We start from the raw sequence: 57,671 nt of genomic DNA on the forward strand, positions 1-57,671 counted from the left end.
CCATAGAACCTCCGTTCTGTGTCGCGCATAAAATAGCGGTCCAAGCACGGAGGTCTCTCAACTACGATGTAGAACACGTCCAGTCCTCCACCGTAGGTGGAGGTTTACTTACTTCATAAGAAAGGCGCGGCTTTCGCCGCGCCTTGACATCCCGCTGGGGAGCGACCCGTAGCCGCTACCTCAAATGCATGGTCTGCTGATAGATGATCGTCGAACGGTTGCCGGAGCGGCAATAGCCGAGCATCGGCTTGGGCAGCTCGTCAAGCGCATCAACCATGGCACGGACCGCATCGGCCGTCGGCGGGCCGCTGATCGGAATATGTACGGTCTCGATGCCGAACGCCTTGGCTCGGGCGGTGATTTCCGCAAAGCTCGGCTGACCGGGATCCTCGTTGTCCGGCCGATGACAGGCGATCGACTTGAAACCGAGCGCCTGAAGCTGTTCGAGGTCCTCGATCGCGATCTGCGGCGAAACCGAATACTCGTCGTTGATTTGCCTGACGTCCATGGCGCGACCCTTCTTCTGCAAAATGTGCGACATTACTATTGCGGCGGGAATTGCCCGTCAATCATCGAAAGGCAAAACCCAGCGCATAGTCCCTGGTCTCACCGGGCTGCAGCATATCCATCAAACCAAGGCTTTGCAGTTCGTCACGTCCCTTCCAGGGATGGCTGACGGGCTCGATTCCCAGCACATGCGCGGGCGCTGCCTGATTGCGCCACATCTGAAGGTGCGGCAGTGTCGCGGTTGAAAACCATACATGCAGCGACTTGCCACCAACAGCCCTGATCGGGCCAAGCTTGATGCGAGCGCGGTCGTCTTCATCAGACGCCGCCGGCACGCAGAACACGTGACCGTCGCCCTCACCGAAGATCCAGCCGATCCGCCCGCCCTCGAATGAGCGGCCGTCGAGCCCGGTGTTGCCGTCGAACAGATGCGCGCCGATATTCATGTGATACATCAGCATCGGAGGAAACGCCGTACTGCCCGTATTCTTCACCTGGTCCCTCAGCGTGACCTCGCCGGTGCTGCGATCCACCTCCCAGGTTCGCGACACATCGGCCTGCCCCCCCTGCGCAAGCGGAACCGTGACCCTTGCCTGAATCTCCAGGAGGTCGCCCGAGCTGCGCTCGACGATGTCTGCCGGTTTCGTGCCTGCCATCGACCCATGCAACGGATACTTGCCTACCGACGTTCCCCCCAGCGGTTCGGGATGGCGGATGTGATCTGGACCGCAGGTGAACAGGAAACCGCCCACCGCATGCAGGATTCGCGGGTCGCCGTCGTCTGGCACCGCCTTGCCGGGCGCGATTTCGACACCGTCCACTTTCAGGGATCCGATATCCAGCGCCGAGCCCTTATCCAGCTCGAAAACCAACCCTTGATAGTTATCCACAACCATATTCATTTTTTTCACTTCTCCCCGTGTGCCGAACTGAAACAGGTTTTTGCACCCGATGCTGCAAATCGGCCATAGGGAGGGAACAAAAAAGATTTTTTCACCCTTTATTCATCATCAGTTTAGAAATTCCACAATAGAGTCAAAATTCGAGTGTTTGGCTCACACGCTTCCTCAGGGTTCAAGAAGTTTGAAAATGCGTCCGGAACTAAAGAAATCCATCCTCGTGCTTCCACTCCTCGCCATATTGGCTGGAGGGTCGGTGACTCACGCGCAGGATTGGTCTTCCGACGATCCCCGTGGCACGGTACTGGTGACGCCGGAAGGCGATCTTCTCGGCTATGTTCCTGACGCAGGCGACGTGACCGTGCGCTACAACAAGCGTGGCCGCAAGGTGCTGATCGACCATTACGGCAACATCGTTGCGACCGAAATGCCGGCCACCCGCTATCTTTCCCGCCGCGAAAACCGCCGCGAACGACTGCCGGGCGTCGAATCCTACGAGAACGATGGCGGACGCTACGCCAACAATCAGGACGACGGTTTCGGCAATCCTGAATACTTCCCCCAGCGGCCACGCAGCGATGATGAATCAGGCGACGTGACCGGTTCAGTCCCGGGTTCGGACGATGGCCAGCAAGGTGTCTTCGAAGACCAGGCTCTGCCATCCGACGGTATCCAGAGCGACAACATGAACGGCGAGCAGGACCTGGCGGCGCTCGAGCCGCTGCAGCCGGTTATCGAAGTAAAACCCGACGTTCCGACTATTCCCCTGACTGGCAAGAAGTCGAAGTTCGAGATTACTGCGCTACAGGTGTTTCTGGATCGCGAAGGCGCGTCGCCCGGTGTGATCGACGGCAAGATGGGCTCGAACGTCACCAAGGCGCTGGTTGCGTACGAAAAAATCAGCGGCGAAACACTCGATCCGAACAATACCGAGGATATCCTGACGCGCCTGGGCTTCAGTGGCGGACTGCCGGTCACCAGCTATACGATTACGTCGGCCGATGCTGCCGGCCCTTATGTCGCCTCCATACCCGAGGACTACTCGCAGAAGGCTGCACTGCCGTCGATGGCCTATACCAGCGTGACCGAGGCATTGGCCGAACGTTTTCACATGGACGAAAACTATCTGAAGGAACTCAACCCGGGCGTCGACTTCACCATGCCGGGGTCAACAATCAAGGTGATCAATCCCGGTGCTGTCAAGAAGGCCGGAGTTTCCCGCATAGTCGCAGACAAGGCGCGCAAGCAGCTGTTTGCCTATGACGAGGCCGGCGGGCTGATTGCCTCCTACCCGGCATCGATCGGTTCGAGCGACACCCCTTCTCCATCAGGGGTGCATATCGTGGAGCGCATCGCGCTCGATCCGAACTACACCTACAATCCGAAGATCAATTTCCAGCAGGGTCAGAACACCAAGGTACTGACCATTCCGCCGGGCCCCAATGGACCTGTCGGCACTGTCTGGATCGCGCTCGACAAACCGACCTACGGGATTCACGGCACCCCCGATCCTTCGCGCATCGGCCGCTCCCAGAGCCATGGTTGTATCCGGCTGACGAACTGGGACGCAACCGAACTCGCCAAGATGGTCAAGCCGGGCGTGGCGGTCGAATTCATCGACTAATCTGTTTTCAGACGGCAATCTGCACGTTTTCGTCGCGGTAGCGACTTAAGCGAACATTAACCATAAATTGCTAAATTAGTCCCGAATTGGCACATGTGCCGTATCAGGACAATTGACTTAAATCTGGCGTTTGTTAATCTTTATAAAAGGTTAACGCGTTCTGTTCAACATAGTTGAATCCCCCCGCTATACCGTCCCATACGTGAATAGTCAGCCACTCATAAATAATGCTGCGTGTATAGCTGAAGGAAATTCCATGTTCGAAAACATTCCCGGCGAATTAAGAACCAGTCTCCCTGCAGTAGAAAAACACAACCACCCCGTCAATCTTCTTTCTCGTTGGGATGAATCCGGCGACTGGTGGGAGCAGCGGGTCCAATTCAAGATAGATCCCTACCAGAAGTATTCGACCGGCCGGGTAGGCAGTTTCATCGAAGGCGCCCATCGCGACGGAACTCCGTTCAGCGGCAACAATTTCGCCAGTCAGGACTATCTTTCTCTCTCTTCTCATCCCAAGCTGATCGAAGCGGCAAAGGCGGCGATCGACACATACGGTCTGCACAGCGCCGGATCCGCTGCCCTCATGGGCAACACCGCGCTCTCCGTCGCTTTGGAACGCCGTCTGGAAACTTTCCTCGGTTACGATGATGTTGTGGTGTTCCCCATTGGATGGGCGGCGGGCTATGGCGCGGTCAAGACGCTGGTGAAGCCCACCGACCATGTCGTGATCGATATTCTCGCCCACGCCTGCCTGCAGGAAGCAGCACGCGACGCCACTGACAATGTGCATATGCACTCCCATCTCAACCTTCGCGCCGTGGAAAGCCGCCTCGCCCGCATCCGCCGCGAAGACGAGACCTGCGGCATCCTTGTGGTGACCGAAACGCTGTTCTCGATGGACAGCGACCTGCCCAATATCCCCGAACTTCAGGAAATCTGCCGTCGTTTCAATGCCACCCTGCTCGTCGATTGCGCCCACGATCTCGGTGCACTTGGGGAAACCGGGCGTGGAAAACTTGAGGACTTCGGTATCGTCGGCGGTGTGGACATACTCGTCGGCGCATTCTCCAAAAGCTTTGCCTCGATGGGCGGCTTCGTTGCTTCAAACAGCAAGGGTCTTCGTTTCGGCCTGCGCGGGCAATGCGGTCCTTCGACATTCACCAATGCCATGTCGCCGATCCAGGCTGCGACCATTCTTGCTGCGCTCGACATAATCGAGAGCGAAGAAGGTGCCGAGCGTCGACGTCGGCTGATGGCAAACAGCATCCGCCTGCGCGAAGGGCTGGAGGCGGAAGGCTTTGAGGTTCTGGGCAAACCCAGCGCAGTCGTTCCGATGCTGATCGGCGACATACTTCTTGCACGATTGATGACCCGGTACGCCGTCGACTTCGGCGGCATCGTCAACCTGGTCGAACATCCTGCCGTCGCCCGCAATGCCTGCCGCTGGCGCTTGCAGGTCATGGCCGACCACACCGACGAACAGATCGATGCCATGATCGAAGTCGCTGGCAAGGCGCGCGAAATGGCTGAAATGCACTGCGAGTGGCTGTCTGCCAACGACAACAGCGAGGGCAATGTCGAAGTGGTTCCGGCTGTTGCCGAGATCCGTGCTGCCGCCGCCGAATAAATCCATAACAACACAGCAATCCAGCACATGGAAATGGCCACGCGGCTGTTTCCGTGGTGTATTTGCCGTGCTAAGCCTCATGCCCGATCGAACCTGACAGCGCGTGCATCATGGGCCATACCGACAACCAAAAGAACCTCTGGACTTTCTCTGCTCCTCCCGCGCCAGCAACCGGCCCGGTCTCGCAAAATCTCAACACCACAGTCGCAATTGTCGGCGGCGGCTTTACCGGTCTTTCGGCAGCGTTGCACCTAGCGCAGACGGGCGTCGACTGTGTGGTGCTGGAGGCCATCCAGATCGGTCACGGCGGCTCCGGTCGCAATGTCGGTCTCGTCAATGCAGGAATGTGGCTGCCGCCGGACGACGTCGTCGCGGCCCTCGGCCAAGAGACCGGCAACAGGCTGCTTGACGAACTCGGCGCCGGGCCCGGTTTGGTCTTCGATTTGATCGAAAAGCATGGCATCGACTGCGAAGCGGTACGTAACGGAACTTTGCATCTCGCGGTCGGCGAAGCTGGCGTTAAGGACATTGCCGGCCGTGCCCGCCAATGGCAGCAACGCGGCGCTCCCGTAGAGGCACTGCCAGCCAGCGAGGCGGCACGATTGACGGGTGCCCAGGGCTTTCACGGCGCGTTGCTCGATCGACGGGCCGGAACCGTACAACCGCTCGGTTATGCACGGGGGCTTGCCGCAGCCGCCATGAAGGCGGGCGCGAAGATCTACACCGGCTCACCGGTTACCTCGGCCAGGCAGCAGAATGGCACAATTGTCCTGACGACGGCAGGCGGCACGATTACCGCCGAAAAGCTCATCGTCGCCAGCAATGTCTATAGTTCCGTCGTACCCGGCATGAACTGGAGCGACCATAGCCAGGAACTGGCGATCCTCAACTATTTCCAGTTCGCGACCAATCCCCTCCCCGCCAATGTCATCAGCAGGATCCTGCCCGAGGAACACGGCACCTGGGATACGGGCTTGGTGATGACGTCTTTCCGGCGGGACAAAGCCGGACGCCTGATCTTCGGATCGATCGGTGCGCTCGACGGGGTCTCCACAGCCACGCATCGGGCATTTGCACGACGCTCGGTCAAGGCGCTTTTTCCCTTTATAGGCGACTTCGATCTCGAATATTGGTGGGACGGCAAGATCGGCATGACCACCAACAGCCTGCCGGTCTTTCATCAGCCGGCTGAAAACATCTGGTCGATCACTGGCTACAACGGCCGCGGCATTGCACCGGGCACGGTCTTCGGCAGAGCGCTGGCCCATGTCGTTCAGGGAGAACGCACGGCCATGGCGCTAACGACGTCGCCCGTGACGCCCGACCCGATGCGCGGCATGAAAACGCTCTTCTACAAGAGCGGCGCGCTGGCCAAGCATTTTATCGACCGCCGATTCGGGTAGCTGGCCCAGTATTACAAACGCGCGTGACTACGCCAAACGCCAGGTCTTCAACGTAGCGTTGGTTCAGTCGCCAAATCTGAAGCCACAAAAAAATGCGGGGCCTGTCGGCCCCGCATTCATTATTTCAGTTGGATCAAATGCATTCGTGGAAGAGCTTCTTGGCAGCTTCCAGGGTCAATTCGACCGGATTTCCACCTGCGGTCGGGTCGACGATCGCCATGGCGGCCATTTCGTCGATGCGGGACGTGTCGACGCCCAGAGCCGACAGCTTGTCCGGAACGCTGAGTTCCTCGCGCAGTTGCAGCACATAGTCGTAGAAGCCATTGAACCCGCCCGAAATGCCGAGATAGGCGGCGGCGGCCGTGATCTTGTCCTCGATTGCCGGGCGGTTAAAGCGCAGCACGGGCGGCATCACAACGGCGTTGGTCATGCCATGGTGAGTGTTGTAGATGGCGCCGACCGGATGCGACAGCGAATGGATGGCGCCAAGCCCCTTCTGGAAGGCGACTGCGCCCATGGCTGCAGCCGACATCATATGTGTGCGCGCCTCGATATCGGCACCATGCTTGTAAGCGGCAAGCAGATTTTCCTTCACCAGCCGCAGGCCTTCCAGCGCAATGCCCTGGCTCATCGGGTGATAGAAGGGCGAGCAATAGGCTTCCAGGCAATGCGCGAATGCGTCCATGCCGGTACCCGCCGTAATGACCTTCGGCATGCCGACAGTCAGTTCAGGGTCGCAGATCGTCACGCCCGGAAGGAACTTCGGGTGGAAGATGACCTTCTTGGTATGGGTTTCGGAATTGGTGATCACCGAGGCGCGGCCGACTTCCGAGCCGGTGCCGGCGGTTGTCGGCACGGCGACGATCGGGGCAATGCCCGCCGTGCTGGCGCGCGTCCACCAGTCGCCGACATCCTCGAAATCCCAAACCGGACGGGTCTGGCCGGCCATGAAGGCCACGCATTTGCCGAGATCGAGGCCCGAGCCGCCGCCGAAAGCGACGACGCCGTCGTGGCCGCCGTCCTTGAACGCCTTGACGCCAGCGGCAAGGTTCTTGTCGTTCGGGTTCGGATCGACATCAGCGAAGATCGCACGGCCAAGACCGCCGGCTTCCAGAATGTCCCGTGCATTCTGGGTGATCGGCATTGGCGCAAGGCCGCGGTCGGTGATCAGCAGCGGGTTCTTCATGCCGAGCGACTTGCAGTGATCGGCGAGTTCCTTGATCCGCCCTGCCCCCATCTTGATGGCGGTGGGGTAGCTCCAGTTTGCGGTGATGGACATTAGACTGACTTTCTCAGGTGATAGGATTTCGGACGGGTAAGATTGTGAAAGCCGAGAACCGACAGCGAGCCGCCACGGCCGGTTTCCTTGACGCCGGTCCAGCAAAGCGCCGGGTCGAGATAATCGGCGCGGTTCATGAACACCGTGCCGCTTTCGAGCTCGTCGCCAATACGCGCCGCCCGCTTGACGTCCTTCGTCCACAGCGATGCGGTCAGGCCGTATTTGCAATCGTTCATCAGCGCGAGCGCTTCGGCGTCGTTCTTGACCTTCATGATGCCGACAGCCGGACCGAAGGTTTCCTCGTTCATGAACGACATGGAATGATCGACATCCACCAGCACCTGCGGCGCAATGTAGGCGCCGCCATCGTCCTGCGGGAACAGCTTGGGATCGACCAGCGCCTTGGCACCCTTGGCGACAGCTTCGGCGATCTGGGCGCGCACGGTGGCGGCAAAGCGCCGGTGTGCCATCGGGCCGAGCGTGGTGGACGCATCGAGCGGATTGCCGAGCTTGTAGTTGGAGACCCAGGCCACCGACTTCTCGACAAAGGCATCGTAGAGGTTCTCATTGACATAGATGCGCTCGATACCGCAGCAGCACTGGCCGGAATTGTAGGTCGCGCCATCCATCAGCGTATCGACGGCAGCATCAAGATCGGCATCTTCCATCACATAGCCGGGATCCTTGCCGCCGAGTTCGAGGCCAACGCCGGTAAATGTGCCGGCAGCGGCACGCTCAATCGTGCGTCCGCCTTCGACGGAACCGGTGAAGTTGATGAAGTTGAACTGGCCGTCGGCGATCAGCGCCGAGGTCGTGGCATGATCGAGGAAGACATTGATGAAAACGTCTTCGGGAACGCCTGCCTCAACGAAAGCCCGCACCATCCGCTCGCCGACCAACAGGGTCTGGCTGGCATGCTTGATGACCACGACGTTACCCGCCATCAGCGCCGGTGCTACCGTGTTGATCGCGGTCATGTAGGGGTAGTTCCACGGTGCGATGACGAAGACGACGCCGTGCGGCTCACGGGTGATATAGCGCTCGAACTTGTCGCTTTTTTCCACATTCAATGGCGCCAACGCATCGTGAGCAATGGAGGCCACGTAGTTGGAGCGTTCATTGAAACCCTTGAATTCACCGCCGTATTTGATTGGACGACCCATCTGCCATGCCAGTTCGGTGACGACTTCGTCGGCCATTTCATTGAGGCGCGCCACGCCCTTCAGCACGAGCGAAACGCGCTCCTCGAGCGGACGTTTCGCCCAGGACTTCTGCGCCTTGCGCGCCCGCGCAATCGCCGCCTTGGCGTCTTCAAAACTCATGGCCGGACGTTCGGCATAAACCGAGCCGTCGACCGGCGAAATGCATTGGATCATCGTCATTTTCTACTGCTCCAGTTCAACAGGCCAGTGCCTTCACGTGGCCCGCCGCGCCATAGGCGAGCATCGCCCGGTCGCGGGTAATTACAGTCAAATCATGTTCTCGCGCCGTTGCGATCAGGATCCGGTCTGCCGGATCGCCATGCAGCGGCTCGGGCAGAAAGGACGACGCGACCAGAATTGCCGGTGACGCCTCTACTACGATTGCCCTCATTTTTCCTACGACATCTTCAAACCACACAAGGGGCAATTTTGTGATGTTCATGCGCCCCTTGCTTACCAGTTTGGCGATCTCCCAAGCAGAGAAGGCGGAAACGAACACGCCCTCCGTATAGGCTGGCAATTCGCGAAGGGCACTACCCGCATCCACCGAAATAGGTTCGTCATGAGCAAGATAGATGAGTGCGCAGGTATCAAGCAGGTACCGCTCAGTCGTCATCGTATAACTTAGCCCATTCTGGATCCGCAGGCTCTGTCAGATCTACGCCGCTTGGAATGGTAACAGTCCCTTTCATACATCCGCGGATACGATCATAGAAATTGCCTGCTGTCGCGTTTCCCAAATCGACATCACTCTTTCCAGTTGAAGCGACCGAGGTTGTAGTACTACCGGCACTGAACGGCTCCCGTCCGCGCTCTCCAAACCCTGACACGACATCCCCACGCCGCCGGGCGGCAACTTCGCTTAGAGGCACGCCGAAATACTTCGCGATGCCGTCTTGTTCTTCCGCGCTTATTTTCCGCTCTCCCCGCAACATCCGAGAAACGGCGCTAGGGTCGAGCCCCAGCGCCTTTGCCATGTCGCGCAGCGACCGGCCTTCCCTCTCCAGTTGACGATAAAACCAATCGCTGTCGATCATGAGAACTCTCCCGTTCGATGCGATTTTATCATCGGATTGCGATTTCAACAATAATCCGTGCGATTTACGCCCGCTCGAACCCCCTGGCAACTTCCCAGTCCGTGATCCGGCGGTCGTATTCTTCCTGCTCCCACTGGGCAGCGCGGGTGTAGTGGTCGACGACATCGTCACCGAATGCCTCGCGCAGCAACTTCGACTTGGTCAGCATGTCAGTTGCATCACGAAGCGTCTTGGGAATTTCACGCACCTCCTTGGCGCCATAGGCATCGCCCTCGAACGGTGCTTCGAGTTTCATCTTCTTCTCGATGCCATCGATTCCGGCCGCCAGCAGTGCAGCAAAGGCAAGATACGGATTGAGGTCGGACCCACCGACACGGCATTCGATACGGATGCCCTTCGTGTCCTCGCCGCAGAGCCGGTAGCCGGCAGTGCGGTTATCCTTGGACCAGATCGCCTTGGTCGGGGCGAAAGTGCCGGCAACGAAACGCTTGTAGGAATTGATGTAGGGGGCCAGGAAATAGGTGATGTCGCCGGCATGTGCCAGCAGGCCCGCAACATAGTTCTCCATCAGCGCCGACATGCCGTATCGACCCTTCGGATCGAAGAACAACGGCTTGCCGTCGAGCGACCACAGCGACTGGTGGACATGCGAGGAACTGCCAGCGGCGGAATAGTTCCACTTGGCGAGGAAGGTGATCGCCTTGCCGCGCGACCAGGCAATTTCCTTGCAGCCGTTCTTGATGATCGCATGGCGGTCGGCCATCTCGACCGCCTCGGCGTAACGGACGTTGATTTCCTCCTGGCCGGCGGATGCCTCGCCCTTGGAATTTTCGACCGGGATGCCCGCGCCGTGCAGACCGTTGCGGATCGCCCGCATCACATCCTCTTCCTTGGTGGTCTGGAAGATGTGGTAATCCTGATTGTAGCCCGAGACCAGTTGCAGGTCGCGATAGCCATTTTCGCGGGCGCTGTCGTAGGTCTGGTCAAACAGGAAGAATTCAAGTTCGGAAGCCATGAAGGCCTTCATGCCCATCGCTTCGAGCCGCTTGACCTGCTTCTTCAAAATCGCGCGCGGCGAATGGGGCACTTCCTCGTGGGTATGATGGTCGAGCAAGTCGCATATCACCATCGCGGTGCCTTCGAGCCACGGAACCCTGCGCAGCGTTGAAAGGTCGGGCCTCATCGTATAGTCGCCGTAGCCCTTTTCCCAGCTGGTCGACTTGTAGCCAGAGACGGTTTCCATCTCCATGTCGGTGGCGAGAAGATAGTTGCAGCTATGGGTTTCCTCATAAGCGCTTTCGACGAAATACTGGGCATGGAAGCGCTTGCCCATCAGCCGTCCCTGCATATCGACCTGCACGGCGAGCACTGTGTCAATCAGCCCTTGCGAAACTTCCTGCTTCAAATCGTCAAAACTATACGGTGCACTCATAGAAAATCCCGCTCTTCATCTTGCTTCGGGCTTGTGCTGCCCGTGTGGTGTTGGATCGAGTGGATTTCCCGGCCTGAGAACCGGGAAATCCGTTGCTCATGGAAGGATCAGACTTCGCCCACGGCCTTTTCGGCAGCGGCAATCTTGGCCTGACGGCGTGCAACTTCGTCGCCGATCGGTGGGCCCTTGAAGCGCCGCTGTTCGAAGACGAACCAGATGATGGCGGTCAGCACCAGGAAGCCGAGGGTGATCCAGGCGGCCCAATCGTTCGGCGGCTGGATGCCGATGACGAAGATCAGGATCATTGCCAGGATGGAAAGCACCGCGAAGAGCTTGAAAACGCCTTCGCCGAGATTCCACGGACCCATCTTGTCCCACTTCGACGTACCCCATGCGAAGAGGCCGAGGGTGATCGGGATCACGAACGAGAAGAACAGGAAGATGACCGTGCAGGAGACGACGATCGTGTAGACCGGCGTCTCGCCGATCGAGACGAGCGACGAACCCCAGACGAAAAGCACCGCCAGGATCGAGCCCACCCAGATCGCCGCCACCGGCGTACGATAGGTCGGGCTGACCTTTGCCAGCGCCTTTGATGCCGGCAGGCCGCCGTCACGCGAAAACGCGAAGATCATGCGCGACACCGAAGTGACAGTCGCCAGACCGCAAAGCCACTGGCTGACGAAGATCGCAAGATAGAGGATATCGCGGACAATCGGGTTGACCTGTTCGCTCATCGCCCAGAAGAACACGTTCCAGCCCTGCTTGGCCGCATCGTCCATATTGGGAATCAAAAGCACGAACGAGCACAGCATGATGTAGCCGAACAGTGCCGACCAGAGAACCGAACTGACAATGCCGCGCGGCACGGAATGGGCAGCCTTGACGGTTTCCTCAGACGTGTGCGCCGAAGCGTCGTAGCCGGTGATCGTGTAGATCGGCAACAGCAGACCGAGGAGGAACACCCAGGTCATCGAATTTTCGGGCCAGACATTGCCGCCGGCCTCACCGGAGTAATTGGTGAAGGTGAACAGCCGTCCGAAATCGTAGCTGTCAGCTGCAATCAGGCAGACGACGGCAAGCGCCACCGATGTTGCGAAAATCAGATAGCCCGAGAAGTCGGTGAGTTTTGCCGTCAGTCCGATTCCCATGTGGTTCACGATCGCCTGAAGACCGGTGATGATCACCAGGAAGACGATGCGGACCAGCGTGGTATCGGCAAGGCCGAGATACGGCGTACCGAAGGTGCCCATGAAGAAATAGTAGGTGCCGACATTGATGGCGCCGAGCACCGTGACAAGGCCGAGCAGGTTGAACCAGGCCGTCAGCCAGCCGGTGAAGCGGTTACCGAGGATAGAGCCCCAGTGATAGAGGCCGCCGGCAGTCGGATAAGCCGAGCTGATCTGCGCCATCGCGACAGCAAACACCAGCGAAACCAGGCAGCCGAGCGGCCAGCCGATACCAATCGCAGCGCCCCCGACACCAGATGTCGCCTGCGCCAGCGAATTGATCCCCCCGGAAAGAATGCAAATGATCGAGAAGGAAATCGCGAAGTTCGAAAACCCGCTCATTCGCCGCTCGAGTTCCTGGGCATAGCCCATGGAGTGCAGGATCTGCGTATCCTGCTTCTTATCTGTATCAGAATAATCTGACATCGTATAAACCCCTGTTCCCCTGCCGGCCGCACCATTGCGACCAGCCTGCTTTCTGCACTTATTCCCACGCGATCGTTGATGCCGCGCGGTTCAATCAGGTCAATGCTCAGGCAGGAATGGACAGGCTTTCCCGGATCACTCCCGCGAGGAAGTCGGCCACGACCCTCTGGCCAGCTTCATCTTTTATGAGATCGTTGCGCACCTCGATCATGACATTTAGCAGACCGTTTGCAAGGCCATGCAGTTTTAGAGTGTGCGTTACACCGTCGGCGGGTCCATAGGGCTCGTTGCGACGGGTCACGAATTGCCCCCGCCGCTTGGCGTGCTCCAGCATTTGATCGGCAAGCCGCGCGTCGGCATCATGCAGGATGCCTACTTCGACATCGCGCGCGACACCTTTGTAGACTGGGGTAAAGGAATGTATCGTCACCAGCACCGTCCGTCGCTCGGCTGTATTTCGCTCGGTGATGGTTTCGGCGATGGCATCGGTGAATGGCGTGTATATCTCGTCGATACGCGCCTGCCTGACGACGGGATCGATGTCGACGTTGCCCGGGATGGTGAAAATCTCGCTTTGCGCCGGCATGGCATCGGATGCCTCGGGCGGGCGATTGCAATCATAGGCAAGGCGGGAATAATTCTGGTGGATCAGCGCGGCATCCAGCGCAACCGATAGCAATTCGGCAACCGCCAATGCACCCGGATCCCAGGCGATGTGTGCCTCCAGCGCCGCCGGCTCAAGACCCAGCGCTCCCAGCGCGACGGGAAGGCGACGCGATGCATGCTCGCAGATTAAAAGTATATCGCTCTTGCCCTGGCCATTGACCAGTGAAACCGGTCCGCCTTCTGAAACATCCAACAGCTGCATGCTCGCGCCACGTCCCCTGTGTCCGCATATTTCTGTAAAGAATTCTTCAAAATTTATTTTCTGTCAATCACGTATTTGGAAGATTCCGTTCAAAAAAGCTGTTGACTCCAGCCCTCGATTCCATTTCTTATTTACCGGTACATCCAGCGAAGACTGGAGAGGGGAATACTATCGGTGTCAAACACCTCAAAGACCGTATCCGACATGATAACGGCGCGTTACGACTCCATGACGCGCGCCGAAAAGCAGTTGGCCAACAGCCTGCTGGACAATTATCCAGTGTCCGGACTGGGCTCGATTACCGCTGTCGCCGAGGCTGCGAATGTCTCGACGCCGACGGTCGTGCGCATGGTGCAGAAGCTGGGTTTCAAAGGCTTTACCGATTTTCAGGCCCGCCTGCATCACGAGCTGGAAGAAACGATTTCCAACCCGATAACCAAGCATGAACGGATGGCGCCGAACGCGCCGGGCGCCCACATTCTCAACCGATTTGCTGAATCCGTAATGCACAACATGCGCCAGTCGTTCGGTTCGCTCGATCCGGCGGAATTCGACGCCGCTGCGCGAATAATCGGCGACCGCAAACGTGCGATTTATCTGGCCGGTGGCCGCATCACAGGCGCCCTTGCCGAATATCTCTTCACCCACCTGCAGGTGATCCGGCCGGGCGTGACGCGGATATCGACCAATGCGGCCAGTTGGCCGCATTACGTCCTCAACATGAACCGCGGCGACGTGCTGATCCTGTTCGACATCCGCCGCTACGAGCGTCAGCTCGAGGCGCTCGCCCGGACTGCCGCCGAACACGGCGCAGAGATCATCCTGTTTACCGATCAGTGGGGCTCTCCGGTTTCCAAGCATGCCCGCCACTGTTTTCGCCTGAGCATCGAGGCACCGTCGGCCTGGGACTCCTCGGCAGTCACGCTGATCGTTGTCGAAGCCCTCATCGAAGCGGTCCAGGGGTCGCACTGGGAAAAGACCCGCGAACGCATGTCGATGCTGGAAAGCCTCTTTGAATCAACGCCATTGTTCCGAAAGCCGGTCGCTGGCGAGTAAATGCCGCAAAGAGGAAGTCGTGCCACTATCGCGACTTTTACAATTTTCTGTATACATAAATATGTCACAAAGGTGTCATGGAACAAAACTAACAGCACAATCAAGCTGAACCCAACCAGAGGAGAAAGTCAGTGAATAATAAGTTTAGCACTCTCGTTGCCGCAACCTGTGCGGCCTTGATGGCAACCACTGCCATCGCACGTGCAGACGCCATGGAAGACCTCGTCAAGGCTGCTCAGGCCGAAGGCGAACTGACCACTATCGCTCTCCCGCACGACTGGTGCGGCTACGGTGCCGTGATCGAAGGCTTCAAGGCAAAATACGGCCTGAAGGTCAACGAACTGAACCCGGACGCCGGTTCTGGCGATGAGATCGAAGCCATCAAGGCAAACAAGGACAACAAGGGCCCGCAGGCGCCTGACGTCATCGACGTCGGCCTCTCCTTCGGTCCGTCCGCCAAGGCCGATGGCCTGATCCAGTCCTACAAGGTCGCAACCTGGGATTCGATCCCCGACAGCGCCAAGGATGCCGACGGCTACTGGTACGGCGACTACTACGGCGTCATGTCCTTCGAAGTGAACAAGGACCTCGTCAAGGAAAGCCCTAAGGATTGGGCCGACCTGCTCAAGCCGGAATATGCCAACATGGTTGCCCTCGCCGGTGATCCGCGCACCGCCAACCAGGCGATCTCCGGCATCTTTGCAGCCGGCCTTTCTGCAGCGGGCGGCGATGTCTCCAAGGCTGGCCAGGCTGGCCTCGACTTCTTCAAGGAACTGAACGCCAAGGGCAATTTCGTTCCGGTTGTTGGTAAATCTGCGCCCCTCGCACAGGGCACCACACCAATCGTTCTGCGCTGGGACTACAACGCTCTGGCTGACCGCGACACGCTGAAGGGCAACCCGCCGATCGACGTCGTCGTTCCGGCTTCGGGCGTCGTCGCTGGCGTCTATGTCCAGGCGATCTCGGCTTATGCACCGCATCCGAACGCTGCCAAGCTCTGGATGGAATACCTCTATTCCGACGAAGGTCAGCTTGGCTGGTTGAAGGGCTATTGCCACCCGATCCGCTTCAACGATCTCGCCAAGAACGGCAAGATTCCGCAGGACCTGCTCGACAAGTTGCCGCCGGCTGAAGGCTATGCAAAGGCCGTCTTCCCGACGCTCGACGAGCAGAATGCTTACAAGGCAGTCATCACCAAGGGCTGGGACTCCGTGGGCGTAGAAGTCAAGTAAGCCTCTGAAAATCAAGGCCTTCCCGGACCTTGCTTCCGGGAAGGCCTTTTTCAAATCCAGCATCCGAGATTTTCATTTCATGTACCGTACCGGCAGAGACTGATGGCGAAATCGCAAGGCATACTGAATTCGCGAATGATCGTGGATTGGCTCGGAATCGCGCCATTCGTGCTCTTTTCGCTGTTGTTTCTCATCCTGCCGACGCTTTACCTCGTCACGGGCGCATTCTTTAATACACAGGGCGAGCTCACCCTCCAGAATTTCCGCGATCTGTTCCAGCCGCAAATCCTCTCGGCATACTGGATCTCGATCAAGATCAGCACCGCCTCGGCACTCGGCGGGCTGCTGATCGGCTTTTTCCTCGCCTGGGCGATCACCCAGGGCGGCCTGCCCGGCTGGATCCGCTCGTTCGTGATGACATTTTCCGGCGTGGCCTCGAATTTCGCCGGCGTGCCGCTGGCCTTTGCCTTCCTGGCGACCCTCGGCCGCACCGGTCTTTTGACTTGGGTCCTGACCACCTATTTCGGCTTCAACGTCTATGCGCACGGCTTCAACCTGCTGAGCTTTCTCGGACTGACGCTGGTTTACATGTATTTCCAGATACCTTTGATGGTTCTGATCATCACGCCGGCGCTGGATGGGCTGAAGAAGGAATGGCATGAAGCGGCCTCCATTCTCGGCGCCACATCGTCCCAGTATTGGCGCATGGTGGCTTTCCCGATCCTGTGGCCAAGCCTGATGGGCACCTTCCTGCTGCTGTTTGCCAACGCCTTCGGCGCAATCGCCACCGCCTATGCCTTGACCGGCTCATCACTGAATATCGTTCCGATCGTGCTCTACGCACAGATCCGCGGCGATGTGCTGCACAACCCCAACCTCGGCTACGCCGTTGCAATGGGCATGGTCATCATCACCGGCATCTCCAATTTCCTCTATATCTGGCTGCGCATTCGCGCCGAGAGGTGGCAGAAATGAACGGCAAACGCATACTTGCCTGGTTCGCCGTCGCAATCGGCTCCATCTACTTCCTGCTGCCGCTGGTGGCGACGTTCGAATTCTCGCTGCGCATGCGGCGTGGCGAGTATTCCTTCGACGCCTATCGGTCGGTTTTTGCCGACGTGCAGTTTCGCGATACCTTCAGCTATTCGATCCTGATGGCGGTCCTGACGATCATCATCGGCATGTTGCTGATCGTGCCGACCGCCTACTGGGTTAGACTGCGACTGCCGCAGGCGCGCCCATTCGTGGAATTCATCACGCTTCTGCCGCTGGTCATCCCGGCCATCGTCATCGTCTTCGGCTATCTCAGGCTCTACAACTCTTCGTCATTCCTGCCGCTGACCGGATCGGAGCGAACCACCGACCTGCTGCTGGTCTTTGCCTTCATGACGCTTTCGCTGCCCTACATGTATCGCTCCGTCGATACATCGATGCGGGCGATCGACGTTCGGGTGCTGACGGAAGCGGCCGAAAGCCTCGGCGCCTCCTGGGTGACGATCATGTTTCGCTGTATCTTCCCCAATGTCATCAGCGGGGTACTGTCGGGCGCCTTCATCACATTTGCCATCGTCATCGGCGAATTCACACTGCCGTCATTGCTCAACCGCCCGGCCTTCGGGCCCTATCTGCAGCTGATTGGCGCCAACCGCGCCTATGAGCCGCCGGCGCTGGCAATGATAGCGTTCTTCATGACCTGGGCCTCGATGGGCCTTATCAACATTGCCTCGCGTTTGCAGAAAGTCTCGCGCGCCCGTATCTGAGGATGTAATATATGGCCTTTCTCGAACTCACGAACATCCAGAAAACCTACGGCGCGATCCCGGTCGTCAAGGATTTCAACCTCGGCATTGAAAAGGGCGAGTTCGTGTCCTTTCTCGGTCCATCGGGCTGCGGCAAGACCACGACGCTGCGAATGGTCGCCGGTTTTGAAACCCCGACACAGGGCGACATCAAGATCAATGGCGTGCGCCAGAACGAACTGAAGACCAACCAACGCAATATCGGCATGGTGTTTCAGGCCTACGCGCTGTTTCCGAACATGACTGCATCCGAGAACGTCGCCTTCGGCCTCAAGGTCAAGGGCAGGTCAAAGGAAGAGTCCGCCAAGGTCGTGGGTGAGATGATGGAACTGGTGGGCCTCAGCCATCTCGCCGACCGCTACCCATTCCAGCTTTCCGGCGGACAGCAGCAACGCGTCGCACTGGCGCGCGCACTGGCGATCAAGCCGCAGGTTCTGCTTCTCGACGAGCCGCTGTCGGCGCTCGATGCCAAGATCCGCGTCTCGTTGCGCGAGGAAATCCGCGCCATCCAGCAACAGCTCGGCATTACCACGATCTTCGTCACCCACGATCAGGAGGAGGCTCTGTCGATCTCCGACCGTATCGTGGTGATGCATCAGGGCCATGCCGACCAGATCGGCACGCCGTTCGAAATCTACAACAAGCCCAGGACGAAGTTTGTCGCGACTTTCGTGGGTACGCTGTCCATCATTGAGGCGACTGTAGCCGATCCTTCGGCCAACACCGTCGTCATTGGGGGCCGTACGATCACCATTCCGGAATCGCTCGGCTCGGCCAAAGCAGGTGACAAGATCAGCCTGGCACTCAGGCCGGAAGCACTGTCGCTTTCCGTGGCAGGCAACCGCGAGTTCTCGCTCACCGGCAAGGTCGCCTCGGTCAGCTTCCTCGGCTCGGTCATCCGCACCAAGCTGATCGTCGACGACCAGCCGCTGTCCTTCGACGTGTTCAACGATCCCGCCGTCAAGCCGCCGGTCGTCGGCGACACCATCGAAGCACACTTTTCAGGCGCGGACCTGCTGATCGTCCGTGACTGACCGATGTATCTACGTCGATCGCTAATTGCGGTCGGCGTAGGAATGCACGTCGCCCAGCCGGTCTTCGATAGTGTAGCACCCCTCGCCGACCTCGCGAACGGGGCTTTCGGGAAGTTGTACCTTACCGTGGCCGCCGGGGATATCGAGGATATAGGACGGCATCGCCAGCCCGGAAATCCTGGCGCGCAGGCCGGCGACGATCGCCCTACCCTCTTCGATGCTCATCCGGAAATGGCTCGTGCCGGGCGCAAGATCGGGATGATGCAGGTAATAGGGCTTGATACGGTTTTCGACGAACAGGCGCATGAGGCTTGCGAGCACGGCTGGATCATCGTTGACGCCCCTGAGCAGCACTGACTGGCTGACCATCATGATGCCGCCATCGATCAACGCAGCCGATGCGGCTCGCGCCTCGTCAGTCAGCTCTCGCGGATGATTTGCATGCAGGGCAACGTAGACAGTCTTGCCCGACGATTTCAGCGCATCGATCAACTCGGAGCCGACACGAGCAGGATCGGTCACCGGCACCCGGCTATGCAGCCGCACGACCTTGACATGATCGATTGGCGCAAGCCGTTCCATGATCTCCTTCAACCGGCGCGGCGACAGAACCAGCGGATCTCCGCCGGTGAGGATAACCTCCCAGATTTCCTTGTGCTCGGCGATGTAGGCGATCGCCGCAGCGAGTGCCGCGCCCGAAAGCGTTCCATCTCCCTGCGGGCCGACCATCTCGCGCCGAAAGCAGAAGCGGCAATAGACCGGACAGACATGCACGGCCTTCAGCAGCACCCGATCCGGGTAGCGGTGCACGATGCCTTCGACGGGGCTATGGGCGTGGTCGCCGATCGGGTCGGCACTCTCCTGAGGCAACAACACGAGCTCGGCGGTATCGGGTATGTACTGCCGCGCAATCGGATCGGCCGAATCAGCTGGATCGATCAGCCTCGCGACCGCCTCGGTAACGGAGACGGCAAAGCGGGCGGCAACCGCTTCAGTGCCGTCCAACTGATCTGCAGCAATCAGGCCCGCTTCGAGTAGGTGCCTGGGTGTGATCAGAGCTGTCATGTGCCACACCTCCCCGTATGTATCGAACCGAATTCGTCCATCACATTCCCCAGCGCATCGGCGCCCACATGACCTGATCGAGGCGGACAGCACCGGAAGCCAGCATCGCCAGCCGATCGAAACCGAGCGCCGCACCACTCGCTTCCGGCATGATCGCGAGGGCAGAAAGGAAGTCCTCATCGAGCGGATAGGTTTCGCCGTAGATGCGCGCCTTCTCCGCCATTTCGTGTTCGAAGCGACGGCGCTGTTCGTCTGGATCCGTCAACTCCCCGAACGCATTGGCGAGCTCCACGCCGCAGGCATAAAGCTCAAAACGTTCGGCAACGCGTCCGTCACGCGGGGACTTCCGGGCAAGTGCAGCTTCCGCCGTCGGGTATTCGCAGAGAATAGTCGCCCGGCCCTCGCCGAGATGCGGCTCGACCTTTTCGACCAGCACGCGCGAAAACAAATCCGACCAGGTGTCGTCGTCTGCCGTGCGCATTCCTGCATCCTGCACCAGCGCCAGCAGCGCGTTGCGATCGGTTTCGCCGTCGGTCGCAATGGTGGAGAGAAGGTCCATTCCCGCGAACCGCGCGAATGCATTGGCCACCGTCAATCGCTCCGGCTCGACCAATGGATCGCATTCCATGCCACGGAAGCGGAACATCGTCTCGCCTCCGGCTTCCGCCGCGATCCTCAGCATCGCGGCACAATCATCCATCAACGCTTCGTAGGTTTCGCGGGCGCGATACCATTCGAGCATGGTGAATTCCGGCTGGTGGGTGGGCGATTTCTCGCGGTTGCGATAGACGTGGGCAAAGGTGTAGAGGCGGCTCTCGCCGGCGGCCAGCAGCTTCTTGCAGGCAAATTCGGGTGACGTGTGCAGATGATAGGCCTCGGAGCTGCCATCTGGCGCATCATATCGGGTCGTGAACGCATGCAGATGCGTTTCGTTTCCGGGTGATACCTGCAGCGCCGCGGTATCCACCTCGATGAAATCACCCGCCGTGAAGAAGCCACGCAACGCCTGCTGGACGCGATTGCGGGCCAGCAAGAAAGGTCGCCGGTCGGCATGAACATCCGGATGCCACCACGGAGATGGCCTGGAGGTGGAAATGTTTCTCATCGCACTATGTCGTTTCGGTATGGCAATTTCGCCATTTTCAGGTTAGTAGCGCGCCACAAGTAAAAAAGCGCTCGCTCTGGCCGGTCGCCGTCCTTTAAAGCGCGTTCCAACAAGTTACAAGGAAGTCTTATGGCAAAGGTCATCGCTTCTCAGCTCCGCAAAGGCAATGTTGTCGACATCGACAGCCGCCTCTATGTTGTGCTGACCGCGCAGAATTTTCACCCCGGCAAGGGAACTCCCGTCACGCAGATCGATATGCGCCGCATTTCGGATGGTGTGAAGGTCTCGGAACGCTGGAAGACCACCGAAACGGTCGAACGCGCCGTTGTCGAGGACCAGAACTTCCAGTTCCTCTATGAGGACGGCGAAGGCTACCATTTCATGAACCCGGAAACCTATGACCAGGTCGCGGTTTCTGGCGACATCATCGGCGACGACAAGGCCTACCTGTCCGAAGGCATGAAGGTCGTCCTGTCGATCCACGAAGGCAATGCAATTGCGCTCGAACTGCCGCGTCAGGTGACCCTCGAGGTCATGGAAACCGAACCGGTCGTCAAAGGTCAGACGGCATCGTCGTCCTACAAGCCGGCGATCCTCTCCAACGGCATTCGCACCGGTGTGCCGCCGCACGTGTCGGCCGGTACCCGCATCGTCGTGCTGACGGAAGACGGTTCCTACGTCGAGCGTGCCAAAGACTGATCCGCAAATCCAATAGCTGAAAATGAATGGCCCGCCTTGAGCGGGCCATTTTTTTGGATCATTTTCCCATCAGGAACGTTTCCTCCCAAAGGCATGCGCGGTAGAAATCTGCCCGCTATCCGGCAAGCGCGCCATGCCTCCCCGCGAGGAGGGATTGGTATGCCGACTGCCCGGACATTGGTTGCGTGGACCCTTGGTGTTTGCACGATCTGGCCAGTTGCGCTGGTGACATCGGCCAGCGCCGGATCGCCCTCTTTCGACTGCGCCAAGGCTGACAGCAGCGCAGAGGAGTTGATTTGCGGCGACAGGGAGCTTGCACGCCTCGATGTGGAAGCGACCCGCCTCTTCAGGCTTGTCAGAGACCGCCCGGAATTAGCCGCCGAGCAGCGGCAGGCGCTGAACGATGACCGAAAGCACTGGCAGAAAGTACGTGACGAATGCTGGATCGCCGAGGATTTTCGCCGCTGCATTGTCGCGGCCTACGCAATCCGGATTCACTCCCTGAGAGAAAACCACGCCCAGACGCATGCCCGCGACAAGGAAGGCATCACCAAAGGCCCATTCCAACTCGCCTGCAAGAACTTGCCTGGAACGGTGAAGGCAACCTTCATCAAAAGCGAACCGCCCGTCACGACTGTTCAGATGCAGGAACAGTTCCACGTCGGTATCGGCTTGGGCCTCCGCTACGTCGAAAGCGGCCCGAATGGCGAGATGACCTTCTGGACAACCGGCAAGAACGCATTCCTCAAGCTGCCGGACGGCACGCGCTATGACTGTATTGTCCAGCCACAGAAGTAGCACCCCTTCATTGTCGAGATGAAATAGACGAACGGGTCTGACCCGATTGCAGGATTTTTTGGAAAAATATCTCTCCGGATCCATTCTGCTGCAATTTTTTCTTCTATATTTTCTATAATATTTGTATATTATATCGATTATGGTTTCCATGGGAGAAGCCGCCATCTTTTCGTTCGAGGGAGAACACGCATGTCCATCAACCGACGTACCCTGCTAAGCGCGGCATCCTCCATCGCACTCGTTCTCGCTGCAGGCGGTTCGAGTGCTTTCGCTGCCGACGTCACCGTCAACATCGCCTGGCAGCCGATTGTTGAGCCGTCGCGCGTGCCCCAGGCCGACGGCAGCTATGAAAAGGCGACCGGAGCCAAGATCAACTGGCGCAAGTTCGATGGTGGCGCCGATGTCATTGCAGCGCTCGCCTCGGGCTCTGTCGACATCGGCTATGTCGGCTCCTCGCCACTGGCCGCCGCAGCCAGCCGCGAATTGCCATTTGAAACGATCTTCGTCGTCGGCCTTATCGACGAAGCGGAAGCGCTTGCGGTCAAGGGCGTCGACAAGCCGGAAGGCCTTGCCGGCAAAAAGATCGCTACGCCGTTCGTTTCCACGGCGCATTACAGCCTGTTGACCGCCCTCAAGCACTGGAACATCGATCCGAAATCACTGCAGATCCTGAATCTGCGCCCGCCGGAAATCGCTGCCGCATGGGAACGCGGTGACATCGACGGCGCCTATGTCTGGGATCCGGTCCTGAGCCAGATCAAGAAATCCGCCAATGTCCTGGCCGACTCCGGCGATGTGGCCAAGTGGGGCGGCCCTACCTTCGATGCCTGGATCGTGTCGAAGAAGTTCGCAACGGAACATCCAGAAATCGTAACCAGCTTCGTCAAGGTCACCGGCGATGCCTATGCCAGTTATCGCTCCAACACGGACTCCTGGAATGCGGGATCGGAACAGGCCGCCAAGATCGCCAAGCTGACCGGGGCAAAAACCGACGACGTTCCGGCGCTGCTCAAGGGATACTATTTCCCGTCACTGGAAGAGCAGGCCTCCAAGGACCTGCTGGGCGGTGGCACCGTCGATGCCGTGACCAAGACCTCCGCCTTCCTGCTCGAACAGGGCAAGATCCCGGCAGTGCTCTCCGACTACGCCCCGTACATCACGGCAAAATGGGTCAACGAGGCATTGAAAGTCTCGCAATAGGCCTCTCCCAGCGGGCGGCTGCGGGGCAATGTCCTGATGCTCGATGCAGCCTCCCGCATACCGTCCGGCACGGTGGCAGCCAGTCGCCACCGTGCCGGATATCAGTGCCGACAATGGAAGGTCGATCCCTTGGGCAAGCTATCACTCAACCAAGTCTCGCTGAGCTATCCCGGTGCGGGCATCGGGCACGTGGGCATTCTGCATAACGTAACCCTATCGCTCGACGAACGTGAATTCGTCGTCGTCATAGGGCGCTCAGGCTCGGGCAAGACCAGCCTTCTCAATCTCGCAGCCGGATTTCTCACACCGTCGCACGGCTCGATTGCGGTTGACGGAGCCGCGATTACCGGGCCGGGGTCGGATCGGGCCGTCGTCTTCCAGGACGATGCGCTCTATCCATGGCTCAATGCGCGCGACAATATCGGCTTTCCGCTGAAACTCCGCCATGTCGCCAAGCGAGTTCGAGACACCAGGGCGGAGGAACTGCTGGATCTTGTCGGCCTCTCCGGTTCGGGTGACAAGAAAATCTGGGAGCTTTCCGGCGGCATGCGCCAACGGGTCGGCATCGCCCGGGCGCTCGCCTCAGATCCGAAATTCCTTTTGATGGATGAGCCACTGGGCGCACTCGATGCCCTGACCCGCAGCCGCATGCAATCTTTCCTGCTCAATGTCTGGCAAGCAACCTCGACCGGCGTGCTGCTGATCACGCACAGCATCGACGAGGCGCTGTTTCTGGCCACCCGTGTGATCGTGCTGGAGCCTACACCCGGCAGGATCACCGCCGATATTCCACTCGACTTCGGCCGTCGCCATCTGGCCGGCGAAAGCGCAGCTTCGATCCGCTCCTCCAGTGCCTTCAAGACGGCTTACGAACGACTGACGCTCGCCATTCACACTGAGACCGCGGAGTTTGCCGCATGACCTATTCGACAACAGCCATTGACGAACAGTCGTTTTCGGCAGAACAGAGCCGACCGCGCCGAAGGCCGACCGATATCACCTTGCTGGTCTCGGCCGCCACGATCGTCGTCATCCTGGGCCTTTGGGCATTCGCTGCCGCATTCCAGCTTGTCTCACCGGTGTTTCTTCCCTCGCCCGTTGCTGTCCTTAGATCCTCTTACGCTCTGGCAACGGTTGGCTTTGTCGACAGCACGCTCGCCGAACATGTCTTTGCCAGTCTGTTTCGGATATTCGGTGCACTGGCGCTTGCAATCGTACTAGGCGTGCCCGCCGGACTGGCGATGGCGATGAGCCGTATCGGCAAAGGCATCCTGGATCCGATCGTCGAGTTCCTGCGACCCCTGCCGCCACTTGCCTATCTTCCACTAATCATCATCTGGTGCGGTATCGGCGAAACCTCAAAAATCGTCGTGATCGCCCTGGCGATGCTGCCGCCGATCATCATATCCACGGTTTCCGGCGTGCGTTCGACATCGAAGGATCACATCAACGCGGCTCGCTCCTTCGGCGCCAATCGCTGGCAGCTTCTCACCCAGGTGGTGCTTCCAAGCACCACACCTTCGATCCTCACCGGGATACGCATCGCGCTCGGCGCGGGCTGGTCGACGCTGGTAGCCGCCGAACTGATCGCGGCACCACAGGGTCTCGGCTTCATGATTCAGTCGGCGGCACAGTTCCTCGTAACCGATATCGTCATCGCAGGCATCTTCACCATCGCGCTGATCGCGTTCATGTTCGAGATGCTCGCGCGCCTGCTCGAGCGCACCCTGACGCCCTGGACCGCGCATAAATAAGACCATGGAAGAATGTGCCCGCTTGAATTCGCAGTGCGAAATCAAGTCTTTGTTAACCATATTTGGCAAGGATGGGGCCGCGCCGAATGAGAAGGTGACGACTGAGCGATGTCATGCTCGAAGACCGACTTCAGGGAATTCGATAATGCCGGTGATTACATTCGCCAACACCAAGGGCGGCGCGGGAAAGACCACTGCGGTTCTGCTGCTTTCCACCGAACTCGCACGCCAAGGCAACCGCGTCACCATTCTCGATGCCGATCCTCAGCGCTGGATCAGCCGCTGGCATGAAACCGGCGACGCCACTGCCAACATCACCGTCGTCCCCTATGTGACACTTGCGACCATTCAGACCGTAATTGCCCAGCACCGTCCTCGGACAGACTACTTTATCCTTGACCTGCCAGGCGCATCCTCGCCGCTGCTCGCCACCGCTATCGGCATGTCCGACCATGTGCTGATCCCCATCCAGGGCTGCGCGATGGACGCCAAAGGCGGCGCCCAGGTGCTGGAGCTGCTCAAGTATCTCGAGGACAAGGCCAACATCCGCATCCCGCATTCGGTGGTACTGTCACGCGTGAATTCCATGGTGACCACGCGCGCGTTGCAAGCCGTCAAGTCGCTGCTGGCCGCCCGCAGCGTCCGCGTGCTCGACACACCGATCATCGAGCGCGCCGCCTATCGCGATCTCTTCGATTACGGATGCAGCCTCTACGAAATGGACGCGACACGCGTCAGTAATCTCGACCGGGCCAAGGAGAATGCCGAGGCTTTTGCCAATGAAGTGCTGGGCTACGTTCCGAACCGGGCGGCGACCCGTCCATCCTTAAGCCAGCGCGACGTTCTGCGCTCCGCTGCCTGACGGGAACAATCAGAAAAGCGCATCCTCAAACAGTTCGTCGTCATTGACGGCGACGGCCTTGGGCGCCGCTTCTGCGGCAGCCGCAACGGGCAGGAAACGACGGTGAATGTCCCGTTCGGACGCCATCGTGTAAAGCTTGAAAATCCGTTGGCTGGCCGCGCCGATCTCTTCACCTAGGGCGGATACGTCACTATCGCTGAGATCGGCGATCGACCATGAGGTCTCCAGACAATCCTGCAGCACGTCGCCGAGTTCGTGCTCGAAATCGAGCGTGCCGATGGCAGCGCTGATCTTGGAAAACACTTCCTGGCCCTCGCGCTCGAAGGCCGCGATGCCTTCATCCATCCTCGCGGAAACCTCGCGGATGGAGCCGAGCGCTTCGTTCATCGGCTGGCTGATATTGCGGCCGGCCACACCACGATCCTGCGACAGGCTTTCGGCAGCAGCTTCGAAATGCTTGAGTTCGGCGAGAACAGCGTTCGCCGGATCCTCGAGCTTTTCGGCAAACACCCGCAGTTCGCCACTGACGACGTTGACCGACCGGCCTTCGTCGCCCAGCTTGGAGCAACGCAGGTTTGAGTTGAGCGCCATATAGTGGATATCGGTTTTGATCGACCGGATGATCTCGATACCCTGGATCAGGCTTTGCGCTGTCTCGCCCGTGGACTGCGCCACCGTATCAGCTTCGGTGCTGGTATCCTGAACATCGGAAACGAGCGCCGAGGCGCGAGCAACGTTCTGCTCCAATCCGCTCAGGAAGTTGCGCCCCTCACTGTCGCTCTGCCTGTGCATCTGGTCACGCAACGCCAGAATGTCACGGGTGTCGTCGACGAAACGCGACATGTTTTCCATGACCTTGCGGCATTCCCGCTGGAAGTCGCTGAGCGTTTCATCCATCTGCGCCGCAGCCAGATGATTGATCGCACCATCGAACCTTGCAAGCGCGTCTTCGCCCAGGGCTGCTCCTTCCGCCGAGTTTCTGAATTCGTCGAATATCTCGAAGCTGGAGCGGATGTGCTCGATCCGCTGGCGGGTGATGTCGCCAATCTGCAGTGCCGAAAGAACGGTGGCGATCTTGCCCTGTACACCGCGCGCCAGTGCCTTCACTTCGTTGGCGATTTTGACGAGGTTGCGATGGTGTTCGGCGACCTTGCCCGCGTCACGCTCGAGTTCACGGACGATCGTCGGGACGGTATCAACGTAATTCTGTGAAATTTCGCCGGAAAACGATTGTGCCCTGGCAAGCTGGCTGTGCATTGCGGCGAGCTGCACGGAAAAACGATCGACCTCCTGCGCGCCCGATTGGATGCGCTCGCGGATTTCGTCAGCGAAACCCGCGAACTCAGCAAGTCCGGCGCCTGTAATCTTCACCGTAATCGCGAATGTCCGGAGATAACGCATCGTATCGCGCATGTCGTCAACGCTTGACTGCATGGTGCGGCAAGCTCCGAACAGACTTTCGAAGCGTCCCTTGCGGGTGAGTTCGAAACCCGGCAGTTCGGCAAGCTGTTTTGCGGTCGCCTGGATGCGGGCAATCGTGTCGTTCGAAGTCTGCCCATCGAGCGCGCCGGTCAACTCATCGAGCGAGCCGATCAGCCGCTTGAGAATATCGACGATCGCGATCAGCACCGTGCCACCTTCGAGAAACTTCTTCTCCAGACGGCTGTGCGCCGCGGCCAGTTTGCCATCGAGCCCCGACCTGTCGACCGGCAAATACACCGCTGTTGATATGTTCCGTTTCAGCACAACCTGATCCCCATGCAAATCCATTGCCGGGAACCTAGACTCCAACTTCCCAAGGACCCGTAAACTCGCGGTCCCAAACACGGTCGTAGCCGGCGCAGGGGCCTCGGCTACATAACCTAATTCATTGTTTTATTTAAGTTATTTAAAGAAAATGAATCGGTTTCCACACTTAAGGAAAGGTTAATTTTACCTTATCATAAATTACATATGAGTTTGAGAGTGTTAATAACCCGGTATCGCTGTTCATACTTTATTAGCCAAACAAACAGAGGATCGCGGCGTAATGCAATAGGCAGCAGGCAGTCGCATGATCTTTAGTTTCAATGAAAAAGCAAACATTCGAAATATCGCGGAAATCCACAACGAATTTACAACGGCCTGCCAAGATAGCGCGTCTATCGAGATCGACCTCGAACGCTGCACCGACATAGACCTGTCGTTTATCCAGCTGATCGAATCCGCCCGCATCTACGCCGGCACCTCGGGCAAGAAGATCGCCCTGACGAACCCAGCCAACGCAAACGTTGAAACGGCGCTGAAACGCTGCGGCCTGTTCGAAAATTTTTCCGTCGAAGATAGCAAATTCTGGCTCCACAAGGAGATGAACTGATGTCCGCAAATATCCTCACCGTCGACGATTCCGCCAGCATTCGCCTGACGACAAATGTTGCCCTGTCCAACGCCGGCTATACGGTGACCGAAGCCATCAATGGCGCGGAAGGCATCTCCAAAGCGACGTCCGGCCAGTTTGATCTGATCGTCACAGATCTCAACATGCCCGTTATGGATGGCCTGACGATGATTCGCGAGCTCCGCAAGATCCCCAGCCAGATGGGCATTCCGATCATCTTCCTGACGACGGAATCGGATGGTTCGATCAAGCAACAGGCCAAGGAAGCCGGCGCGACCGGCTGGCTGACCAAACCCTTCGATCCGGACAATCTCGTCAAGATCGTCAGAAAGGTTCTGGGCAAATGAGCCATCCGGATCCCATCGTCGTCTTCAGGACCGAGGCTGCCGAATTGCTGGAGGCCATCGAGGCCGGGCTGCTCGACCTGCTCGACAACCTGTCCGACAAGGAACAGATCGACGCGGTGTTCCGCAGCCTGCATACGCTAAAGGGATCCGGAGCGATGTTCGGGTTTGAGGCGCTCGCCGCCTTTACCCATCATTGCGAAACTGCCTTCGATCTGGTTCGCAAGGGTGAGGTTCCGGCCACGGCCGCACTCATTTCAGCCGTGCTCGAAGCCAAGGATCACATGCGTACGCTGGTCGAGACACCCGGCGGTGATCACGATACGCTCAGCAGCCTGTTGCTCGATAAGCTTCACAAAGCTGTAGAAGCCGCCAGCGGCGCAAATATAGAAGCACCAGCAGCTGACGCACCAGCGATCAACAATTGGAAGATCCGGTTCTCGCTGCCTGCAAATGCGATGGCCAACGGCACCAATCCATTGCCCTTGCTCGACGAATTGCGCGATCTCGGCGAATGCAGGATCGTTGCCGACCGGAGCGCCCTGCCCGCGCTCGACGTCCTCAATCCCTCGGATCTCTATTTCAGCTGGTCTGTGGAGCTGAAGAGCGAAGCCCCGAGGTCGGCGATCGAGGATGTATTCATTTTCGTCATGGACGAGATGAAACTTGAAATCTCCTGCGAAGAGCCGACGGGAACAAGTGCGGTCGAGATCGCTCTCACACCGGCACCAACGAACCATAATTCGTCGGTGACGACGCCGTTGGCCGCCCCTATCGCTGCCAGCGGACCTTCACCGTCCACCGCCAGCACACCCGTTCCAGTCGCATCCGACGCGAAGCAGAACAAGGCCGCCGAGAATGTTCGCGTCCCGGCCGAACGTCTGGATGAGTTGATGGATCGCGTTGGTGAACTGGTGATTGCCCAGTCGCGGCTTTCCCAGCTCGCAAACGCCGACGGAGACCTGCAGTTCCGCGCTGTCTCGGAAGACATCGAGCGCCTCTCCGGCGAGTTGCGGGACACGATGATGGTGCTGCGCATGGTGCCCGTCACCCAACTTTTTGGACGTTTCCGCCGACTGGTGCATGACCTGGCCCATGAGACCCATAAGACGATTGAGTTGATAACCGAAGGCGAAACCACCGAAGTCGACAAAACCGTCATCGAACGCCTCGCCGATCCCCTCGTCCACCTGGTGCGCAATTCCTGCGATCATGGTCTCGAAACACCGGAAGAACGGATTGCCGCCGGCAAGCCGGCCGCCGGACGCGTCGTGCTCTCTGCACGCCAGACCGGAGGCGAAGTCAAGATCACCATTAGCGACGACGGTCGCGGCATCAACCGCGAACGTGTCCGCGCCAAGGCGGAAAGCTCGGGCATCATTGCGCCAAACGCCGTCCTTGCAGATCAGGAACTCCTTCAACTGATCTTTCAACCCGGCTTCTCAACAGCCCAGAATGTCACCAATCTTTCCGGTCGTGGCGTCGGAATGGACGTGGTCAAGCGCTCGATCGAAACCTTGCGCGGCACGATCAATGTCGTCAGCACGCCCGGTCAGGGATCAGCCATCTCGCTGAACATCCCGCTGACGCTTGCCATTATCGATGGCTTGCTGGTGCGCGTCGGGTCCGGCCGTTACGTCATCCCGCTGTCGGCGGTCGAGGAATGCCTCGAACTGTCGCTGGAAGAGGACATGCGTTCGCGCGGTCGCAGTTTCATCTCGCTGCGCGACAGCCTGGTACCGTTCATTCGCCTTCGCGATCTGTTCCGCACCGGCACCAAGCCCGACCCCTATCAAAAGGTGGTGGTGATCTCCACCGGCACCGAACGTGTCGGCCTCGTCGTCGACCAGATCATCGGCGACCACCAGACGGTCATCAAGTCCATGTCCAAGCTGCACCATGATATCGCGACCTTCTCGGGTGCAACCATCCTCGGGGATGGCAGCGTCGCACTTATCCTCGACGTCGCCCATCTGGTGACGGAAGGGCAGCAGCAGGAGGCGCACTTGCGCGCAGCCGGATGAACCAGGCTCTCAAGAAGATCGAAACCACCCTGTGGAACAACGAGGACGAACTCGAGGTCCTGACCTTTGACATCGCCGGCGAGACTTTCGCCATCGAGGCAGTCGCGGTCCGGGAAATCCTCGACCTTCTGCCTGAGACACTCGTACCGGGCGCCCGTTCCTTCGTCGGAAGCGTGCTGAATTTCCGCGGACGAGTGATCCCGCTGGCCGACATACGGCTGGCATTCGGCATGGAGGCCACGACAACCACAAAGGATAGCCGCATCATCGTCATCGAACTTGAACTGGATAGCGAAGCCGTCCTGATCGGCGTCAGAACCGACAAGGTCAACGAAGTGACCACTTTGACGAAAAAAGCCAGCGAGCCCCCGCCCAGCGTCGGCATGCGCTGGCGCGCCGACTACATCGATTGCCTCGTCAAACGCGGCACCGACTTTATTATCGTCCCGAATATGAAGGCAATCTTCTCGTCTTGAAGATCAGGCGCATTCAGAAGGACAAACATACCGGCACGATTCCGGATTAGGAAGCATATTATGAAGTTTACCATTACCAAGAAGCTCGCTCTGACCTTTACGGCAGTCGTCGCACTGTCGGGCACAAGCATGTTTTTCGCCATCCAGAGCCTTGGAACCCTGAACCAGACGCTTGACACCATCGTCAACGGCAGCTCTGCCCAGGCAGTCGAGCTCAAGGAGATGGAGAATATCGTCACCCAGATCGGATCCTCGACCCGACAGATGATCATCTCCACCGATCCGAAAGATCTTGCAGACCTTTCCAAAACCATTGCCGAAAGCGATGCTGCCTTGCGCTCCCAGGCAGCCAAGCTGCGTCCTTTGCTGACGGACGCAAACCGACAGACGCTGGATGCTTTCACTCAGAAGTGGGAGCAGTACCTGACGATCAACGCAAAGCTTCAAGTACTCACCTTGAAGAACTCCGGAGCGACCGCGTTTCAGCTAACCACGACGGAAGGCAGCGGTTCACTCGATGCCGTCGAGGAAAAGCTGACTGCACTGGTCGACAGGCTGCGTGCTCCCGTCAACCAGGGAAATCTTCAGGCCTTTGCGGCTTACGAAAAGGGCATCACAATCCGGCTGAACATCGCGGAAATGTTCCGCCAGCATCGTAACATTCTGCTGGGATCCGTGCGCCCTACCAAGCAGGAACAATGGAACAACGACTACATCGCGTTCGCCCAAACAGTCGGCGAGGACATCAAGAAGCTCGGCCATCAAGTCAGTTCGTCCGACAAGGCGTTGTACGATTCTTTCGTGGCTGCTTATGACATGATGAAGTCGACGATCGACAAGATCAATGCCATCAGCTTGGAAAACGGCGATTATCACGCGAACATTCTTGCCAGCAATGAAGGCCGCGCCACGCGCCAGGCCGCAGCGCAGATCCTGCGCGACCTCGTTGCCGCCAACAGTCAGATCCAACAGGCCGAGCTGGTCGAATCCAAAGACCTCTACGAAAACAGCCGTAACCTGCTGATCGGACTCCTGATTTTCTCGACATTGATCGCAGCGGCCGCAGCCACCTGGATCGTCCTGTCGATCAGCAGGGGCCTGCGCAATGCCAACCAGATCATCCGCAATGTCGCTGAGGGCAACCTCACCCAGACAGCGACGATCAAGGGCCATGACGAGATCGCCGAACTGCTCGGCCACGTCAATACAATGATCGACCGCCTGCGCGGCGTGGTTGCCGACGCCTTGCAGGCTTCCCACAGCGTTTCCTCCGGCAGCCAGGAACTGTCGGCCTCCTCCGAGCAGGTCTCGCAGGGTGCCACCGAACAGGCGTCCGCCGCCGAGGAAGCATCGGCTGCCATGGAAGAGATGGCCGCCAACATCAAGCAGAATGCCGACAACGCCGCCCAGACGGAAAAGATCGCCCGCCAGTCCTCCAAGGATGCCGAAGCCAGCGGCGAAGCCGTCACCCGTGCGGTCACCGCCATGCGCACCATTGCCGAGAAGATCTCGATCGTGCAGGAAATCGCCCGTCAGACCGACCTGCTCGCACTAAACGCTGCTGTGGAAGCAGCCCGTGCCGGCGAACACGGCAAGGGCTTTGCAGTCGTCGCCTCTGAAGTTCGCAAGCTTGCCGAACGCAGCCAGTCGGCCGCAGCAGAGATCGGCGCGATGTCGACCGATACCGTTCATGCAGCGCAGGAAGCCGGTGAAATGCTCGCGCGCCTCGTGCCGGACATCCGCAAGACTGCCGAACTCGTCTCTGAAATCACCGCAGCCTGCCGCGAGCAGGATATCGGCGCCAGCCAGATCAACGAAGCGATCCAACAGCTCGACAAGGTGACCCAGCAGAACTCGTCTGCTTCGGAGGAAATGGCATCGACCTCGGAGGAACTGGCCGCCCAGTCCGAAGAGCTGCAGACATCGATCTCCTTCTTCCATGTCGACAATACGCCGGCGCGGCAGGTTCAGCAGCCGATCGCCATGCCTGCTGCCCGTCCCGCTCCACGCCAGATGGCCCAGGCGCCTGCCCGCAAGTCAGCCGGCCACACGGTCGCCGCCCAGCAGGCACGCGCCAAGGGCTTCGCACTCGACCTCAGCCAGGGTGGTCCCGACCACGCCGACGCCGATTTCAGGGAAAGCGCGTAACAACTGGCTCCAACAATCCGGCGGCCCTATTGGGCCGCCCCTGCGCCCCGCGGATGTAGCCGCGTGACACAAAGACTACCGAATGCCCCGGTTTTGCGGACGTGAATTAATCGCGCCCACCGCCTTGCTGGCTCGGTCAAACTCGTTGGGAAGGATCACGCCTTCCTGTACCCGAACCGTATGCAAAGGATTACCGCGGTGCGCATGACTATCAAACTCAAGCTCGGCCTCGTATTTGCCGTCATTATTCTCCTGACCGGCGCGATGGCGACATTTGCCATCATCAATCTCGCGTCGCTCAACGGATCGGTCACCCGGATGGTCGAGGAACCGATCGAGGACTTCAAGATGCTGTCGGAACTCAGCGACACCTTCGGTGGAGCGGTTCGCGCTGAAAAGAATGCCATCCTCAACGAGAACCCGGTCGAGATCGCCGAGTTCGTCAAGTCGATGACATCGCGCCAGGTGAAGATCGGCCCGATCCTCGAGGCACTCGAAAAATCCGCAGACAAGGATGTAAGCACCAAGGCCAAAGAATTTCACGCGATTTACGAGCAATACGAGCCGATCCAGAAGGAAATGGGCCAGCTTGCCACGACCAACACCCCGGAATCGAACGCGCGGGCAACTGCGCTGACCATGGGACAGGGTCGCGACCTTATGAACAAGGCACTCAAGGTGATTGAGGAGATGCACGCAATCGCCGCCGAGAATGTCGCGGAAACCGATGCAGCGACGGACGCCCAATATGCCCAGTCGCGCTTCATGCTGATCACCGCGACCGCAATCGTCGTGCTGTTCTCGTTCGCCGCGGCCATCTGGATTTCGCTCACAATCTCCCGCGGTCTGAAGCGTGCTTCCGCACTTGCCGACGCGGTCGCGATCGGCGACCTGAACTACCAGATCGAATACAAGGCTAACGACGAAATCCGTGATCTGGCCAACTCCATGGAGCAGATGACCTCCAACCTCCGGAACACCGCCGAAATTGCCGATATGATCGCCAACGGCGACCTCACGGTGACACCGAGAGCGCTGTCCGACAAGGACACGCTCGGCCTGTCGCTGGCAAGCATGGTCGAACGCCTGCGCGGCGTCGTAGCCGATGCGCTTTCAGCTTCGCTCAACGTATCGTCGGGCAGCCAGGAACTGTCGGCTTCCTCCGAGCAGGTCTCCCAGGGTGCGACCGAACAGGCCGCGGCCGCTGAAGAAGCCTCCGCCTCGATGGAGGAAATGGCCGCCAACATCAAACAGAACGCCGATAACGCCGCCCAGACCGAAAAGATCGCCCGCCAGTCGGCCAAGGATGCCGAAGTCTCGGGCGACGCCGTCAACCGCGCTGTCGCTGCCATGCGCACGATCGCCGAGAAGATTTCGATCGTGCAGGAAATCGCTCGCCAGACCGACCTGCTCGCACTCAATGCAGCCGTTGAGGCCGCTCGCGCCGGCGAACATGGCAAGGGTTTTGCTGTCGTCGCTTCCGAAGTTCGCAAGCTGGCCGAACGCAGCCAGTCCGCAGCAGCCGAGATCGGCGCCATGTCCGGCGACACCGTGCAGGCAGCGCAGGAAGCCGGGGAAATGCTCGCCCGCCTCGTACCGGATATCCGCAAGACCGCCGAACTGGTTTCCGAAATCACCGCCGCTTGCCGCGAGCAGGATATCGGCGCCAGCCAGATCAACGAGGCGATCCAGCAGCTCGACAAGGTGACCCAGCAAAACTCTTCTGCCTCCGAGGAAATGGCATCCACGTCGGAAGAACTGGCCGCGCAGTCGGAGGAACTGCAAACCTCGATCGCCTTCTTCCGGGTCGACAATGCCAACAACAGCAAGTCCGGCGCATACAAGGCTGCGCCCAAGCCTGCAGCACGTCCACAGTCAGCACAGGTCGCCCCTTCCGCAGCTCGCAAGCCATCGCAGCAAAATGTGGCGACCCAGCAGGCCCGTGTGAAGGGCTTCGCTCTCGATCTCAGCCAGGGCGGCCCGGATGCCGGCGACGCAGATTTCAGGGAAAGCGCATGACAATGACGGCATCAAGCAGCGAAGCACAGTTCGTGACGTTCAGCCTCGGCGAAGAAATCTTCGCCGTGCCTGTCGAAGTAGTCAGGGAAATCCTCGATTACGAGGAAGCCTTCAAGATCCCGAACGGCCCCGATTATCTGCTCGGCCTCCGCAATGTGCGGGGGCAAGGGGTGCCGACGATCGATCTCAGGCTGAAGCTCGGTCTCACCCGCACGATACCGTCGCCGCATACGAGGGTATTGGTCCTCGACATTCCAATGCCGGATCGTCTTCTCAGTCTCGGGCTTGTGGCCGACAGGGTGTTTGAAGTGACGCCCTTCCGTCGCGACCAGATCGAACAGGCGCCCGACATCGGCACCCGCTGGCGCTCCGACTATATTTCGGGTGTCGTGCGACGGGAAACCGGCTTTGTGGTGATTATCGATCTTGCCAGGCTTCTGACGGCTGACGATGCAGCCATCATGTCATCCAGGCACGCGGCTTAATCGAATAGTTCCAGGATATTTTCATGGCATCCGTTTCGCGTAGCATGCCCGTTCAATCCGACGGGATCAGCAAGAAGAATTTTGAAAAACTCGCCAATTTCATCTACGGCTACAGCGGCATCAAGATGCCGCCAAGCAAGCAAACCATGCTCGAAGGGCGTCTACGCCGGCGGCTGCGCGCCACCGGCAAGCCCACCTTCGACGCTTATTGCGATTTTCTCTTCAAGGGCGACGGCCTCGAGCAGGAAACAATTTACCTGATCGATGCTGTGACCACCAACAAAACGGACTTCTTCCGCGAGCCCAACCATTTCACTTACCTGTACAAGCAGGCGCTGCCGAACCTCATGGCAAGCGGCGTTCGCAGCGTTCGCGCCTGGAGTTCCGCCTGCTCGACGGGCGCCGAGCCCTATACGATGGCCATCGTGCTGGAGGAATACGCCCAGCAGCACGGCAACATGCCTTATACGATCCTCGCCACCGACCTTTCGACCGACGTACTGGCAACCGCACATAAGGGAATTTACCCGTCGGAGCTCGTTGAACCCGTGCCCGTCGATCTGCGCAACAAATATGTGATGCGTCCCGTCGCGCGCGGCAACAATAGTGTACGCATTGTCCCACGCCTGCGCTCGAAAGTTGCATTCGGACGCTTGAACCTGATGGACGATCGCTACGTTATCGGCGATCCGGTCCATCTCATCTTCTGCCGCAACGTCATGATCTATTTCGACAAGGAAACCCAGGCCGACGTCTTGACGAGGCTCTGCGATTGCCTGTTGCCAGGGGGCTACCTGTTCATCGGTCATTCCGAATCCATCGCCGGTTTCGACCTGCCATTGAAGGCAGTCGCCAATACCGTCTTTCAAAAGGTCTGAGAACGTTGTCCGCAAAAACCCGTGTTCTGATCGTCGATGACTCCGCCAGCGTCCGCCAGACGTTGACGCGCGTGCTGGAAGCCGACCCCGATATCGAGGTTATCGGTGCAGCGTCCGATCCCTTCATGGCCGCGAAGAAGATTCGGGACGACATTCCCGACGTGATCACCCTCGATGTCGAGATGCCACAAATGGATGGTATCACCTTCCTGCGCAAGCTGATGAGCCAGCATCCGATTCCCGTGGTCATGTGCTCGTCGCTGACCGAGGCGGGTTCGGAAACCCTGATGCAGGCGCTGGAAGCCGGCGCAGTCGACATCATCCTCAAGCCCAAGATCGGCGCGGCCGACCATCTTGCCGAGATCGGCGACAACATCCGCCACGTCGTCAAGGCGGCCGCCAAGGCACGGCTCGGCAACCTTCGCCGGAACCGCACCGCTGCACCCATGGCCCCACAGGGAAAGCTGACTGCCGATGCCGTGCTGCCGCCCCCTACTGGCCGCGCCATGGCCAAGACGACGGAAATGATCGTCTGCGTTGGCGCCTCGACCGGTGGCACCGAGGCCTTGCGCGAAATGCTGGAAAAGCTGCCGGCCAATGCGCCCGGCATGGTCATCGTTCAGCACATGCCGGAAAAATTCACCGCCGCCTTCGCCAAGCGCCTCAACACCCTCTGCGAGGTCGAAGTCAAGGAGGCAGCCGACGGCGACGCCGTACTTCGTGGCCACGTGCTGATTGCCCCCGGCGGCGACCAGCATACACTCGTCGAGCGTCGCGGCGCCCGTTACCACGTTTCGGTTCGGCCGGGACCACTGGTCTCTCGCCACCGCCCATCCGTCGACGTGCTGTTTAGATCCGCAGCCCGTGCTGCTGGGGCCAACGCCATGGGCGTTATCATGACCGGCATGGGCGATGATGGCGCTCGCGGCATGGAGGAAATGCACAACGCCGGCGCGTTCACCGTCGCACAGGACGAAGCGACCTCGATCGTCTTCGGCATGCCGAAGGAAGCCATCGCTCGAGGCGGCGTCGACAGGGTCTTGGCCCTTGATCACATTGCCCGCGAGATCATGGCCGCCCAAGCGCGTTTCTGACAGCACTCGCGGCTGCCTGAGAAGTTTCCCGCACGACTTTCGCTTTGCAAAATCAACCTGCTGTTCCCCCGGAAACAGCAGGTTTTTTCTGCCCATGCGATCACATGGTCACAAACCATTTACCGTACGCAACAAGAGTGATCAGAGGAGCCGACATGATACGCGTTTTCGCCTTCGTTTTGCTCGCTGTCGTCACACTTTCGACATGTGTTTCGATGATCAGCGTGGGACCAACACATGCCGCTTCGTGCGGACCGAACTGCACCCAGGACAACCCGAAATGAAAGCCATATTCTTCCTGCTCTTTACGATGGTCGCGCTATCGCTTGGAGCATCCGCCTTCGAACTCTCCACCCGTCCGGCTCTCGCCTGCACCGTCACTAGTATCTGCGACTAACCACCCGGTTTGCGCGGCACTTGCGTGTATTCCGGGGATCATGACGACCCCTCCCCGGACAATACTCCGCCGCTACTGCGGCCGACGGCAAGACTCAGCGAACGCCAGTCTCGCTCCCGCGACTTGTGTCTCTCAAAACGCCAAGCACCCATCCTTCCGCGCTTATCCTGACTGTCGGCAATCGCCTTGATTGTTGCCCCACAATTGCTATCCTCTGGGGTAATACGGCTTTTCAGTCCTGCCGGGGCAGTTAGATTGCCGTAGATTTTTTGAAGTGGGGCAAATTCTGATGACGTCCGGTCGCAACCGCCACTCCTCCGACGTCGCCGCCTTTGCCGGTTGCCGTGACATAGGCGCCGAGATGCCCCCGGCCCAGTTGCCTTGCGGCAGGCCGCTGCGATGAGGTCCAGCATTTCGCGACTGTTCGGTTCGCTCTCGACCATAGGACTGCTGTTCGGGTTTCTTTTCTTTGCCGCCTCGCTCACACCCAGCTTGATGCCTCGATCCTACGTGATCCAGGGTGCACTTTCAGGTGTCTGCAGCGCCATCGGCTATCTGTTCGGGGTTTGGCTGGTCTGGCTGTATGGCTACCTGCAGCTGCCCGTTTGGAGGGATGCACCCAGGGCAGTCAAAGCCGCCGTGATCGCTGCCGGCCTGCTGATCTCGGTTTATTTCATCTCGCTCTCCACGGGCTGGCAGAATTCGATCCGCAGCCTCTGGGGCATGGACCGGATCGAGTCGGCCGAACCGTTCAAGCTCGCCCTGATCGCCGCCCTAATCTTCATCATCGCGTTGATTGCCGGGCGTCTGTTCTATTTCACCTGGCTGGCTGTTTCCCGCTGGCTGGCAAAGTTCGTTCCGCCGAGGATCTCCAATGTCGTCGGCGGCTTCGTCGCTCTCGCGCTCTTCTGGTCGGCGGTCGAAGGCGTGCTGCTGCGGGCCGCCTTGCATGTCGCTGATTCATCGTTCCAGAAAGTCGATGCCCTCATCGAGGACAAGGTGCCGATGCCGCTCGACCCGGGCCAGACCGGGAGTTCAGCCTCGCTTGTCGCCTGGGACGGATTGGGTCGGCAAGGCCGCAGCTTTATCGCGTCAGGACCAGCGGCAACGGATATCGAGGCATTCTGGAAAGAACCGGCACGCAAGCCCGTCCGGGTCTATGTCGGCCTCAACAATACCGATACGATCGACAAGAGGGCCAAACTCGCACTTGAGGAACTGAAACGGCAGGATGCCTTCTCTCGCCCCCTGCTGGTCGTGGTGGTTCCGACAGGAACGGGTTGGGTCGATGAAGCGGCGATCGATACGCTCGAATACCTGCATCACGGCGACGTCGCCAGCGTCGCGGTTCAGTATTCCTATCTGGCGAGCTGGCTTTCCCTCATGGTCGAGCCGGAATATGGAGCCGAGTCCGCCAAGGCGCTGTTTCGCGAGGTCTATCGTCACTGGACAGCGCTGCCACACGACAAGCGTCCCAAGCTCTACCTCTATGGCCTCAGCCTCGGCGCTCTCAATTCACAATTGTCGGTGGACTTCTTCGATATCGTCGGAGACCCTTTCCAGGGCGCACTCTGGAGCGGCCCGCCCTTTGCCAGCCGCATGTGGACCTCGGTGACCGCCAACCGCGATCCGCAAACACCAGCCTGGCTGCCGCGCTTCCGGGACGGCTCCATCATTCGCTTCACCAGCCAGAAAAATGCTCTCGATATTGCCGGTGCGACCTGGGGGGCGATGAGGATCGTCTATCTTCAATATGCAAGCGATCCGATCACATTCTTCGACATTCGCTCTTCCTATCGCGAACCGGACTGGATGAAGAGCCCGCGGGGACCGGATGTCTCGCCTGGAATCGTCTGGATTCCGGGGCTGACCATGCTCCAGCTCGCCTTCGACATGGCAATCGCCACGACGTCGCCGATGGGGTATGGCCACGTCTACGCCCCCCAACATTATATTGATGCCTGGATTGCCGTGACCGCGCCGACCATCGACCAGGATCACGTCGAGAGCCTGAAACGGCACTTCGATTACATGCTGGATCTTGATGAGAGCAAGGGCGGCTGATTGGCCGCCCCATGCATTGATGCGATACAGCTGCTGGGAAACAGCGGTTTACCTCAATTTTCCCGCAACCCGGCCTTCCGCAATCCATCGAGCCAGTGCTGGCGGGCAGTATCGTTGCCATAGGGATACGCGGCCGATTGCGCGATTGTCCAATGGGGATCATTCTGGCTGAAAACAGCCATTATCTTCTGCCCATCCGGATCTCCCAGCTGCGCCTTGCTCGCCGCCGTAATAAGTCGGCAGTCGTTGGGCGGCGAACTAATCCTGGCAATCGCGTCGATCGCGTCCTGATAGCGCCCGACCATGTAGTAGGCCCGGCCCAGATTCCACCAGTACCAGTAGGGGAAATCGGGGAAACGTACCATGGCGTCCTCGATCAAGGTAATCGCACGATTGGAATCGCCGAAATAGATAAAGGCTTCCGCCATATCAGCATCAAGGTCGGCGTTGTCCTGAACGATCCTCTTCGGGTCGATGAGCTTGCGAGCTGCCTCATATTCCGCGAAGCTGCCGTTGAAGTCGCCCTGGTTCCACATGACCATGGCGCGATACCAGCGACCTCTGAAGTCTTTGTGCGACTCGTTGCTCGGATCGTCGCCCAACGCAACTGCCGTCTCTGCCAGACTTCTGGCTTCATCCAGCGCCGCCAAGCGGTTGTTGCCCCATGCGTTCTGAAATTCTCGGACCAGAACATAGGAATACTCCGCGAACGCGGGCAAATAATTCGGGTCGTCCGCAATCGCTTGTTGGTAGCACGCCTTGGCCATCTGATGCCCTTCCCGCGTCAGCTCCTGCTGGCGCCCCAGGCGACAATTGTTTCGGGCGATCTCGCTCATGTTGTTCTCCCATTGGCTGACGTATCGTCGCGGCATTCGTTCCGGCGAAGGATACGCGTCCGCTCTTCCTCTTGGGTCCAGTTGTGTAGTCTGAAACACGCACTATCGATGGGAATTGCTGATATCGATCACACCTGCAGCTCGCCGTAGTCGATGCGCTTCGCCTCGAAGCGAGCCTGTCAGGGCTTTTCACGCCGTCCCCAGAGAAGGACACGCGCCATGGATGCATATTCCAATTTACTAATATTAAGAAGATCACTTGATTTCGTTAGAATGTCAACACGATCGGTAGACACGCAAGGATGACGAGCATTTCCGGCTCTCGGATCGCTGACTGACGTCGCAACTTTTGGGGCACGAAGTCACTTCTCCCTAAGCCCTGCCTTTCGCAATCCGTCGGTCCAATGCTGGCGATCGCCGTCAAATCGATAATAGTAACCAGCGGACTTCTCGATCGACCATTCAGGGTCATTTTTGCTGAACTCAGCCATGATGGCTTTGGCCGAGGCTATGTTGCCGAGTTGGGCCTCACTCGCGGCAGTGATCAACCGGACATCGTTGGGCGGGGAGTTTATTCTGCCGATGGCGTCGATGGCTTCGTTATAACGCCCGGCCATGTAGTAGGCGCGGCCGAGATTCCACCAATACCAGTAGGGAAAATCTGGATTGCGGACCATCGCGTCCTTGATCTGCGCAATCGCCCTTTCGGCTTGGCCACCGTAAATCAGCGCCTCGGCCATGTCGGCGGCAAGATCCGGATCGTTGGGGTTGATCTTGCGCGCGGTCTCGTATTCATGGAAACTCTTGTCGAAATTGCCCCGGTTCCAGGCAACGATCGCCAGGTACCAGTGGCTGGCGAAATCGTCACTCAGTTGCAATGCCTGCTCTGCGAACTTCTCCGCTTTCTCCAGAGACGCAGTGCCATCCGCACTCCAGCCATTCTGATACTCCCTGACATAGACATATGAGAGCTCTGCATATGCCGCCGAATAGGTCGGATCCAACGCGATGGCGCGCTCAAACAGCCGGCGCGCCTCCTCGTTGCCCTCGGGCGTGACCTTCTTCGGATCCGCCCAGATTTGCTTGCCTTTCAAATAGTAGTCGTAGGCGTCCATGCTCTTGGTCAGCTTCCGGCTGGACCTCTGCTCCTCGGCGGCGGTGACCTTCACCGCAAGTGCCGTCACAATGTTCTTGGTGATGTCTTCCTGAACGACGAACGTATCTCCGAGTACCCGGTCGTACCGCTCGGCCCAGACATGGTAGCCAGCCGCGGCATCGATCAGTTGAACATTGATGCGCAGCCGCTCTGGCGTCTTCTGCACGGTTCCCTCGAGAACGTAGCGCGCCCCGAGCGCTGAGCCGATGTCCTGGACTTTCGCCGGTTTGCCTTTGAACGTTGCCGACGAATTGTTGGCAATCACCAATAGCCCCGAGAACTTCGAAAGGTCGCTGGTTATGTCGTTGGTAATGCCGTCGCTGAAGTATTCCTGCGAAGGATTGCCGCTGACATTGGCAAGCGGCAGGACCGCTATCGACGGCTGCGATGCCGACGACAGTTTAGCGCCCGTGCTGGCCTTGATGTCAACGTCGGGCACGTGCGTCCACCAGATCGGAAAGGTGACAAAGACCGGCAGGGCGGCAGCCGCCACCCACATCCATCGAGGGACGCGCTTGCGCATCCCCCCGTAACTCGCGGAGCTGACAGAATAGGCGTGCACCGGCACCGGAATGTTCTTCAGTTTGCGTGTTCCGAGATTGTGAAACGAGAGGTTCGGCAGATGCTTCACCTGCTCGTAGAGGCTACCGGAAACGCAAATGCCGCCCGGCTCGGACAATCCCTCCAGACGTGCCGCAACGTTCACCGCGTCGCCGAGGAGATTGTCATGCTCGACCACGGCATCGCCGAGGTTCAGCCCGACGCGAAACAGCATCCGCCGATCTTCGGCCAGCGAGCCTTCCATTTGCGCAAGTTGATCCTGGATTTCCACGGCACAACGCACCGCTTCGACCGGGCTCTGGAATTCGGCAACGACGCTGTCGCCGGCACCGCCGAACACACGACCATTGTGGAGCCGAACCCGTTCCGCGATAATCGCAGCACATTGCCTGAAGAGGGCGAGAGCCGCGTCCTCATCCTTCCCAACCAGACGGCTGTAGCCAACAGCGTCTGCCGCGAGAATTGTAACAAGCCTGCGCTCCATCTACCACTCTCCCGCACACATCATAGTCGCATTCGGCAAGTGCAGAAAGCACGCGTGACGTGAGATTCACACCGAAGGAGAGATCCGGACATGTTGCGGTTGCGCCTTGCGATCTGGAATAGCGGCTGCTCAACGGACTTCCATCGTACGACTGGACGCCGATGCAACGATTTGCTCGATGAGTGCAACGTAGGACATCCCCGTCAGGCGGCCCAAGAGCGGCAGATCCGAATCCTTGGGATGGAGTCCTGCCAGCGGATTGGCCTCAAGGAAGTTTACGTTGCCCTCGGCATCGCAGCGCACATCGACGCGACCTCCATCGCGACCGCCAAGCACCTTCCAGGCGGCGAGCGCGAGCTGAGCTGCCGCATCGCCTGTGGCGTCGGTCGCCAGTTGCGCGAGAACCCGCTCTTCGTAGTATTTTTTGTTGTCATACGAGTATATTTCAGGCTCCGGCCCGCCCTGCAGCTGGATCTCCATGACGCCGATGGCGCGAGAGGCCGCCCCCGTCCCCAGTATCCCGACGGTGAATTCGCGACCCGGCAAGTAGGTTTCGACCAGCACAGGCTGCCGGTGGCGCGCCAGCAGCTGCTCGCAGCCGGTTCGCAGTTCTGTCGAGTTCCTGATTTTCGAGGCTGCGGAAATGCCCTTGCTCGTTCCTTCCGCGACCGGCTTGATGAACAACGGGAACGGCAGGGCCACACCTGCAATATCGGCAGCAGTTTCGACAACCCCGAAATCCGGTGTATGAATCCCGCTATCGCGAACGATGCGCTTCGCCGTCGCCTTGTGAAGTGTGACTGTCAGTGCGAGCGGATCGGAAAACGTGTACGGGATCTGATATGCATCCAGTAGCGTCGGCACCAATGCCTGCCGGCCAAATCCGTACATTCCCTCGGCAATGTTGAAGACCATGTCCCAGCGGTCGCCGTGAAGCAGGCGTCGGGTCAGTGCGTGCGCCTGGCCAATGCGCTCCGTCGAATGACCGAGTGCCTGCAGCGTGCTTTCAATGGACAGTATCGTCTCGATACCGTCGAACTCGGCCGTCTGCTCCTCGTCGTATCCTTCTCTCGCGTAGTCTTCGCGCAGGTCAAATGTGATGCCAATCCTCATCGCTCGGCCACCCCGCATTTCCTGACGGACTTTTCGTACCGGCCCGAGGATGCTGGAAGTGGGCGTTCTCACCCTACATCCGATTGCCCTGCCCCGGTCGCTCCTGATCTTTACGCTCGACTGTCAGGACGGCAACACCCGAATTCGCATTAGGCATGCTCCCTGCCGCGCCAAAAAGGTATTGCGCTCGCGAGGACGATTTAACTAGGCGATAGCCACGGAGGAAAACGACGCACAGAGTTAGGCTTGAGAGCACCACTCACATGACTGGCGCTCATCCCCTGGCGGAATGATGGATATTCGGTCTATGCGAGATCGAAATGTCGGGGAAACGCCTGATGCAACAGCATAAGCACGGTCTTACGAAGCACGTCGGTTTCACGCTCAGGCGCATAGAGGTGATCCCAGAACCAAGCGCCATGCACCAGGTAGTTCAGGCCTTCGCCAAGCGCCCGCGGATCAATGTCGCTATAACCACCCTCGCGCGCTATTTGGGCGACCAATTCGGTGGCTTCAGCATTGTAGGCAAGATCGCCCGGCAGGCCGATCTCATGGTAAAGCTGCATACTTCTGCGGTCGCTGGCAAAGACGACAAACACCGAAACCCACTTCGGATGCTGGCGCCCGAAAATCTGCGCGCACTCAACCGCTGCCTTCAGGCGCTGAACAGCAGACAAGCCTGGCGCATGCACAAGCGTCGTCCATAACGCATGATACTGGTCGCTGAGATACTGCAATACGGCACGAAAGAGGTTTTCCTTGCTGCCAAAATGGAAAACCACCAGCGCCGTGGATCCATTGACGTGCTCGGCGATGCGCTGCATCGTCACCCGCGCCAGACCTTCGTCGGCGATGAGCTCTATTGTCGCGTCGATGATGCGCTGGACGCTCGCTTCGCCACGCTCGCGCCGCCCATCTTTGGGGGTCTGGCTGCCCCGTGAACGCTTGACCTCTGCCATTGCGACCCTGCGGTTCTCGGTGCAGCGGCCGCCGCGCGCGCCCGCATTAATTCACCGACCTCATTTCGGTTCTGGAGCATGGAAATCTCCAGTCTGCTCCGGCTCCCGTACTTCATCCGTTGATCGCGCACTCACCACATTTGTCGCATTGGATCAAGCGCCATGGGGAAAGCCTGTTGCACGCCACGGGGAACCCTGGGCAACCCGTGGCGCAAATGTGACAATGCCTGACTTGCCGATGTCAGAGTGCCGGGCGTGTTTCAGCGCTCCTGTACCATTGACCCTGCGCCGTTTCATAAGCCATCGCGGCGCGGAACACGTCGGCGTCGGAGTAGCTGCGACCGACAATCTGGATCCCAGTCGGCACACCGTTGGCCGCACGGCCCGATGGCACCGAAAGAACCGGACAACGGCTCACCATGTTGAACGGCGTGGTCATCGCCCAACCGAGCGACGGATTGACGCTTTTGCCGTTGATCTCGAGCGTGTCTTTGGTGTGATCGAACTCCGCCGGCACCGCGGCAAGCGCATTGGTTGGGCAGATCAACACATCGTATTTCTCCAGCATCGGACCGAGGGTCATGTACATCTGGGCCGCAACCTCAAGCGTGGCGACAAAGTCAGCGGCCTTCGACTTGTTTCCGCCCTCCGCGAACGCTCGTGCGTAGCTCGTCATGTCGTCTGCGTGGTCGTCAAGCAGCGGCGCCAACGAGGCTCCGAACAGATGCTCCAGATAGGCCATGCCCGAAGTCAGAACCTCATCACCCCAGCCGAGATCGACCTCCTCTACCGTGGCGCCCAGCGAACGGAACACATCGCATGCCGCCAATGTATTCTTGCGCACGTCGTCGTCCACCTCGAAGGACCCGAGATCCATGGAGAACGCAATCTTCCAGCCATTGATCGGTTTGTATTCAAGCGGCAAGCGCAGCTTCGGCCGCAACGTCGCGATGTCCAGCGGACTGGGGCCGGCCATGACGTTTTGCAGCATGATTGCGTCCTTGACGTTTCGCGCCAGCGGCCCGGTATGGCAATAGAAGTCGAGATTGAAGGGAGGCTCGTCAGGATTGCGCCCATAAGGTGGTTTGAAACCCACAACCCCGCAGGCCGCCGCCGGTATGCGGATCGATCCGCCAATATCCGAACCGGTCGCGATTGACGATGTGCCCGCCGACAACGTTGCCCCGGCGCCGCCGGATGAACCGCCCGTGGTGAAATCCGGGTTCCATGGATTGCGACTGACACCCCAGCGCTTGGACCAGGTAATGCCCGCGCAGCAAAATTCGGGCGTCGCCGTGCGGGCATGTATGATACCACCCGCCTTCATGATGCGCTCATTGCCGGTCGATGTGTGTCCGCTGATTTTGTCCTTTGACAGCAGTGAGCCGTGTGACGTCGGCTTGCCCTTAATGTAGCTCTCATCTTTGATGCCGATCGGCAGGCCTTCCAGGGCGCCGGTTTTGGCTCCCTTGGCATATTTCGCCTCTGCCTTGCGTGCCAGGTCCATCGCTTCATCAAAATGGGTGAAGGTCAGGCAGTTGATCGTCTCTTTCGTTGCTTCGGCACGGTCAATCGTCGCCTGCATCAGCTCGACGGGAGATAGCTTCTTTGTCTTGAAAAGTTGCAGCGCCTCGTGCGCGGGCATGTAGCAAAGGTCGGAATTGGACATAATTATTCTCCTGCGATAGCAGCGATCGCATTTGCAATTGTCAGATGGTGTGTGACCGGCTCCGGTCGTGGCGCTCAGATAGACCCGGCGGTTCTGCGCCGGGTTTGGCGCATGCGAGCTATTTCATCACATCCGTCCAGATCTTGGTGTACATGTTGCGGACGTTTTCCGGGCACGTGGGCATGAACTCGCCCTTGGCGACCATATCGGCCGGAACATTGATTTCCGTCGCGGTCTTCATATCCTCGGGCATGAATGCCTCCGAACCCTTGATCCCGTTCGCATAGCGCGCGAAGGCGGAAATCATCGCGGCATTCTCCGGATCCATGATGAAGTTCTGGAAGAGCTTGGCGTTATCGACGTTCTTGGCATCCTTGAGAACGGCGACGTTGTCCATGAAGATCGGATAGCCCTCCTTCGGATAGCCGTAGACGATTTTGTCGTTCTGTATCCTTTGTCGCAGCGAGGCGCCGTTCCAGTTCACGCCAGCTGCGACATCGCCTCTGCCGAGCCCATCGACCGCAGCATAGTCGAGAGAGAGCCATTTAGGCTTCGCCTCCACCAGCTTGTCACGCACCTTCCTCAGGACTTGCTTGTCGTCGCTGCAAAATTCGCCGCCGAAATATTTGATTGTCAGGTAGAGGATATCGCCCAGTTCCGGCAAGACATTGATCTTGCCGACGAGTTCAGGGGGTGGATCGAGAAAGATCGCCGAGGTGTTCGGGTCCCCGGAATAGACCGAAGTGTTGACCGATATGCCCGTCGTGCCCCATTGCCACGGTACCGTATATTTGCGACCCGGATCGAATGCCACGTCGACCCATCTGGGATCTACGTTCTTGAAGTTTTCCATCTGGTCGGGGCGCGTTTCCAGCAACATGCCTTCCGCGATCCAGATCGGGACTACGCTTGCAGATGGCACGACGATATCAAACCCGTGACCGCCCTGCCGGACCTTTGCAAGTGCCGTTTCGTTGGAATCGAAATCCGTGATGCTTACCTTGATCTTATAGGTTTCCTCGAACTTCTTGATGAGTTCCGGGCTGGTATAGTTTCCCCACGTGTAGATATTGAGCACCCCGTCGGCAAAGGCGACGCCAGTCGAAGTGAGCATCATCAGGGCGGCCGTAGCCGCAGTCGTCCTCCAGTCCATGATAGTCCTCCCGTTGGTTTTGAGCCTGAAGGCCGGCGGCCTCAGGTCCGTTTTCTGCTGACGAAGAAAAAGATGGTGACAATCCCGATCGACAGCAGCAGGAACACCGTCGAGATCGCATTGACTTCCGGCGTGACCATCCTTCGCAGTTGGCCAAGCATGTAGGTAGGCAGGGTTTCCTGACCACCGGACTTGATGAATTCGGTGATGACGACGTCATCGAGCGAGACCACGAATGAAAGCATCAGTCCCGCAATCACCCCAGGCCAGAGCAAGGGCAACGTCACCCTGCGGAAGCATTGCCAAGGGGTGGCATAGAGATCGGCCGCCGCAATCTCGAGAGACAGGTCCATATTTTCCAAGCGCGCCCTGATCGGCAGATAGGCGAACGGAATACAGAACGCCGTATGCGCCGCGATCAGGTAGCCCAGACCATTGTAGCCAGTCGCCAGCTTGATCCTGGAAAAGAAAATGAGAAGCGCTACTGCGAGTACGATCTCCGGCACGATCAGCGGCTGGTTGATGAACGCATACTTGAACCGCAGACCGCGATAGGGTTTCGTCCGAGTCGTTGCGATCGCGGCCATTGTCGCGGTGATCGTCGCAAGAACCGCGGCTACCGTCGCGATCTGGATCGAACGTATCGCGGCTTCGATAACCTGCTGATTGTTCCATGCCGCTTCAAACCAGCGCGTTGAGAACCCTTTCCATATGGCGGTGGAGTTGTTGTCGTTGAAGGCGAAAATGACCAGCACGGCAATCGGGACGTAGAGGGCAAAGAAGCAGAATGCTGCCACGAAGGTAAAGCCGCCCTGCTGCTTTACATCGAATCCGCCCGTGCGATTTACAGCCATGTCGAGCGCCTCCGCCAAATGGTATTGGTGACCGGATCGTGGGATCCGGATAAGCGGACGAGGTTGTCATCTGTGCTAACCATGACCCGCACCCGATTTGCTGGAGTTGCGCGAAAACAGCATCAGCACGATCATGACGATCACCATCAACGTAATTGACAGGGACGCGCCGAGCGGCCAGTTCCGCCCCTGGCCGAACTGCAATTCGATCAGATTGCCGATCATCAGGTTGGAGCCGCCGCCCATCACCCGTGGCGTCACATAAGCGCCAAGCGAGGGAATGAAGACCAGGATCGAGCCCGCAATAATTCCCGGCTTCACCAGCGGGATGATCACGCGTCGAAGCACCTGGAACCGTGATGCGTAGAGATCGTAAGCTGCTTCGACGAGGCGGAAATCGATTTTCTCCATACTGGCGTAGAGCGGCAGAACCATCAGTGGAAGGAACACGTAGATCATGCCGAGCATGACGGCAAAATCGGTGTACATGAGCTGGAAGGGCTGGTCGGTAACCCCAGTCGCGACGAGCAAGGTATTGATCGCACCATCATTGCGAATGACTTCCTGAATGGCGAATGTCCGGATCAGGACATTCGTCCAGAAAGGAATCGTGATCAGGAACAGCCAGATGTCACGGGTTCGCTCCGGCCGGGTGGTGATGAAGTAAGCCGTCGGAAATCCGACGATCAATGTCAGGATGGTGGTGCCGATTGAGAGCTTGATCGAACGCCAGAAGATCGACAGGTTGGCGTCGGCGAAAGACAAGGTGTCGTCGAACAGATCTCGCTCCAGAACCACGCTGGTCCAGGCGTCTGTCGAGAATTCCCACTTTACGTCCCCATAAGTGCCAGGTGTCAGGAACGAATAGACCACCACGATCAGCAGCGGACCTACCGCAGCAAACAGGATGATGAGAAGGGCCGGTGCCGACAGCAGCCAACGTGAGCGGATATCGGCGCGTTCGGCTTTTTCGATGACTTCCTTTGCGGTTCCCATCGTTCAATCCTTGAGGACTTGGGCAGCGTCGCTGTCGATCCTAATGCCGACATGTTCGCCCTTCTCGAAGCCGCAGCCCCCATTGCGCTTGTTCTGCTGACGCACCGTGAAGGGCGCGCCATCGCTCAACCGGACCTGGATATGCGTGTCGGTGCCGAAGTAGACGATGTTGTCGACCACACCCGTCATGTCGCCCGCGCTTTTGACGAGCTTGGCATGTTCCGGCCGCACAACGACCGTGGCCTTGCTGTTCGGCGTAAAACCTTCCGCGACTGTGGCGGAAATGTTTGCTCCCGAGCTCAGCGTCACGCTTGCCTTGCCGTCATCGATGCTGTTGACCTGGGCTATCAGGAAATTCGTTTCACCGATGAAATCGGCAACGAAGCGGTCGGCCGGACGGTCGTAGATTGCCCAGGGCGACCCCACCTGAAGGATCTTGCCCGCCGACATGACCGCGATGCGGTCCGACATCGTCAGTGCCTCTTCCTGGTCATGAGTAACGAAGATGAAGGTGATGCCGGTCTCGGCCTGCAGCCGCTTCAGCTCGATCTGCATTTCCTTGCGCAGCTTGTAGTCCAGCGCCGAGAGCGGCTCGTCGAGCAACAGCACTTTCGGTTGCGGGGCCAGCGCGCGGGCCAGCGCTACGCGCTGCTGCTGGCCGCCGGAAATCTGACTCGTGCGCCTGTTCTTCAGGTCCTGCATATGGACCAGCTTCAACATCGCATCGACGCGTGCCTCGATCTCCGCCTTCGGCCTGCCGAGCATTTCGAGCCCGAAGCTGATGTTCTGCCCCACCGTCATATGCGGAAACAGGGCGTAGCTCTGGAACACCGTGTTGACCGGCCGCTTGAATGGTGGAAGTGGGGCTATGTCCTGACCGTGAAGCAGGATTTCTCCGTCGGTCGGAAAGTCAAAGCCAGCGATCAACCTGAGCAACGTCGTCTTTCCGCAGCCGGAAGGCCCAAGCAGCGTGAAAAATTCGTTCTCTCGGATTTTGACCGAAACATCGTCGAGTGCCGTGACCGGCTCCAGGCCGGCTGATTGAAAAATCCTGGTTACGCTCTTCGCCTCGATGGCGGACTGAGTGGCTGTCAAAACGCTTCCCCTCGCGCTCTTTCGTGGCCATTCACCGGCGGGACGTCGGCTGGCCAACTGATCTGCAAGGTCGAGACTATTTTTTACTATTTAGTTAGTCAATATGATTTTGAGGCTGTTTCTACATTTCACTCTTCGAATTCGGAGGGCTATTTCGTTGGCTGAAACGCCCCTTCTTCACGGTTGCACAGTGGAAGGCATGAAGGCCGCCTGGTAACGGCCCGGCCGAGCAATTAGCGGGCGCCCCCGTGCTAGATCCTGATGTTCGGGACAATTTTAACGGCGCCTAAAGATTTCAACTCCAGAATGATCGCAACAATTTAAGTGTGCCTTTTCGAATAATTTCTTTGCCAGCGCCCGCTCCTTTCGTGCGGCATTTTTTCGGACTGTGGAAGGCTCACGCCACATCTGGTTTTGGAGACCTTTATGCCAGCCCAAATCACATCCGCAACCTACGACGCCGCCACCGGTCTTCTGACAGTCCTAGGCACTGGTTTTGTCGGCTTTGACGGCGCTGCAAACGACATCATCGCAAGCAAGTTTACCCTGTGGGGTGAAGGCGGCGCGACCTACACCCTGACGGACACGGCCAATGTCGAGATCACCAGCAGCACCAGTTTCACGCTGTCGTTGGGTGCCCTCGACAAACTCGCACTATCGCAAATCCTCAACAGCAACGGCATGGCGAGCACGGGCGCAACGACGTACAATCTTGCCGCCGGCGAAGGTTGGGCCCGGGACGCTGCTCAGGCGAACGAGAGCGCAGACATCTCCGGCAATGGCATTACCGTTTCCAATATTCCGGTTCCCACCATCACCTCGGCCACCTACGACGCATCCACAGGCACCCTGACCGTCACCGGCACAGGTTTCTTGTCGCGGTCCGGAGCAAGCAACGACATCCTGGCAAACAAATTTACCCTGACGGGTGAAGGCAGCGCGACCTACACCCTGACGAACACGGCCAATGCCGAGATCACCAGCGCCACCAGCTTTACCCTGTCGTTGAGTGCCACAGACCGGGCCGGGCTAGAGCAGATCTTCAACAAGAGTGGCACGTCGAGCACCGGCGGCACGACATTCAATCTTGCCGCCGGCGAAGACTGGGCCAACGGCGCCGATCCGGCGGTCGTCACCGCCGACGTCGCCAGCAATGGCGTAACCGTCTCCAATGTTGCGGTTCCCACCATCACCTCGGCCACCTACGACGCATCAACAGGCACCCTGACCGTCACCGGCACCGGCTTCACGAAATATGCAGGGGCAGCCAACGACATCATAGCAAACAAGTTCACCCTGACCGGCGAAGGCGGCGCGACCTACGCCCTGACGGACACGGCCAATGTCGACATCACCAGCGGCACTAGCTTCACCCTGTCGTTGAGTGCCACAGACCGGGCCGCAATATTGCAGATCCTCAACAAGAACGGCACGGCGAGCACCGGCAGCACGACATTCAATCTTGCCGCCGGCGAAGATTGGGCCAACGGCGCCGATCCGGCTGTCGTCACCGCCGACCTCACCGGCAATGCCATTAGCGTTTCCAATGTCCCTGTTCCGGCCATCACCTCGGCCATCTACAGTGCAACGACGGGCGCGCTAACCGTCACTGGCACTGGCTTCACGAAATATGCAGGGGCAGCCAACGACATCATAGCAAACAAACTTACCCTGACGGGCGAAGGCGGCGCGACCTACTCCCTGACGGACACGGCCAATGTCGAGATCACCAGCGGCACCAGCTTCACCCTGTCGTTGAGTGCCACCGACAAGGCCGCAATATCGCAGATCCTCAACAAGAACGGCACATCGAGCACCGGCACCACGACGTACAACATTTCAGCGGTCGAGGATTGGGCCAACGGCGCCGATCCGGCTGTCGTCACCGCCGACCTCACCGGCAATGGCATTACCGTCTCCAGTGTTGCGGTTCCAACCATCACCTCCGCCACATACGACGCAACGACGGGCGCGCTGACCGTCACTGGCACTGGCTTCACGAAATATGCAGGGGCAGCCAACGACATCATAGCAAACAAACTTACCCTGACGGGCGAAGGCGGCGCGACCTACTCCCTGACGGACACGGCCAATGTCGAGATCACCAGCGGCACCAGCTTCACCCTGTCGTTGAGTGCCACCGACAAGGCCGCAATATCGCAGATCCTCAACAAGAACGGCACATCGAGCACCGGCACCACGACGTACAACATTTCAGCGGTCGAGGATTGGGCCAACGGCGCCGATCCGGCTGTCGTCACCGCCGATCTCACCGGCAATGGCATTGCCGTTTCCAATGTTGCGGTTCCAACCATCACCTCCGCCATCTACAGTGCAACGACGGGCGCTCTGGTGGTCATCGGCACCGGCTTCACGAAACTCAGCGGAGCAGACAACGACATCCAGGCCAGCATGTTCACCCTGACGGGTGAAGGCGGCGCAACCTACACCCTGACGGACACGGCCAATGCCGAGATCACCAGCGCCACCAGCTTCACCCTGTCGCTGAGTGCCACCGACAAGGCCGGACTATCGCTGATCCTGAACAAGAACGGCACGGCGAGCACCGGCGGCACGACGTTCAATCTTGCCGCCGGCGAAGATTGGGCCAACGGCGCCGATCCGGCTGTCGTCACCGCCGACCTCACCGGCAACGGCGTAACCGTCTCCAATGTTCTGGCTCCCGAAATCACCTCGGCCACCTACGACGCTTCGACGGGCACACTGACCGTCACCGGCATCGGCTTCACGAAATCGGCAGAGCCAGGCAACGACATCATAGCAAACAAATTTATCCTGACGGGTGAAGGCGGCGCGACCTACGCCCTGACGGACACCGCCAATGTCGAGATCACCAGCGCCACCAGCTTCACCCTGTCGCTGAGTGCCTCCGACAAGGCTGGACTATCGCTGATCCTGAACAAGAACGGCCCGTCGAGTACCGGCGGCACAACGTTCAATCTTGCCGCCACTGAGGACTGGGCCAACGGCGCCGATCCGGCTGTCGTCACCGCCGACCTCACCGGCAATGGCGTAACCGTCTCCAATGTTGCGGTTCCAGTCATTACCGCCAATGCGCCGCCGACCCAGGCGATTGCCATTACCGACCAGATAGTGAGTGAAGATTCGCCCTTCAGCTTCACGCTGCCGGCGGGCACTTTCATCGATACGGATGGAGATGCGTTGCGCTACAGTGCAACGCTTGCCGACGGAGGCGGCCTGCCGTCCTGGCTGGTGTTCGATTCGGCAACGCAGTCGTTTTCCGGCACCCCGACAAATGGCGACGTTGGCGAAATCCAGGTGAAGGTGACGGCATCTGACCTGCGCAGCAGCACGTCCGATGTATTCAAACTCAAGGTCGAGAACGAAAATGATGTGCCGACGAGCATCGCTCTTTCCAGCAATCGGATTGCCGAGAACTCTGCGAACGGAACGGTCATCGGGATGCTTACGGCCGTTGATATGGACGTCGATGACGCCCTGACTTTCTCATTGGTGAAAAATCCGGGTGGCCGTTTCGAAATTGTCGATGGCATGCTGGTGGTTGCCGAAGGCGCCAGACTGGATTTCGAGAAAAAACCAACACATGACATCGTTGTGCGTGTGACGGACTCCGCAGGTGCGTTCAGGGACGAAACGTTCACGATCGAGCTCGGGGATTTGAAGAATGAGCCGCAAAAGCTCATCGGGGATGGCTCCAGCAATCACCTGAAAGGCGGGATTGGCAACGATCAGATTCTGGGGAAAGGCGGCAATGATGTGTTACGCGGCGGCCGCGGTAACGATTATCTGGATGGAGGCATCGGCAATGACAGACTCGCAGGCGGCCCTGGCGCTGATACCTTTGTTTTTGGCAAGAAATACGGCCACGATGTGATAAGCGATTTCCATCCTGGCGAGGGCGACATCATTGACCTCTCAGGCGCGGTTGGAATTGCCGGCTTTCAGGATCTGATGAAGAACCATCTGGAAATGCGCGGTGATGACCTGATCATAACGGCAGCGGACGACTCCAAGCTTGTTCTATTGGGTATCGACACGGGCGATCTCAGCAGGGACGTCTTCATTTTTTGACTGGACCTCCTGTTGAGCCGCAGTGCTGAATGCAAAAGGACAACAGCAACGCCTTGCGTCTGTCCAGAGCATGCAGCGAAAGCTTGGTGGTGAGGCTGTCCTATGAATGAAGCTGCTTCGGCAACGGTCAGCACAGATGGAACATGCCGCTCTGCGACTTGACCAGATAGGCCGGGTTCAACAGCGCCATGTCTCCCTTGGATGTCCCACCAGGGGACTCCAAGGTCCAAGTCTTTGATTTTAAAGAATAGTGGTGGGCCCGGAGGGACTCGAACCCCCAACCAAGCGGTTATGAGCCGCCGGCTCTAACCATTGAGCTACAGGCCCGGACCGCGTAGAAGCGGTTGATGCAATGGTCATGCGTCGTGGCAAAGGCTCTAGCGGAATTTATTCGACGCCGCAAGCGTTCGCCGCAAAAGCTGCACAATCGATTGTCATGGATTGCATTCCACAATTTCAGGAGGAAACATGCGTTTCGCACCATCTCTCGCCCTTGCCGCCGTTCTGCTTGCCGGCACTGTTACCCTGCCCCTGCCATCTCCCGCACATGCCGAGGCTACAATGCCGAGAGAAGCCACCATCATTGTCATGGGTGAAGCGGACGCTACCGCGGCACCTGACCTTGCCATTGTCACGCTGGGCGTGTCCAAGACCGCCAAGTCGGCGCGCGAAGCGCTCGACGCCAACAACACCGCAATGGCTGCGGTTCTCAAGGCACTGAAGGACGATGGCATTGCCGAGAAGGATTTGCAGACATCCGGCTTCTCCATCCAGCCGCAATACGCCTATCCGGAGAATCCGGACGGCACCCCCAAGACCCCGGAACTCACGGGATACACGGTCAACAACGCACTGACGATCCGTGTGCGCGAGCTAGCCAAGCTGGGCGACATCCTCGACAAGTCCGTGACACTCGGCGTCAACCAGGGCGGCGACATCCAGTTCACCAACACCGATCCCGCGAGCGCCATCGATACCGCACGCAAGACCGCGGTCAAGAATGCGATCGCCAAGGCCAGGACGATCGCCGAATCGGCCAGCGTCAATCTTGGGCGCATCGTCGAGATCACCGAAAACACCTCGCGCCCGGGCCCCGGCCCGGTCATGCGCATGTCGATGGCCAAGGAGGCCGCCGATTCGGTGCCGGTCGCCGCCGGTGAAAACACCTATACGGTCAACGTCAACGTAACCTTCGCCATCAAGCAGTAAATGAAAAGCCCTCCATGGTTCACACCATGGAGGGCTTGTGCGCTATCCGTCATGACAGGGGGTGGGGAGACGTGGCGGATGAGCGAACTCGTTAGAGGCGTGGGCAGCCGCGCACGTTGGCGAAGTACATCTTGGCCCATGTGCCCCGGATCTTGCCGGAAACCACGACGCGGTTCGGACCGACATTGCTAATGGCGACGCGGTTCATGCCCCGATTGGCAGCCTTCTGCAGTGCAAGGCCCTGCTGGCAACGGCCGTAGCCCGGACGCACCACCACCACCGGCGGACGAACATAAGCCGGGCGGACGACGACGACCGGCGGACGGACATGCACATGCGGTGCGCGAATACGCACATCGACATCGACCGAGCCGGCATTGGCCTGGCTGGTGGCGCCCATGGCACCAAGGCCTACGAGGGTTGCAAGGACGGCTTTGGTGATGAAATTGGTCATATCTGCTCTCCTGATATTCTTTCTGGCTTCGAAGACTATTGTCTCGCTTCAAAGCGTTGATCTCAAATTAGGACAGCAAGGCTGAACGATTTCGGAACCCCACGTTCAGGTGGCGTTCAGGATGATGAACGCGACTTTAACGCAATTGGATTTGCGCCTTTGGCGGCACCTCTGGAATTGACCAGGCTTACCCGCCTCAACGCGAAAGATTGCCGCTTTTGCGTTGAAAATAGCCCTTGGTATTATTGGATTGCATGGTCGGAAGGTCTATCAACGAGGTCTAAAGTGGCTCCTCGCCAGCGTGACAGGGTGAAAGAAGAATGAGCAAGACCAGGATAGGGGCGGAGCGGCTGCGCTCCAAGATCATGAGTGCGGAGGATGCCGCCTCGCTGATCAAGTCAGGTTCCACAGTCGGCATGAGCGGCTTTACCGGTTCCGGTTATCCCAAGAAGGTGCCGATGGCGCTGGCCGCCCGTATCGAGGCCGAGCACGCGGCCGGCAATCCATTCCGCCTGCGGGTCTGGACCGGTGCCTCGACCGGCCCAGAACTCGACGGAGCGCTCGCCAAGGCCGACGGCATAGAGTTTCGCCTGCCCTACAACTCCGATCCCATCG

At 58.9% G+C, this 57,671-nt stretch carries 48 protein-coding genes, 1 tRNA gene and 2 pseudogenes (1 of these 51 running past the window's edge); 28 read left to right on the forward strand and 23 right to left on the reverse strand.

What is annotated here, in order from left to right; all coding sequences use genetic code 11:
- Positions 1 to 175: 175 nt before the first annotated feature.
- Together JJB09_RS25135 and JJB09_RS25140 are read right to left on the reverse strand one after the other, a co-directional pair.
- On the reverse strand, positions 176 to 508 hold the full coding sequence (locus JJB09_RS25135; protein WP_201663901.1) for a protein tyrosine phosphatase family protein: 333 nt from the start codon (positions 506 to 508) through the stop codon (positions 176 to 178).
- Between the two features lie 61 nt (positions 509 to 569).
- Positions 570 to 1,403, reverse strand: coding sequence for a DUF4432 family protein (locus JJB09_RS25140; protein WP_201663902.1), 834 nt, complete (start codon positions 1,401 to 1,403; stop codon positions 570 to 572).
- A 193-nt stretch (positions 1,404 to 1,596) separates the two neighbouring features.
- Between JJB09_RS25140 and JJB09_RS25145 the strand changes: the two genes are divergently transcribed.
- The 3 genes from JJB09_RS25145 to JJB09_RS25155 all read left to right on the forward strand — a co-directional run bounded on the left by JJB09_RS25145 (position 1,597) and on the right by JJB09_RS25155 (position 6,060).
- On the forward strand, positions 1,597 to 3,030 hold the full coding sequence (locus JJB09_RS25145; protein WP_201663853.1) for a L,D-transpeptidase: 1,434 nt from the start codon (positions 1,597 to 1,599) through the stop codon (positions 3,028 to 3,030).
- Between the two features lie 256 nt (positions 3,031 to 3,286).
- Complete coding sequence (locus JJB09_RS25150) at positions 3,287 to 4,657, forward strand: aminotransferase class I/II-fold pyridoxal phosphate-dependent enzyme (protein WP_201663854.1); 1,371 nt, start codon at positions 3,287 to 3,289, stop codon at positions 4,655 to 4,657.
- Positions 4,658 to 4,767: 110 nt separating this feature from the next.
- Entirely contained in the window at positions 4,768 to 6,060 is a 1,293-nt protein-coding gene (locus JJB09_RS25155) for an NAD(P)/FAD-dependent oxidoreductase (protein WP_201663855.1), read from the forward strand.
- Between the two features lie 133 nt (positions 6,061 to 6,193).
- On the opposite strand, the gene JJB09_RS25160 is transcribed toward JJB09_RS25155, so the two are convergent.
- The 7 genes from JJB09_RS25160 to JJB09_RS25190 all read right to left on the reverse strand — a co-directional run bounded on the left by JJB09_RS25160 (position 6,194) and on the right by JJB09_RS25190 (position 13,533).
- Positions 6,194 to 7,339 carry an iron-containing alcohol dehydrogenase gene (locus JJB09_RS25160; RefSeq protein ID WP_201663856.1) on the reverse strand — a complete coding sequence of 382 codons (1,146 nt, stop codon included), beginning with the start codon at positions 7,337 to 7,339 and terminating at the stop codon, positions 6,194 to 6,196.
- Positions 7,339 to 8,721, reverse strand: coding sequence for an aldehyde dehydrogenase family protein (locus JJB09_RS25165; protein WP_201663857.1), 1,383 nt, complete (start codon positions 8,719 to 8,721; stop codon positions 7,339 to 7,341). Before JJB09_RS25165 ends, JJB09_RS25160 begins: the two co-directional genes overlap by 1 nt.
- Positions 8,722 to 8,737: 16 nt before the next feature.
- Positions 8,738 to 9,157, reverse strand: coding sequence for a type II toxin-antitoxin system VapC family toxin (locus JJB09_RS25170; RefSeq protein WP_201663858.1), 420 nt, complete (start codon positions 9,155 to 9,157; stop codon positions 8,738 to 8,740).
- Positions 9,147 to 9,578 carry a helix-turn-helix domain-containing protein gene (locus tag JJB09_RS25175; RefSeq protein ID WP_201663859.1) on the reverse strand — a complete coding sequence of 144 codons (432 nt, stop codon included), beginning with the start codon at positions 9,576 to 9,578 and terminating at the stop codon, positions 9,147 to 9,149. The genes JJB09_RS25170 and JJB09_RS25175 overlap by 11 nt, the downstream gene beginning before the upstream one ends.
- A gap of 64 nt (positions 9,579 to 9,642) precedes the next feature.
- Positions 9,643 to 11,010 carry a glutamine synthetase family protein gene (locus JJB09_RS25180; protein WP_201663860.1) on the reverse strand — a complete coding sequence of 456 codons (1,368 nt, stop codon included), beginning with the start codon at positions 11,008 to 11,010 and terminating at the stop codon, positions 9,643 to 9,645.
- A gap of 107 nt (positions 11,011 to 11,117) precedes the next feature.
- The gene (locus JJB09_RS25185; protein ID WP_201663861.1) at positions 11,118 to 12,665 is read right to left on the reverse strand and encodes an amino acid permease; all 1,548 of its coding nucleotides are present in this window, start codon (positions 12,663 to 12,665) and stop codon (positions 11,118 to 11,120) included.
- A 106-nt stretch (positions 12,666 to 12,771) separates the two neighbouring features.
- Positions 12,772 to 13,533, reverse strand: a complete 762-nt coding sequence (locus JJB09_RS25190; RefSeq protein ID WP_201663862.1) for an N-formylglutamate amidohydrolase — start codon at positions 13,531 to 13,533, stop codon at positions 12,772 to 12,774.
- A gap of 204 nt (positions 13,534 to 13,737) precedes the next feature.
- Here JJB09_RS25190 and JJB09_RS25195 point away from each other — a divergent pair, with 204 nt between their 5' ends.
- The 5 genes from JJB09_RS25195 to JJB09_RS25215 all read left to right on the forward strand — a co-directional run bounded on the left by JJB09_RS25195 (position 13,738) and on the right by JJB09_RS25215 (position 18,654).
- Complete coding sequence (locus tag JJB09_RS25195; RefSeq protein ID WP_210341823.1) at positions 13,738 to 14,589, forward strand: MurR/RpiR family transcriptional regulator; 852 nt, start codon at positions 13,738 to 13,740, stop codon at positions 14,587 to 14,589.
- A gap of 179 nt (positions 14,590 to 14,768) precedes the next feature.
- The gene (locus tag JJB09_RS25200; protein ID WP_210341824.1) at positions 14,769 to 15,821 is read left to right on the forward strand and encodes an ABC transporter substrate-binding protein; all 1,053 of its coding nucleotides are present in this window, start codon (positions 14,769 to 14,771) and stop codon (positions 15,819 to 15,821) included.
- Positions 15,822 to 15,923: 102 nt separating this feature from the next.
- Positions 15,924 to 16,796: an ABC transporter permease gene (locus JJB09_RS25205; RefSeq protein ID WP_201663865.1), complete on the forward strand. Its 873-nt coding sequence runs from the start codon at positions 15,924 to 15,926 to the stop codon at positions 16,794 to 16,796.
- On the forward strand, positions 16,793 to 17,581 hold the full coding sequence (locus tag JJB09_RS25210) for an ABC transporter permease (RefSeq protein ID WP_201663866.1): 789 nt from the start codon (positions 16,793 to 16,795) through the stop codon (positions 17,579 to 17,581). The genes JJB09_RS25205 and JJB09_RS25210 overlap by 4 nt, the downstream gene beginning before the upstream one ends.
- An 11-nt stretch (positions 17,582 to 17,592) precedes the next feature.
- A complete protein-coding gene (locus JJB09_RS25215; RefSeq protein ID WP_201663867.1) occupies positions 17,593 to 18,654 on the forward strand; it encodes an ABC transporter ATP-binding protein in 1,062 nt (353 codons plus the stop codon).
- Between the two features lie 21 nt (positions 18,655 to 18,675).
- Here JJB09_RS25215 and JJB09_RS25220 read toward each other — a convergent pair whose 3' ends face one another.
- Positions 18,676 to 19,719, reverse strand: coding sequence for a lysine-2,3-aminomutase-like protein (locus JJB09_RS25220; RefSeq protein WP_201663868.1), 1,044 nt, complete (start codon positions 19,717 to 19,719; stop codon positions 18,676 to 18,678).
- A gap of 40 nt (positions 19,720 to 19,759) precedes the next feature.
- Positions 19,760 to 20,824 (reverse strand): EF-P lysine aminoacylase EpmA, encoded by a 1,065-nt coding sequence (gene epmA, locus JJB09_RS25225; protein ID WP_201663869.1) that lies wholly within the window; start codon positions 20,822 to 20,824, stop codon positions 19,760 to 19,762.
- 129 nt (positions 20,825 to 20,953) lie between these two features.
- Between epmA and efp the strand changes: the two genes are divergently transcribed.
- The 6 genes from efp to JJB09_RS25255 all read left to right on the forward strand — a co-directional run bounded on the left by efp (position 20,954) and on the right by JJB09_RS25255 (position 26,137).
- The gene (efp, locus tag JJB09_RS25230; RefSeq protein ID WP_201663870.1) at positions 20,954 to 21,523 is read left to right on the forward strand and encodes an elongation factor P; all 570 of its coding nucleotides are present in this window, start codon (positions 20,954 to 20,956) and stop codon (positions 21,521 to 21,523) included.
- Positions 21,524 to 21,682: 159 nt separating this feature from the next.
- Positions 21,683 to 22,321, forward strand: a complete 639-nt coding sequence (locus JJB09_RS25235; RefSeq protein ID WP_201663871.1) for a lysozyme inhibitor LprI family protein — start codon at positions 21,683 to 21,685, stop codon at positions 22,319 to 22,321.
- A gap of 189 nt (positions 22,322 to 22,510) precedes the next feature.
- Positions 22,511 to 23,521 (forward strand): taurine ABC transporter substrate-binding protein, encoded by a 1,011-nt coding sequence (gene tauA, locus JJB09_RS25240; protein ID WP_201663872.1) that lies wholly within the window; start codon positions 22,511 to 22,513, stop codon positions 23,519 to 23,521.
- Between the two features lie 129 nt (positions 23,522 to 23,650).
- Positions 23,651 to 24,442, forward strand: a complete 792-nt coding sequence (locus JJB09_RS25245; RefSeq protein ID WP_246748982.1) for a taurine ABC transporter ATP-binding protein — start codon at positions 23,651 to 23,653, stop codon at positions 24,440 to 24,442.
- Positions 24,439 to 25,275 (forward strand): ABC transporter permease subunit, encoded by an 837-nt coding sequence (locus tag JJB09_RS25250; RefSeq protein WP_201663874.1) that lies wholly within the window; start codon positions 24,439 to 24,441, stop codon positions 25,273 to 25,275. Before JJB09_RS25245 ends, JJB09_RS25250 begins: the two co-directional genes overlap by 4 nt.
- 145 nt (positions 25,276 to 25,420) lie before the next feature.
- On the forward strand, positions 25,421 to 26,137 hold the full coding sequence (locus tag JJB09_RS25255) for a ParA family protein (RefSeq protein ID WP_201663875.1): 717 nt from the start codon (positions 25,421 to 25,423) through the stop codon (positions 26,135 to 26,137).
- A 9-nt stretch (positions 26,138 to 26,146) separates the two neighbouring features.
- On the opposite strand, the gene JJB09_RS25260 is transcribed toward JJB09_RS25255, so the two are convergent.
- Positions 26,147 to 27,883 carry a methyl-accepting chemotaxis protein gene (locus JJB09_RS25260; RefSeq protein WP_201663876.1) on the reverse strand — a complete coding sequence of 579 codons (1,737 nt, stop codon included), beginning with the start codon at positions 27,881 to 27,883 and terminating at the stop codon, positions 26,147 to 26,149.
- A 307-nt stretch (positions 27,884 to 28,190) separates the two neighbouring features.
- Here JJB09_RS25260 and JJB09_RS25265 point away from each other — a divergent pair, with 307 nt between their 5' ends.
- The 11 genes and pseudogenes from JJB09_RS25265 to JJB09_RS25310 all read left to right on the forward strand — a co-directional run bounded on the left by JJB09_RS25265 (position 28,191) and on the right by JJB09_RS25310 (position 40,443).
- Positions 28,191 to 28,493 (forward strand): STAS domain-containing protein, encoded by a 303-nt coding sequence (locus tag JJB09_RS25265; RefSeq protein ID WP_201663877.1) that lies wholly within the window; start codon positions 28,191 to 28,193, stop codon positions 28,491 to 28,493.
- Entirely contained in the window at positions 28,493 to 28,861 is a 369-nt protein-coding gene (locus JJB09_RS25270; RefSeq protein ID WP_201663878.1) for a response regulator, read from the forward strand. The genes JJB09_RS25265 and JJB09_RS25270 overlap by 1 nt, the downstream gene beginning before the upstream one ends.
- Entirely contained in the window at positions 28,858 to 30,882 is a 2,025-nt protein-coding gene (locus tag JJB09_RS25275) for a chemotaxis protein CheA (RefSeq protein ID WP_201663879.1), read from the forward strand. The genes JJB09_RS25270 and JJB09_RS25275 overlap by 4 nt, the downstream gene beginning before the upstream one ends.
- A complete protein-coding gene (locus JJB09_RS25280; protein WP_201663880.1) occupies positions 30,879 to 31,358 on the forward strand; it encodes a chemotaxis protein CheW in 480 nt (159 codons plus the stop codon). The genes JJB09_RS25275 and JJB09_RS25280 overlap by 4 nt, the downstream gene beginning before the upstream one ends.
- A gap of 60 nt (positions 31,359 to 31,418) precedes the next feature.
- Positions 31,419 to 31,898 (forward strand): annotated as a pseudogene (locus tag JJB09_RS27195) (MCP four helix bundle domain-containing protein); the annotation flags it as partial.
- A gap of 504 nt (positions 31,899 to 32,402) precedes the next feature.
- Positions 32,403 to 33,506 (forward strand): annotated as a pseudogene (locus JJB09_RS27200) (methyl-accepting chemotaxis protein); the annotation flags it as partial.
- A 198-nt stretch (positions 33,507 to 33,704) separates the two neighbouring features.
- A complete protein-coding gene (locus JJB09_RS25290; RefSeq protein ID WP_201663882.1) occupies positions 33,705 to 35,525 on the forward strand; it encodes a methyl-accepting chemotaxis protein in 1,821 nt (606 codons plus the stop codon).
- 2 nt (positions 35,526 to 35,527) lie between these two features.
- Positions 35,528 to 36,010 carry a chemotaxis protein CheW gene (locus JJB09_RS25295; protein WP_425523769.1) on the forward strand — a complete coding sequence of 161 codons (483 nt, stop codon included), beginning with the start codon at positions 35,528 to 35,530 and terminating at the stop codon, positions 36,008 to 36,010.
- A gap of 23 nt (positions 36,011 to 36,033) precedes the next feature.
- On the forward strand, positions 36,034 to 36,888 hold the full coding sequence (locus JJB09_RS25300; protein WP_201663884.1) for a CheR family methyltransferase: 855 nt from the start codon (positions 36,034 to 36,036) through the stop codon (positions 36,886 to 36,888).
- A gap of 5 nt (positions 36,889 to 36,893) precedes the next feature.
- The gene (locus JJB09_RS25305; protein WP_201663885.1) at positions 36,894 to 37,982 is read left to right on the forward strand and encodes a protein-glutamate methylesterase/protein-glutamine glutaminase; all 1,089 of its coding nucleotides are present in this window, start codon (positions 36,894 to 36,896) and stop codon (positions 37,980 to 37,982) included.
- Positions 37,983 to 38,778: 796 nt separating this feature from the next.
- Positions 38,779 to 40,443: an alpha/beta hydrolase gene (locus JJB09_RS25310; RefSeq protein ID WP_201663886.1), complete on the forward strand. Its 1,665-nt coding sequence runs from the start codon at positions 38,779 to 38,781 to the stop codon at positions 40,441 to 40,443.
- 53 nt (positions 40,444 to 40,496) lie between these two features.
- Here the strand turns inward: JJB09_RS25310 and JJB09_RS25315 are convergent, their stop codons facing one another.
- The 9 genes from JJB09_RS25315 to JJB09_RS25355 form a co-directional block, all read right to left on the reverse strand.
- Positions 40,497 to 41,279 carry a tetratricopeptide repeat protein gene (locus tag JJB09_RS25315; protein WP_201663887.1) on the reverse strand — a complete coding sequence of 261 codons (783 nt, stop codon included), beginning with the start codon at positions 41,277 to 41,279 and terminating at the stop codon, positions 40,497 to 40,499.
- A gap of 362 nt (positions 41,280 to 41,641) precedes the next feature.
- Entirely contained in the window at positions 41,642 to 43,480 is a 1,839-nt protein-coding gene (locus JJB09_RS25320) for an adenylate/guanylate cyclase domain-containing protein (protein WP_201663888.1), read from the reverse strand.
- A 129-nt stretch (positions 43,481 to 43,609) separates the two neighbouring features.
- Positions 43,610 to 44,593, reverse strand: coding sequence for a D-alanine--D-alanine ligase family protein (locus JJB09_RS25325; RefSeq protein WP_201663889.1), 984 nt, complete (start codon positions 44,591 to 44,593; stop codon positions 43,610 to 43,612).
- A 305-nt stretch (positions 44,594 to 44,898) separates the two neighbouring features.
- Positions 44,899 to 45,552 carry a TetR/AcrR family transcriptional regulator gene (locus tag JJB09_RS25330; protein ID WP_201663890.1) on the reverse strand — a complete coding sequence of 218 codons (654 nt, stop codon included), beginning with the start codon at positions 45,550 to 45,552 and terminating at the stop codon, positions 44,899 to 44,901.
- A 241-nt stretch (positions 45,553 to 45,793) separates the two neighbouring features.
- The gene (locus JJB09_RS25335; RefSeq protein ID WP_201663891.1) at positions 45,794 to 47,221 is read right to left on the reverse strand and encodes an amidase; all 1,428 of its coding nucleotides are present in this window, start codon (positions 47,219 to 47,221) and stop codon (positions 45,794 to 45,796) included.
- A gap of 118 nt (positions 47,222 to 47,339) precedes the next feature.
- Positions 47,340 to 48,374: an extracellular solute-binding protein gene (locus tag JJB09_RS25340; RefSeq protein WP_201663892.1), complete on the reverse strand. Its 1,035-nt coding sequence runs from the start codon at positions 48,372 to 48,374 to the stop codon at positions 47,340 to 47,342.
- 41 nt (positions 48,375 to 48,415) lie between these two features.
- Positions 48,416 to 49,228 carry an ABC transporter permease gene (locus JJB09_RS25345; protein ID WP_201663893.1) on the reverse strand — a complete coding sequence of 271 codons (813 nt, stop codon included), beginning with the start codon at positions 49,226 to 49,228 and terminating at the stop codon, positions 48,416 to 48,418.
- 75 nt (positions 49,229 to 49,303) lie between these two features.
- Positions 49,304 to 50,224: an ABC transporter permease gene (locus JJB09_RS25350; RefSeq protein ID WP_201663894.1), complete on the reverse strand. Its 921-nt coding sequence runs from the start codon at positions 50,222 to 50,224 to the stop codon at positions 49,304 to 49,306.
- A gap of 3 nt (positions 50,225 to 50,227) precedes the next feature.
- Positions 50,228 to 51,319, reverse strand: coding sequence for an ABC transporter ATP-binding protein (locus JJB09_RS25355; protein WP_201663895.1), 1,092 nt, complete (start codon positions 51,317 to 51,319; stop codon positions 50,228 to 50,230).
- Between the two features lie 426 nt (positions 51,320 to 51,745).
- Here JJB09_RS25355 and JJB09_RS25360 point away from each other — a divergent pair, with 426 nt between their 5' ends.
- Positions 51,746 to 55,393 (forward strand): putative Ig domain-containing protein, encoded by a 3,648-nt coding sequence (locus JJB09_RS25360; protein ID WP_201663896.1) that lies wholly within the window; start codon positions 51,746 to 51,748, stop codon positions 55,391 to 55,393.
- 251 nt (positions 55,394 to 55,644) lie between these two features.
- Here JJB09_RS25360 and JJB09_RS25365 read toward each other — a convergent pair.
- Positions 55,645 to 55,720, reverse strand: a tRNA-Ile gene (locus JJB09_RS25365).
- A gap of 141 nt (positions 55,721 to 55,861) precedes the next feature.
- Between JJB09_RS25365 and JJB09_RS25370 the strand changes: the two genes are divergently transcribed.
- On the forward strand, positions 55,862 to 56,602 hold the full coding sequence (locus JJB09_RS25370; protein ID WP_201663897.1) for an SIMPL domain-containing protein: 741 nt from the start codon (positions 55,862 to 55,864) through the stop codon (positions 56,600 to 56,602).
- Positions 56,603 to 56,693: 91 nt separating this feature from the next.
- On the opposite strand, the gene JJB09_RS25375 is transcribed toward JJB09_RS25370, so the two are convergent.
- A complete protein-coding gene (locus tag JJB09_RS25375; RefSeq protein ID WP_201663898.1) occupies positions 56,694 to 57,056 on the reverse strand; it encodes a hypothetical protein in 363 nt (120 codons plus the stop codon).
- Between the two features lie 320 nt (positions 57,057 to 57,376).
- Here JJB09_RS25375 and scpC point away from each other — a divergent pair, with 320 nt between their 5' ends.
- On the forward strand, positions 57,377 to 57,671 hold the beginning of the coding sequence (gene scpC / locus JJB09_RS25380) for a succinyl-CoA:acetate CoA-transferase ScpC (protein ID WP_201663899.1). The gene runs 1,220 nt beyond the window's last position; only the first 295 of its 1,515 coding nucleotides appear in the window; the start codon lies at positions 57,377 to 57,379; its stop codon lies beyond the right edge, outside the window.

The sequence above is a fragment of the Phytoamicus setariae genome, assembly GCF_016722925.1.
GTDB classification, from domain to species: Bacteria; Pseudomonadota; Alphaproteobacteria; order Rhizobiales; family Rhizobiaceae; genus Rhizobium_E; species Rhizobium_E setariae.

Coding starts and splice junctions, on each gene's coding strand:
- JJB09_RS25135 (WP_201663901.1), bottom strand. CDS start 508: ATGGACGTCAGGCAAATCAACGACGAGTATTCGGTTTCGCCGCAGATC.
- JJB09_RS25140 (WP_201663902.1), bottom strand. CDS start 1,403: ATGGTTGTGGATAACTATCAAGGGTTGGTTTTCGAGCTGGATAAGGGC.
- JJB09_RS25145 (WP_201663853.1), top strand. CDS start 1,597: ATGCGTCCGGAACTAAAGAAATCCATCCTCGTGCTTCCACTCCTCGCC.
- JJB09_RS25150 (WP_201663854.1), top strand. CDS start 3,287: ATGTTCGAAAACATTCCCGGCGAATTAAGAACCAGTCTCCCTGCAGTA.
- JJB09_RS25155 (WP_201663855.1), top strand. CDS start 4,768: ATGGGCCATACCGACAACCAAAAGAACCTCTGGACTTTCTCTGCTCCT.
- JJB09_RS25160 (WP_201663856.1), bottom strand. CDS start 7,339: ATGTCCATCACCGCAAACTGGAGCTACCCCACCGCCATCAAGATGGGG.
- JJB09_RS25165 (WP_201663857.1), bottom strand. CDS start 8,721: ATGACGATGATCCAATGCATTTCGCCGGTCGACGGCTCGGTTTATGCC.
- JJB09_RS25170 (WP_201663858.1), bottom strand. CDS start 9,157: ATGACGACTGAGCGGTACCTGCTTGATACCTGCGCACTCATCTATCTT.
- JJB09_RS25175 (WP_201663859.1), bottom strand. CDS start 9,578: ATGATCGACAGCGATTGGTTTTATCGTCAACTGGAGAGGGAAGGCCGG.
- JJB09_RS25180 (WP_201663860.1), bottom strand. CDS start 11,010: ATGAGTGCACCGTATAGTTTTGACGATTTGAAGCAGGAAGTTTCGCAA.
- JJB09_RS25185 (WP_201663861.1), bottom strand. CDS start 12,665: ATGTCAGATTATTCTGATACAGATAAGAAGCAGGATACGCAGATCCTG.
- JJB09_RS25190 (WP_201663862.1), bottom strand. CDS start 13,533: ATGCAGCTGTTGGATGTTTCAGAAGGCGGACCGGTTTCACTGGTCAAT.
- JJB09_RS25195 (WP_210341823.1), top strand. CDS start 13,738: ATGATAACGGCGCGTTACGACTCCATGACGCGCGCCGAAAAGCAGTTG.
- JJB09_RS25200 (WP_210341824.1), top strand. CDS start 14,769: ATGGCAACCACTGCCATCGCACGTGCAGACGCCATGGAAGACCTCGTC.
- JJB09_RS25205 (WP_201663865.1), top strand. CDS start 15,924: ATGGCGAAATCGCAAGGCATACTGAATTCGCGAATGATCGTGGATTGG.
- JJB09_RS25210 (WP_201663866.1), top strand. CDS start 16,793: ATGAACGGCAAACGCATACTTGCCTGGTTCGCCGTCGCAATCGGCTCC.
- JJB09_RS25215 (WP_201663867.1), top strand. CDS start 17,593: ATGGCCTTTCTCGAACTCACGAACATCCAGAAAACCTACGGCGCGATC.
- JJB09_RS25220 (WP_201663868.1), bottom strand. CDS start 19,719: ATGACAGCTCTGATCACACCCAGGCACCTACTCGAAGCGGGCCTGATT.
- epmA (WP_201663869.1), bottom strand. CDS start 20,824: ATGAGAAACATTTCCACCTCCAGGCCATCTCCGTGGTGGCATCCGGAT.
- efp (WP_201663870.1), top strand. CDS start 20,954: ATGGCAAAGGTCATCGCTTCTCAGCTCCGCAAAGGCAATGTTGTCGAC.
- JJB09_RS25235 (WP_201663871.1), top strand. CDS start 21,683: ATGCCGACTGCCCGGACATTGGTTGCGTGGACCCTTGGTGTTTGCACG.
- tauA (WP_201663872.1), top strand. CDS start 22,511: ATGTCCATCAACCGACGTACCCTGCTAAGCGCGGCATCCTCCATCGCA.
- JJB09_RS25250 (WP_201663874.1), top strand. CDS start 24,439: ATGACCTATTCGACAACAGCCATTGACGAACAGTCGTTTTCGGCAGAA.
- JJB09_RS25255 (WP_201663875.1), top strand. CDS start 25,421: ATGCCGGTGATTACATTCGCCAACACCAAGGGCGGCGCGGGAAAGACC.
- JJB09_RS25265 (WP_201663877.1), top strand. CDS start 28,191: ATGATCTTTAGTTTCAATGAAAAAGCAAACATTCGAAATATCGCGGAA.
- JJB09_RS25270 (WP_201663878.1), top strand. CDS start 28,493: ATGTCCGCAAATATCCTCACCGTCGACGATTCCGCCAGCATTCGCCTG.
- JJB09_RS25275 (WP_201663879.1), top strand. CDS start 28,858: ATGAGCCATCCGGATCCCATCGTCGTCTTCAGGACCGAGGCTGCCGAA.
- JJB09_RS25280 (WP_201663880.1), top strand. CDS start 30,879: ATGAACCAGGCTCTCAAGAAGATCGAAACCACCCTGTGGAACAACGAG.
- JJB09_RS25295 (WP_425523769.1), top strand. CDS start 35,528: ATGACGGCATCAAGCAGCGAAGCACAGTTCGTGACGTTCAGCCTCGGC.
- JJB09_RS25300 (WP_201663884.1), top strand. CDS start 36,034: ATGGCATCCGTTTCGCGTAGCATGCCCGTTCAATCCGACGGGATCAGC.
- JJB09_RS25310 (WP_201663886.1), top strand. CDS start 38,779: ATGAGGTCCAGCATTTCGCGACTGTTCGGTTCGCTCTCGACCATAGGA.
- JJB09_RS25315 (WP_201663887.1), bottom strand. CDS start 41,279: ATGAGCGAGATCGCCCGAAACAATTGTCGCCTGGGGCGCCAGCAGGAG.
- JJB09_RS25320 (WP_201663888.1), bottom strand. CDS start 43,480: ATGGAGCGCAGGCTTGTTACAATTCTCGCGGCAGACGCTGTTGGCTAC.
- JJB09_RS25325 (WP_201663889.1), bottom strand. CDS start 44,593: ATGAGGATTGGCATCACATTTGACCTGCGCGAAGACTACGCGAGAGAA.
- JJB09_RS25330 (WP_201663890.1), bottom strand. CDS start 45,552: ATGGCAGAGGTCAAGCGTTCACGGGGCAGCCAGACCCCCAAAGATGGG.
- JJB09_RS25335 (WP_201663891.1), bottom strand. CDS start 47,221: ATGTCCAATTCCGACCTTTGCTACATGCCCGCGCACGAGGCGCTGCAA.
- JJB09_RS25340 (WP_201663892.1), bottom strand. CDS start 48,374: ATGGACTGGAGGACGACTGCGGCTACGGCCGCCCTGATGATGCTCACT.
- JJB09_RS25345 (WP_201663893.1), bottom strand. CDS start 49,228: ATGGCTGTAAATCGCACGGGCGGATTCGATGTAAAGCAGCAGGGCGGC.
- JJB09_RS25350 (WP_201663894.1), bottom strand. CDS start 50,224: ATGGGAACCGCAAAGGAAGTCATCGAAAAAGCCGAACGCGCCGATATC.
- JJB09_RS25360 (WP_201663896.1), top strand. CDS start 51,746: ATGCCAGCCCAAATCACATCCGCAACCTACGACGCCGCCACCGGTCTT.
- JJB09_RS25370 (WP_201663897.1), top strand. CDS start 55,862: ATGCGTTTCGCACCATCTCTCGCCCTTGCCGCCGTTCTGCTTGCCGGC.
- JJB09_RS25375 (WP_201663898.1), bottom strand. CDS start 57,056: ATGACCAATTTCATCACCAAAGCCGTCCTTGCAACCCTCGTAGGCCTT.